This is a genomic window from Paracraurococcus lichenis, from assembly GCF_030657435.1.
GTDB classification, from domain to species: domain Bacteria; phylum Pseudomonadota; class Alphaproteobacteria; order Acetobacterales; family Acetobacteraceae; genus Paracraurococcus; species Paracraurococcus lichenis.
Window position 1 is genome coordinate 1 of record NZ_JAUTWS010000002.1, and the last position, 54590, is coordinate 54590.

General features: G+C 72.5%; 56 protein-coding genes (1 of these 56 running past the window's edge). 23 read left to right on the forward strand and 33 right to left on the reverse strand.

Annotation, left to right across the window (positions count from 1 at the left end):
• Positions 1 to 191 precede the first annotated feature (191 nt).
• From Q7A36_RS01915 to Q7A36_RS01925, 3 genes are all read left to right on the forward strand, one after another.
• Positions 192 to 1730: an MmgE/PrpD family protein gene (locus tag Q7A36_RS01915; protein WP_305101955.1), complete on the forward strand. Its 1539-nt coding sequence runs from the start codon at positions 192 to 194 to the stop codon at positions 1728 to 1730.
• 10 nt (positions 1731 to 1740) lie between these two features.
• On the forward strand, positions 1741 to 3393 hold the full coding sequence (locus tag Q7A36_RS01920) for a bifunctional 2-methylcitrate synthase/citrate synthase (RefSeq protein ID WP_305101956.1): 1653 nt from the start codon (positions 1741 to 1743) through the stop codon (positions 3391 to 3393).
• Between the two features lie 628 nt (positions 3394 to 4021).
• Positions 4022 to 4630, forward strand: coding sequence for a hypothetical protein (locus Q7A36_RS01925; protein ID WP_305101957.1), 609 nt, complete (start codon positions 4022 to 4024; stop codon positions 4628 to 4630).
• A 197-nt stretch (positions 4631 to 4827) separates the two neighbouring features.
• On the opposite strand, the gene Q7A36_RS01930 is transcribed toward Q7A36_RS01925, so the two are convergent.
• Positions 4828 to 5442 (reverse strand): nuclear transport factor 2 family protein, encoded by a 615-nt coding sequence (locus tag Q7A36_RS01930; protein ID WP_305101958.1) that lies wholly within the window; start codon positions 5440 to 5442, stop codon positions 4828 to 4830.
• Between the two features lie 5 nt (positions 5443 to 5447).
• Positions 5448 to 6050 (reverse strand): nitroreductase family protein, encoded by a 603-nt coding sequence (locus Q7A36_RS01935; RefSeq protein ID WP_305101959.1) that lies wholly within the window; start codon positions 6048 to 6050, stop codon positions 5448 to 5450.
• Between the two features lie 107 nt (positions 6051 to 6157).
• On the opposite strand from Q7A36_RS01935, the gene Q7A36_RS01940 reads away from it, so the two are divergent.
• Positions 6158 to 6628, forward strand: coding sequence for a DUF29 domain-containing protein (locus Q7A36_RS01940; RefSeq protein ID WP_305101960.1), 471 nt, complete (start codon positions 6158 to 6160; stop codon positions 6626 to 6628).
• Between the two features lie 3 nt (positions 6629 to 6631).
• Here the strand turns inward: Q7A36_RS01940 and otnC are convergent, their stop codons facing one another.
• From otnC to Q7A36_RS01970, 6 genes are all read right to left on the reverse strand, one after another.
• Positions 6632 to 7264 (reverse strand): 3-oxo-tetronate 4-phosphate decarboxylase, encoded by a 633-nt coding sequence (gene otnC, locus Q7A36_RS01945; RefSeq protein WP_305101961.1) that lies wholly within the window; start codon positions 7262 to 7264, stop codon positions 6632 to 6634.
• Between the two features lie 154 nt (positions 7265 to 7418).
• Positions 7419 to 8672 (reverse strand): 3-oxo-tetronate kinase, encoded by a 1254-nt coding sequence (otnK, locus tag Q7A36_RS01950; protein ID WP_305101962.1) that lies wholly within the window; start codon positions 8670 to 8672, stop codon positions 7419 to 7421.
• A gap of 34 nt (positions 8673 to 8706) precedes the next feature.
• Positions 8707 to 9348, reverse strand: a complete 642-nt coding sequence (locus Q7A36_RS01955; protein ID WP_305101963.1) for a MarC family protein — start codon at positions 9346 to 9348, stop codon at positions 8707 to 8709.
• A gap of 59 nt (positions 9349 to 9407) precedes the next feature.
• A complete protein-coding gene (locus Q7A36_RS01960; RefSeq protein ID WP_305101964.1) occupies positions 9408 to 9884 on the reverse strand; it encodes a cupin domain-containing protein in 477 nt (158 codons plus the stop codon).
• The gene (locus Q7A36_RS01965; RefSeq protein WP_305101965.1) at positions 9881 to 10324 is read right to left on the reverse strand and encodes a GNAT family N-acetyltransferase; all 444 of its coding nucleotides are present in this window, start codon (positions 10322 to 10324) and stop codon (positions 9881 to 9883) included. The genes Q7A36_RS01960 and Q7A36_RS01965 overlap by 4 nt, the downstream gene beginning before the upstream one ends.
• A gap of 19 nt (positions 10325 to 10343) precedes the next feature.
• Positions 10344 to 10526, reverse strand: coding sequence for a hypothetical protein (locus Q7A36_RS01970; protein ID WP_305101966.1), 183 nt, complete (start codon positions 10524 to 10526; stop codon positions 10344 to 10346).
• A gap of 259 nt (positions 10527 to 10785) precedes the next feature.
• Between Q7A36_RS01970 and Q7A36_RS01975 the strand changes: the two genes are divergently transcribed.
• Positions 10786 to 12828, forward strand: coding sequence for a methyl-accepting chemotaxis protein (locus tag Q7A36_RS01975; protein ID WP_305101967.1), 2043 nt, complete (start codon positions 10786 to 10788; stop codon positions 12826 to 12828).
• 13 nt (positions 12829 to 12841) lie between these two features.
• Here the strand turns inward: Q7A36_RS01975 and Q7A36_RS01980 are convergent, their stop codons facing one another.
• The 9 genes from Q7A36_RS01980 to fdhD all read right to left on the reverse strand — a co-directional run bounded on the left by Q7A36_RS01980 (position 12842) and on the right by fdhD (position 20531).
• Positions 12842 to 13741 (reverse strand): class I SAM-dependent methyltransferase, encoded by a 900-nt coding sequence (locus Q7A36_RS01980; RefSeq protein WP_305101968.1) that lies wholly within the window; start codon positions 13739 to 13741, stop codon positions 12842 to 12844.
• Positions 13738 to 14775 carry a glycosyltransferase family 4 protein gene (locus Q7A36_RS01985; RefSeq protein WP_305101969.1) on the reverse strand — a complete coding sequence of 346 codons (1038 nt, stop codon included), beginning with the start codon at positions 14773 to 14775 and terminating at the stop codon, positions 13738 to 13740. The genes Q7A36_RS01980 and Q7A36_RS01985 overlap by 4 nt, the downstream gene beginning before the upstream one ends.
• Entirely contained in the window at positions 14772 to 15173 is a 402-nt protein-coding gene (locus Q7A36_RS01990; protein ID WP_305101970.1) for a 6-pyruvoyl trahydropterin synthase family protein, read from the reverse strand. Before Q7A36_RS01990 ends, Q7A36_RS01985 begins: the two co-directional genes overlap by 4 nt.
• 12 nt (positions 15174 to 15185) lie before the next feature.
• Complete coding sequence (locus tag Q7A36_RS01995) at positions 15186 to 16172, reverse strand: zinc-dependent alcohol dehydrogenase (protein ID WP_305101971.1); 987 nt, start codon at positions 16170 to 16172, stop codon at positions 15186 to 15188.
• Positions 16169 to 16948, reverse strand: a complete 780-nt coding sequence (locus Q7A36_RS02000) for a RibD family protein (RefSeq protein WP_305101972.1) — start codon at positions 16946 to 16948, stop codon at positions 16169 to 16171. Before Q7A36_RS02000 ends, Q7A36_RS01995 begins: the two co-directional genes overlap by 4 nt.
• A 164-nt stretch (positions 16949 to 17112) precedes the next feature.
• Complete coding sequence (locus tag Q7A36_RS02005) at positions 17113 to 18573, reverse strand: amidase (protein ID WP_305101973.1); 1461 nt, start codon at positions 18571 to 18573, stop codon at positions 17113 to 17115.
• 124 nt (positions 18574 to 18697) lie between these two features.
• The gene (locus tag Q7A36_RS02010) at positions 18698 to 18823 is read right to left on the reverse strand and encodes a hypothetical protein (RefSeq protein WP_305101974.1); all 126 of its coding nucleotides are present in this window, start codon (positions 18821 to 18823) and stop codon (positions 18698 to 18700) included.
• A gap of 42 nt (positions 18824 to 18865) precedes the next feature.
• A complete protein-coding gene (gene mobA / locus Q7A36_RS02015) occupies positions 18866 to 19483 on the reverse strand; it encodes a molybdenum cofactor guanylyltransferase MobA (RefSeq protein ID WP_305101975.1) in 618 nt (205 codons plus the stop codon).
• 163 nt (positions 19484 to 19646) lie between these two features.
• Positions 19647 to 20531 carry a formate dehydrogenase accessory sulfurtransferase FdhD gene (gene fdhD, locus Q7A36_RS02020; RefSeq protein ID WP_305101976.1) on the reverse strand — a complete coding sequence of 295 codons (885 nt, stop codon included), beginning with the start codon at positions 20529 to 20531 and terminating at the stop codon, positions 19647 to 19649.
• An 85-nt stretch (positions 20532 to 20616) separates the two neighbouring features.
• On the opposite strand from fdhD, the gene Q7A36_RS02025 reads away from it, so the two are divergent.
• The 5 genes from Q7A36_RS02025 to Q7A36_RS02045 all read left to right on the forward strand — a co-directional run bounded on the left by Q7A36_RS02025 (position 20617) and on the right by Q7A36_RS02045 (position 25354).
• Positions 20617 to 21162, forward strand: a complete 546-nt coding sequence (locus Q7A36_RS02025) for a BON domain-containing protein (RefSeq protein ID WP_305101977.1) — start codon at positions 20617 to 20619, stop codon at positions 21160 to 21162.
• Positions 21163 to 21253: 91 nt separating this feature from the next.
• Complete coding sequence (locus Q7A36_RS02030) at positions 21254 to 21532, forward strand: colicin E3/pyocin S6 family cytotoxin (protein WP_305101978.1); 279 nt, start codon at positions 21254 to 21256, stop codon at positions 21530 to 21532.
• Positions 21529 to 21795: a DUF7683 domain-containing protein gene (locus Q7A36_RS02035; protein WP_305101979.1), complete on the forward strand. Its 267-nt coding sequence runs from the start codon at positions 21529 to 21531 to the stop codon at positions 21793 to 21795. The genes Q7A36_RS02030 and Q7A36_RS02035 overlap by 4 nt, the downstream gene beginning before the upstream one ends.
• 105 nt (positions 21796 to 21900) lie before the next feature.
• Positions 21901 to 23298 carry an amidohydrolase gene (locus tag Q7A36_RS02040; protein WP_305101980.1) on the forward strand — a complete coding sequence of 466 codons (1398 nt, stop codon included), beginning with the start codon at positions 21901 to 21903 and terminating at the stop codon, positions 23296 to 23298.
• 364 nt (positions 23299 to 23662) lie between these two features.
• Positions 23663 to 25354: a sigma-70 family RNA polymerase sigma factor gene (locus tag Q7A36_RS02045; RefSeq protein ID WP_305101981.1), complete on the forward strand. Its 1692-nt coding sequence runs from the start codon at positions 23663 to 23665 to the stop codon at positions 25352 to 25354.
• A 61-nt stretch (positions 25355 to 25415) separates the two neighbouring features.
• Here the strand turns inward: Q7A36_RS02045 and Q7A36_RS02050 are convergent, their stop codons facing one another.
• The 3 genes from Q7A36_RS02050 to Q7A36_RS02060 all read right to left on the reverse strand — a co-directional run bounded on the left by Q7A36_RS02050 (position 25416) and on the right by Q7A36_RS02060 (position 29016).
• Positions 25416 to 26711 (reverse strand): dicarboxylate/amino acid:cation symporter, encoded by a 1296-nt coding sequence (locus Q7A36_RS02050; protein ID WP_305101982.1) that lies wholly within the window; start codon positions 26709 to 26711, stop codon positions 25416 to 25418.
• A gap of 93 nt (positions 26712 to 26804) precedes the next feature.
• Positions 26805 to 28103 carry a GTPase HflX gene (gene hflX / locus Q7A36_RS02055; protein WP_305101983.1) on the reverse strand — a complete coding sequence of 433 codons (1299 nt, stop codon included), beginning with the start codon at positions 28101 to 28103 and terminating at the stop codon, positions 26805 to 26807.
• Positions 28104 to 28161: 58 nt separating this feature from the next.
• A complete protein-coding gene (locus Q7A36_RS02060) occupies positions 28162 to 29016 on the reverse strand; it encodes a YsnF/AvaK domain-containing protein (protein WP_305101984.1) in 855 nt (284 codons plus the stop codon).
• A gap of 165 nt (positions 29017 to 29181) precedes the next feature.
• Here Q7A36_RS02060 and ftsH point away from each other — a divergent pair, with 165 nt between their 5' ends.
• A complete protein-coding gene (gene ftsH / locus Q7A36_RS02065; RefSeq protein ID WP_305102277.1) occupies positions 29182 to 31011 on the forward strand; it encodes an ATP-dependent zinc metalloprotease FtsH in 1830 nt (609 codons plus the stop codon).
• A gap of 66 nt (positions 31012 to 31077) precedes the next feature.
• Here the strand turns inward: ftsH and Q7A36_RS02070 are convergent, their stop codons facing one another.
• Complete coding sequence (locus Q7A36_RS02070) at positions 31078 to 31899, reverse strand: transporter substrate-binding domain-containing protein (RefSeq protein WP_305101985.1); 822 nt, start codon at positions 31897 to 31899, stop codon at positions 31078 to 31080.
• Positions 31900 to 32031: 132 nt separating this feature from the next.
• On the opposite strand from Q7A36_RS02070, the gene Q7A36_RS02075 reads away from it, so the two are divergent.
• The 7 genes from Q7A36_RS02075 to Q7A36_RS02105 all read left to right on the forward strand — a co-directional run bounded on the left by Q7A36_RS02075 (position 32032) and on the right by Q7A36_RS02105 (position 38781).
• The gene (locus tag Q7A36_RS02075; RefSeq protein WP_305102278.1) at positions 32032 to 32922 is read left to right on the forward strand and encodes an LLM class F420-dependent oxidoreductase; all 891 of its coding nucleotides are present in this window, start codon (positions 32032 to 32034) and stop codon (positions 32920 to 32922) included.
• Between the two features lie 154 nt (positions 32923 to 33076).
• Entirely contained in the window at positions 33077 to 33973 is an 897-nt protein-coding gene (locus Q7A36_RS02080; RefSeq protein ID WP_305101986.1) for an N-acyl homoserine lactonase family protein, read from the forward strand.
• 79 nt (positions 33974 to 34052) lie between these two features.
• Positions 34053 to 34979 (forward strand): ABC transporter ATP-binding protein, encoded by a 927-nt coding sequence (locus Q7A36_RS02085; RefSeq protein WP_305101987.1) that lies wholly within the window; start codon positions 34053 to 34055, stop codon positions 34977 to 34979.
• A complete protein-coding gene (locus tag Q7A36_RS02090; protein WP_305101988.1) occupies positions 34976 to 35677 on the forward strand; it encodes an ABC transporter permease in 702 nt (233 codons plus the stop codon). Before Q7A36_RS02085 ends, Q7A36_RS02090 begins: the two co-directional genes overlap by 4 nt.
• A gap of 4 nt (positions 35678 to 35681) precedes the next feature.
• On the forward strand, positions 35682 to 37214 hold the full coding sequence (locus Q7A36_RS02095) for a GldG family protein (protein WP_305101989.1): 1533 nt from the start codon (positions 35682 to 35684) through the stop codon (positions 37212 to 37214).
• Positions 37211 to 37756, forward strand: coding sequence for a hypothetical protein (locus Q7A36_RS02100; RefSeq protein ID WP_305101990.1), 546 nt, complete (start codon positions 37211 to 37213; stop codon positions 37754 to 37756). Before Q7A36_RS02095 ends, Q7A36_RS02100 begins: the two co-directional genes overlap by 4 nt.
• Complete coding sequence (locus Q7A36_RS02105; protein WP_305101991.1) at positions 37753 to 38781, forward strand: HupE/UreJ family protein; 1029 nt, start codon at positions 37753 to 37755, stop codon at positions 38779 to 38781. Before Q7A36_RS02100 ends, Q7A36_RS02105 begins: the two co-directional genes overlap by 4 nt.
• 3 nt (positions 38782 to 38784) lie before the next feature.
• Here the strand turns inward: Q7A36_RS02105 and Q7A36_RS02110 are convergent, their stop codons facing one another.
• From Q7A36_RS02110 to modB, 3 genes are read right to left on the reverse strand one after another with little or no spacing between them, the layout of a single operon-like run.
• Positions 38785 to 39153, reverse strand: coding sequence for a winged helix-turn-helix domain-containing protein (locus tag Q7A36_RS02110; protein WP_305101992.1), 369 nt, complete (start codon positions 39151 to 39153; stop codon positions 38785 to 38787).
• Positions 39150 to 40250 (reverse strand): molybdenum ABC transporter ATP-binding protein, encoded by a 1101-nt coding sequence (gene modC / locus Q7A36_RS02115; RefSeq protein WP_305101993.1) that lies wholly within the window; start codon positions 40248 to 40250, stop codon positions 39150 to 39152. The genes Q7A36_RS02110 and modC overlap by 4 nt, the downstream gene beginning before the upstream one ends.
• A complete protein-coding gene (modB, locus tag Q7A36_RS02120) occupies positions 40250 to 40948 on the reverse strand; it encodes a molybdate ABC transporter permease subunit (RefSeq protein ID WP_305101994.1) in 699 nt (232 codons plus the stop codon). Before modB ends, modC begins: the two co-directional genes overlap by 1 nt.
• 126 nt (positions 40949 to 41074) lie before the next feature.
• On the opposite strand from modB, the gene tsaA reads away from it, so the two are divergent.
• From tsaA to Q7A36_RS02145, 5 genes are all read left to right on the forward strand, one after another.
• Complete coding sequence (tsaA, locus tag Q7A36_RS02125) at positions 41075 to 41539, forward strand: tRNA (N6-threonylcarbamoyladenosine(37)-N6)-methyltransferase TrmO (RefSeq protein WP_305101995.1); 465 nt, start codon at positions 41075 to 41077, stop codon at positions 41537 to 41539.
• 92 nt (positions 41540 to 41631) lie between these two features.
• On the forward strand, positions 41632 to 42804 hold the full coding sequence (locus Q7A36_RS02130) for a serine hydrolase domain-containing protein (protein WP_305101996.1): 1173 nt from the start codon (positions 41632 to 41634) through the stop codon (positions 42802 to 42804).
• Complete coding sequence (locus tag Q7A36_RS02135) at positions 42804 to 43673, forward strand: MBL fold metallo-hydrolase (RefSeq protein WP_305101997.1); 870 nt, start codon at positions 42804 to 42806, stop codon at positions 43671 to 43673. Before Q7A36_RS02130 ends, Q7A36_RS02135 begins: the two co-directional genes overlap by 1 nt.
• A 79-nt stretch (positions 43674 to 43752) precedes the next feature.
• A complete protein-coding gene (locus Q7A36_RS02140) occupies positions 43753 to 44451 on the forward strand; it encodes a CoA transferase subunit A (RefSeq protein WP_305101998.1) in 699 nt (232 codons plus the stop codon).
• Between the two features lie 13 nt (positions 44452 to 44464).
• A complete protein-coding gene (locus Q7A36_RS02145) occupies positions 44465 to 45115 on the forward strand; it encodes a 3-oxoacid CoA-transferase subunit B (protein ID WP_305101999.1) in 651 nt (216 codons plus the stop codon).
• Here the strand turns inward: Q7A36_RS02145 and Q7A36_RS02150 are convergent.
• The 9 genes in view from Q7A36_RS02150 to Q7A36_RS02190 are tightly spaced (at most 28 nt apart) and all read right to left on the reverse strand, a layout consistent with a single transcriptional unit that may run on beyond the window.
• Entirely contained in the window at positions 45103 to 46719 is a 1617-nt protein-coding gene (locus tag Q7A36_RS02150; protein WP_305102000.1) for an FAD-dependent monooxygenase, read from the reverse strand. The two genes, Q7A36_RS02145 and Q7A36_RS02150, sit on opposite strands and share 13 nt — an antisense overlap.
• A gap of 13 nt (positions 46720 to 46732) precedes the next feature.
• The gene (locus tag Q7A36_RS02155; protein WP_305102001.1) at positions 46733 to 47695 is read right to left on the reverse strand and encodes a Bug family tripartite tricarboxylate transporter substrate binding protein; all 963 of its coding nucleotides are present in this window, start codon (positions 47693 to 47695) and stop codon (positions 46733 to 46735) included.
• Between the two features lies 1 nt (position 47696).
• Positions 47697 to 48482, reverse strand: a complete 786-nt coding sequence (locus Q7A36_RS02160) for an alpha/beta fold hydrolase (RefSeq protein ID WP_305102002.1) — start codon at positions 48480 to 48482, stop codon at positions 47697 to 47699.
• Positions 48479 to 50104 carry an FAD-dependent monooxygenase gene (locus Q7A36_RS02165; protein ID WP_305102003.1) on the reverse strand — a complete coding sequence of 542 codons (1626 nt, stop codon included), beginning with the start codon at positions 50102 to 50104 and terminating at the stop codon, positions 48479 to 48481. The genes Q7A36_RS02160 and Q7A36_RS02165 overlap by 4 nt, the downstream gene beginning before the upstream one ends.
• Positions 50094 to 51041: an alpha/beta hydrolase gene (locus Q7A36_RS02170; protein WP_305102004.1), complete on the reverse strand. Its 948-nt coding sequence runs from the start codon at positions 51039 to 51041 to the stop codon at positions 50094 to 50096. Before Q7A36_RS02170 ends, Q7A36_RS02165 begins: the two co-directional genes overlap by 11 nt.
• Position 51042: 1 nt before the next feature.
• Positions 51043 to 52263, reverse strand: coding sequence for an LLM class flavin-dependent oxidoreductase (locus Q7A36_RS02175; protein WP_305102005.1), 1221 nt, complete (start codon positions 52261 to 52263; stop codon positions 51043 to 51045).
• Between the two features lie 24 nt (positions 52264 to 52287).
• Positions 52288 to 53070: an alpha/beta fold hydrolase gene (locus Q7A36_RS02180; protein WP_305102006.1), complete on the reverse strand. Its 783-nt coding sequence runs from the start codon at positions 53068 to 53070 to the stop codon at positions 52288 to 52290.
• Positions 53071 to 53098: 28 nt separating this feature from the next.
• Positions 53099 to 54433 (reverse strand): MFS transporter, encoded by a 1335-nt coding sequence (locus Q7A36_RS02185; protein WP_305102007.1) that lies wholly within the window; start codon positions 54431 to 54433, stop codon positions 53099 to 53101.
• Between the two features lie 28 nt (positions 54434 to 54461).
• On the reverse strand, positions 54462 to 54590 hold the final stretch of the coding sequence (locus Q7A36_RS02190; protein WP_305102008.1) for a Bug family tripartite tricarboxylate transporter substrate binding protein. Its footprint extends 855 nt past the window's final position; 129 of the gene's 984 nt are visible here — the last part of the coding sequence; the start codon falls outside the window, past its right edge; its stop codon occupies positions 54462 to 54464.

Below are 54590 nucleotides of genomic sequence, written 5' to 3' on the forward strand. Positions count from 1 at the left end.
AAATGCGCCATGCGGCGGAGGATCCGGAAATCCAAGGTCTCTCATCCCCTCATCGGGTTGCGCGGCGGTTCGCGATACGGAAAACCTATCGAACCGGCCCGTCAATCGGAATGGACGAGGTCGCGCCGCGGCGGGAGAAAGCCGCGTTCCTGTTCGAGTCATATGGCAACCAAGGGGGAACCAGGCCCGCCATGCAGATGCATCCCGTGAAACTCTACCCGTCCAAGGCCATGCTCCCGCGCGAGGAGCAACTGGCCTGGAAGATCGCCGGCGTGGCCGCGGACAAGGTCGCCGTCCAGAAGGACGTGCAGGAGATGATCATCAACCGGATCATCGACAACGCCTCGGTCGCCATCGCCTCGGTCAACCGCAAGCCGGTCGTCTCGGCCCGGCAGATGGCGCTCGGCCATCCCCGCAAGGGCGGCGCCACCATCTTCGGCGTCTCCAATGCCAAGGGCTTCTCGCCGGAATGGGCGGCCTGGGCGAACGGCACGGCGGTGCGCGAGCTCGACTTCCACGACACCTTCCTGGCCGCCGACTACTCCCACCCCGGCGACAACATCCCGCCGATCCTGGCGGTCGCCCAGACCATGGAGAAGTCGGGCAAGGACCTGATCCGCGGCCTGGCGACGGGCTACGAGATTCAGATCGACTTGGTCCGCGCCATCTGCCTGCACGAGCACAAGGTGGACCACATCGCCCATCTCTGCCCCTCGGCCGCCGCCGGCATCGGCGCGCTGCTCGGCCTGAAGCAGGAGACCATCTACCAGGCGGTGCAGCAGGCGCTGCAGGTCTCCGTCACCTTCCGCCAGTCCCGCAAGGGCGAGATCAGCTCCTGGAAGGCCTTCGCCCCGGCGCATGCGGGCAAGCTGGCGATCGAGGCCGCCGACCGCGCCATGCGCGGCGAGGGCGCGCCGAGCCCCATCTACGAAGGTGAGGACAGCGTGATCGGCTGGGTCCTCTCGGGCCGCACCAAGGCCGACCAGGACGGCCGCGCCGCCGCCTACGAGCCGGTCTACTACCAGGTGCCGCTGCCGAGCCCGGGCGAGCCGAAGCGCGCCATCATGGACAGCTATACGAAGGAGCACTCGGCCGAGTACCAGTCGCAGGCCCTGATCGACCTCGCCTTCCGGATGCGCGAGCAGATCCAGGACTTCGACGACATCGAGCGGATCACCATCCACACCTCCCACCACACGCATTACGTGATCGGGACCGGGGCGAACGACCCGCAGAAGATGGACCCGAAGGCCAGCCGCGAGACGCTGGACCATTCCATCATGTACATCTTCGCCGTCGCCCTGCAGGACGGGCGCTGGCACCACGTGGACAGCTACGCCCCGAAGCGGGCGCAGCGGGCCGACACCGTCCGCCTCTGGCACAAGATCGAGACGAAGGAGGACCCGGACTGGACCCGCAAGTACCACTCGCGGGACCCGAACGAGCTCGCCTTCGGCGGCCGGGTCGAGATCGTCTTCAAGGACGGCCGCCGGCTGGTCGATGAGCTCGGCATCGCCAATGCCCACCCGAACGGCGCCCGGCCCTTCGGGCGGGAGCAGTACGTCCAGAAGTTCCGGACGCTGACGGAGGGCATCATCTCGACGCGGGAGGCCAACCGCTTCCTCGAGGTGGTGCAGGACCTGGCGCGGCTGCCGGCGGGCGAGCTGCACATGCTCAACGTGGCGCTGCCGGCCGGCACGCTGCTCGAGGGCAAGCCGGGCATCTTCTGAGGAGGCGGGGATGGCGCTGGCGCCGGCCGGGCCGGGCGGCGCGGCGGAGGTCACGCTCCGTCCCGGCCGCGCAGCCGATGCGCCGGCGCTCGCCGCCATCCACCGCGCTGCGCGGGCGCAGGCGCTGCCCAGGTTGCGGGAGCCCTGGGACGAAGCCTCCGTCGCCGCCTGGCTGCGCCATGTCCTGCTGGCGCGCCACCGCGTCCGCGTCGCCGAGGCGGCGGGACGGCCCGTCGCCTATCTCGGTCTCGACGAGGCCGAGGCGATGGTCCTGCACCTCTATGTCGCGCCGCCCTGGCAGGGGCGCGGCATCGGGCGCAGGCTGATGGAGGAAGCGAAGGCGGCCTGCCCGGGCGGCCTCGCCCTGCATGTCTTCCAGCGGAACCTGTCCGCGCGCCGCTTCTACGAGCGGCAGGGCTTCCGCGCCGCCGAGCGCCGTCCGGCCTCGGCCAACGAGGAGGGGGAGCCGGACATCCACTATGTCCTCACCCCCGACGACCGACCCGATGAGAGGAGAGAACGCATGAGCGAAGCCACGCAGAAGCCCGAGATCTACAAGGGCCTGGTCGGCGTCTATGCCGACGTGTCCAGCATCTCGAAGGTGATGCCCGAGACCAACAGCCTGACCTATCGCGGCTACGCGGTGCAGGACCTGGCCGAGAACTGCTCCTTCGAGGAGGTGGCCTACCTGCTCTGGGAAGGTGAGCTCCCGACTGCCGCGCAGCTCGCCGCCTTCAGGGAGGAGACCGCCTCCCAGCGGGAGATCACCCCGGCGCTGCACCGGGTGATCCGGGAATTCCCGAAGGACGCCCACCCGATGGACAGCATCCGCACGGCGGTGTCCTTCATGGGGCTTGAGGATCCCGAGACCGGCGACGTCTCCGAGGCCGCGCAGTACCGCAAGGCGAAGCGGCTCTTCGCCAAGATCCCGACCGCGATCGGCGCCACCTACCGCGCCGCCAAGGGGCTGGACCCGGTGGCGCCGAACCCGGCGCACAGCTTCGCCGAGAACGTCTTCAACCTCGTCCAGGGCCGGGTGCCGGAGCCGGAGGTGCTGAAGGCCTTCGACGTCTCCATGATCCTCTACGCCGAGCACACCTTCAACGCCTCGACCTATACGGCGCGGCTGGTGACCTCGACGGGCGCGGACATGCACGGGGCGATCACCGCCGGCATCGCCGCCCTCAAGGGCCCGCTTCACGGCGGCGCGAACGAGGCTGTCATGCACATGCTGAAGGAGATCGGCGACCCGGCGGTGGCGAAGGAGTGGCTGCAGAGCCGCTTCGACCACCGGGCGCTGGTCATGGGCTTCGGCCACCGGGTCTACAAGTCCGGCGACAGCCGCGTGCCCACGATGAAGAAGTACGCCGAGAAGATGGCCGAGGTGGTGGGCGACCGCACCTGGATGGAGATCAGCCGGATCCTCGCGGCCGAGATGCTCGAGAAGAAGAACATCCACCCCAACCTCGATTTCCCGGCCGGCCCCGCCTACCACCTCATGGGTTTCGAGATCCCGCTCTTCACCCCGCTCTTCGTCGCCAGCCGCGTTACCGGCTGGTCCGCGCATGTGCTGGAGCAGCAGGCGGACAACCGGCTCATCCGCCCGCTCTCCTGGTACACGGGCAAGGAGCAGCGCCCCGTGCCGGCCATGGCGGCACGCTGAGTCGGCGAGCGCTGCCGATGCCGGCGCGTTAAGCCAGCGTTGGAAGTCGCCGTCGCGCCGCCGCGCGACGGCATGCGGTAGGGACGGCCGCCGGCATTGCCGGCGGCCGTTCGCGTCTCCGCCGCACATCGCGCGCCGCGCGCGATGTGCGCGACGTCGCACGCGGTGCGGTGAGCGCGCAAAAAAACGCAGCGCATGTTGCGGTTTCTGTTGACACGATGGATGCGTGTGCAGATAGCGTGCGCCTGCGCATGACGTCGCGCGCGATTCGCGCAATCCGATGGGACGCGGACGCAAGGACGGAATGCCGCAGCAGGGAAGGACGGTCCATGGACCGCAGACAGGACGGGATGGCGGCGCGGCGCGCCGGACATCCCGCCGCATCGCAGGGCAGCCTGGCTTCGCCTTGCATGGGAGACGTGGTGGAGGGAACGGCGATGCGGCGTGACGCCGCCGGACGTCCGCTGCCGCTTCCTGTCGGCGCCACATGGACGGCGACCACGACGGCGCCACGCGCTACGGGATCCGCGCGCCGCCGCCATCGCACGACCGAACCTGCTCCCATCCGGGCCGTCCGTCGCCACGCGGCGCGGCGGTCCTCCACGGAACGCGCAAGGAGATCCTGACCGTGACCGACACCCCCGAGACCCCGAAGGCGCAGGCGATGGCGATGTCGACCACGCGCCGCACGGCGAAGAAGCCCGCCACCGCGCGCGGCCGCGTCGCTGCGAAGAAGCCGGCCGCCCGCAAGGCCGCCGCGCCGAAGAAGGCCGCCGCGAAGAAGCCGGCCGCCCGCAAGCCGGCGGCGAAGAAGACGACCGCCGCGCGCAAGCCGGCGGCGAAGAAGGCGACCACGGCCCGCAAGCCGGCGGCACGCAAGGCGGCCACCGCGAAGCGGACGACGACCGCCCGCAAGCCGGCCGCGCGCAAGGCGACCACCGCGAAGAAGGCGACCACGGCCCGCAAGCCGGCGGCGCGCAAGGCGACCACCGCGAAGAAGGCGACCACCGCGCGCAAGCCGGCCGCCCGCAAGCCCGCCGCGCGCAAGGCCGCGACCACGCGCAAGGCCGCTGCGCCGGCCGCGCCGAAGCGCGCTGCCGCCGCCAAGGCCGCGACCTCCTCGCGCTCGGAAGCCGCGAAGAAGGCCGCCGCGACGCGCGCCGCGCGGAAGAAGGCCGCGATGGAGGCGACCGCCGCCCCGATGCCCGAGGCGACCGAAGAGTCCCCGGCCACCTGACACCGCCGCTGATCCCGGCGTGAGGGCGCCGTCCCGCAAGGGGCGGCGCCCTTGTCGCGACCGCTGCCCCGGAAAATGACTCCCGCGTCAGCCTTGCGGGCCAACCGGCGGCGATGCCGGCGGGCATCGCGTTCCGTCGGCCGTGCCGCCGGATCCGCAGCGCTCTGCGCTGGCCTCCAGACTCACGCCGGGCAATGTCACCCGTGCGGGCCGCCGGCGAGCCAGCGCGCGCCGCGCGCGGTGAGCGCCTCCACCTCCGGCCCCTGCAGCCCCGGCATGTCGGTCTTCACGGCGTAGCCGATCTGCGTCTGCAGGTAGGCGAGGTGGCGGTAGCCTTCCGGGAAGCGCGCGAGCAGCGCGGGGTCGAGCGCGAGCCGCGCCGCGGGATCGACCGGGTCCATCCGGTCCTTCTCGTAGATGGGCTGGCGCAGCACCACGCCCCATCGCGCGCCATCGGGTCCGTCGCGCTTCTCGAGGAAGTCGTAGAAGCGGCCGGTGCAGACCACGTCGACCCGCACGCCATGCACCTCGGCGCGCTGGCTGATGGTCATCTTGGTCTGGGCGATTGCCCGGTTGCCCGCGACATCCGCGCTGTGGCCGCCGAGGAAGTGCAGGATGGAGACGCCCTTCGCCCAGCCGGCCCGGCTGGCGGCGATGAAGTCGCGCCAGGGCGCCTGGCACCAGGTGGCCATCATGAAGCCGTCCTCGTGCCAGCAGGTGGCGAAGCGCTCCCAGTCGCCGGCATCGCGCCACACCGCCCAGTTCTCCACCAGCGCGCGGATGGCGAGGCGGTCGAGCAATTCCTCGTTCATGGTCGTCAGGCCTTCCATCCGCCGAAGAAGGCGAACTCCTCGATCGCGCGGCGCTGCCGCGGCGCCGTCTCGCGCTGGGCCAGCACCTCCGGCAGCGCCTCGGGCGGGCCGACCTCGCCGATGGCGATGGCGGCCACCGGCTCGAACCCCTCCGGGATGCCGAAGGCGGCGCGCGCCGCGGCGGCGTCGAAGCCTGCCATCTGGTGCGCCTGCAGGCCGAGCGCGGCCGCCTGCAGCGCCATCTGCGCGCTGGCCGCGCCAGTGTCGTGCAGCGCGTGGCGCATCGGGTTGCCGTTGTTCGGGTTGGTGAGGCGCGCGACCGAGAGCATCAGCACGCCGGCATTCCGCGCCCAGGTCTGGTTGTTGGGCGAGAGGACGCCGACCAGGCGCTCGAAGGCCGCCGCGTCCTGGTCGCGGCGGGCGACGATGTAGTGCCAGGGCTGCAGGTTGTTGCTGCTGGCGGCCCAGCGGGCGGCTTCCAGCAGGCTCTCCAGCGCGCCGGGCGGCAGGGCTGCGCCGGTGAAGCTGCGCGGGCTCCAGCGCTGCGCGACCAGCGGGGCAATGGGATGGGCGGCGGGGGCCGCGCGGTCGGGGGTGGTGTCGGGCATGGAGGGTCCTCGGTGGGTGGGGCGCCATGCTCCGCGGCGGGCGGCGCGGGTCAAGGGTGGCGATGCGCGGCGCCGGCGCCCTATGCTGCGGCGAGGAGGATGGGCGCATGGACCTTCCCGTCGAGCCCGAGGCGCCGGCGCGGGCCGGCTACAAGCAGGACCTGCATGCCTGGGCGCGCGAGCAGGCGGCGCTGCTGCGGGCGGGGCGGCTCTCGGAGGTGGATGCGGCGAACATCGCCGAGGAGCTGGATGACGTGGGGAACGAGCAATACGACAAGCTCGAGAGCGCGCTGCGGGTCCTGCTCACGCATATGCTCAAATGGGACCACCAGCCGGAGCGGCGGGGGCGGAGCTGGGCAAACACGATCGATACGCAGCGCGACCACATCCGCAAGGTGCTGCGGAAGAACCCGAGCCTGAAGTCGAGCCTTGAAGAGGCCATCTTCGAGGCCTGGAAGGACGCGCGGCGCGACGCGTCCTCGGAAGCGAACCTGCCCCGGCGGACCTTCCCGGAAGTCATTCCCTATGACTGGGCCGCGATCCTGGAGCGCCCCTTCGCATTCGACCCGGAGGACTGACCCTCACCCGAAGGTCGTGAGCAGGTCCTCGACCTCGGCCGGCGTCAGCCGCCGCGCCTCGCGGCCCTGCAGCAGCAGCGCCAGCTTCGCCGCCTCCTCCAGCTCCTCCGCCGCATAGACCGCGTCGTCCAGCGTCTTGCCGCTGACCACGGGGCCGTGATTGGCCAGCAGCATCGCGCGGGCCTGCCGTGCCGCCTCGGCGATCGCCGGCTCCATCGCCGCATCGCCCGGGCGGTAGTAGCGCACCACCGGCAGCACGCGGCCGACGCGCATGACGAAGTAGGGCGTGAGCGGGGGGATCGGCGCGGCCTCGCCGGGCGATGCCAGGCAGGCGATGGCGGTGGCGTGGGTGGAGTGCAGGTGCACCACCGCGCCCGCCTCCGGCCGCGTCTCCAGCACCGCGCGGTGCATGAAAACCTCTTTGGAGGGCTTGTCGCCCGAGACGTGCCGCCATTGCGGGTCGAGCTTGCTGATGCGGTCCGGGTCGAGGCGGCCGAGGCAGGAATTGGTCGGCGTCATCAGGTAGCCGTCCGGCAGGCGGACGCTGATATTGCCGGCGCTGCCAACGCTGTAGCCGCGGCCGAAGAGCAGGCGGCCATGCTCGGCCAGGCGCTCGCGGAGTTGGGTCTCGTTCATCGCTGCCTCCAGAAGATCGGGGGAGAGAGGGCACCTCTCTCCCCCGTACCCCCTCTCACCGCCTTCTCTGAGTCTGCGCTCGCCGCGCGGTGGCACCCGACTCACAGAAAACGGTGTGGGGGGCGCGGGGGGAGAGGTGTCCTCTCCCCCCGTTTCACACCCCGAACGCCTTCAGAAAGAAATCCCGCGCGCCGAAATTCCCGCTCTTCAGCGCCAGGTGCAGCCCGGCCGGCTCGGCATAGGTCCAGGGCACGCCCGGATCGATCTCCGGCCCGATGCGCAGCGAGGACACGCCGAGCCGCGACACCACCGCGCCCGAGGTCTCGCCGCCCGCCACCACCAGCCGCTGCACGCCGCGCGCGACCAGCCCTTCAGCCACCGCGGACAGCGCCTGCTCCACCAGCGCGCCGGCCGCGTCGCGCCCGAGCTTCGCCTGCAGCGCCGCCACCTTCTCGGGCGGTGCGGAGGCGGCAATCACCACGGGATGGTCGCCGAGCTTGCCCTCCGCCCAGTCCAGCGCCTGGCGCGCCAGCGCCGCGGCATCGGGCATCGCCAGCACGTCGAGCTCGAGCGTATGCGCATGATCGCGCGCATAGCCGATCTGCCCGAGCGTCGCGCGCGAGCAGGACCCCGCCACGACAGCCGCATGGCCCCGCATCGGCGGCAGCGCGGAGGCGGCCTCGCCGCGCTCCGGCAGCAGGCCCCTGGCGCGGAAATTCGCCGGCAGCCCCATGGCGACGCCGCTGCCGCCGGTGATCAACGCATGCTCCGCCGCGGCCTCGCCGATCGCGAGCAGGTGTGCATCCGTCACCGCATCCACGATGGCGTAGCGCCGGCCGCTTTCCTTCAGGCCCGTCATCGCTTTGCGGATGGCGGCGGCGCCCTGCTCGACCGTAGCGAAGGGCACCAGCCCGACCGTCCCGTCGGTCTGCCGCCCCAGCACGCGGACCAGGTTGGCGTCCCGCATCGGCGTCAGCGGGTGGTTCTCCATCCCGCTCTCGTTCAGCAGCGCGCCGCCGACGAAGAGATGCCCCTGGTAGACGGTGCGGCCATTGGTCGGGAAGGCGGGGTTGGCCAGCGCGAAGCCGCAGTCGAGCCGCCTGACCAGCGCATCGGCCACGGGGCCGATATTGCCCGCATCCGTGCTGTCGAAGGTGGAGCAGTACTTGAAGAAGATCTGCTTCGCGCCCGCCGCCAGCAGCGCCTCGCAGGCCGCCAGGCTCTCGGCCACGGCCTGCTGCACCGGGGCGGTGCGGGACTTCAGCGCGACGATGATCGCATCCGCCTCCGGCAAGGGCCCCTTGGGGACGCCGATCACCTGCACGGCCGTCATGCCGCCCTTGACCAGGGTATTCGCCAGGTCGGTCGCGCCGGTGAAGTCGTCGGCGATGCAGCCGAGCAGGGGCATGGTCGTCTCTCTCCCGAAAGCGTCAGTCGCCAATCTAGCCCGCCCCGGGCGCTGCCGCGATGACCCCGAGGCTGCGCAGCGCATTCAGCATGATGTTCAGCCCGAGCGCCGCCTGCACCACGCCCAGCACCGTGCCGAAGACCAGCAGCGGCATGCCCAGCCACCGCAGCAGGGGCCGGGCGAAGAGCATGGCGAGCAGGTCGAGCACCATGATCGCCAGCAGCAGCCCGACGATCACGCCCTTGCCCATCAGGCCCTGCGCCAGGGTCATGTAGATGATCACCGCCGCGACCCCGGAGGGCGTGACGATGATCGGATAGGCCAGCGGCATGGCCGCCAGTTGCAGCCCCGGCTCCTGCTCCGGCAGCGAGCGGGGGCGCGGGTTGAAGGATTCCAGTAGCGCCTGCAGCGCGACCAGGAACAGCACCAGCCCGCCGGTCAGCGCCAGCACCAGCGGCGGCACCTGGTAGTTGCGCAGCGCCTCCACGCCCAGCGTGCCGGCCAGCAGCACGATGCAGGTGGCGAAGAGGAAGGCGCGCAGGGCAAGGCGCCGACGCAGCGCCGGCTCGGCATCTTCGGTCATGCGGGCGAAGGGACCGATGATCTTGATCGGCCCCAGCAGGAGGAAGAAGAAGCCCCAGACCTGCATCAGGCTCGGCGTCGCACCCGACCCCATCGCGCTCCCTCCCGCCTGCGTGAGGCGCCAGTATGAAGCGTGGGCGGGAGCGCCGAACTTCAGATCGGCGTGCCGTCCTTCCGGGTGTAGCGCCAGTCGCCCTCCGGCATCGCCGCGCCGGCCAGGTCGTCGTCCGGATAGGTCACGCTGTCACCGGGGCTGCGGTCGCCGACCTCGAGGAACAGCACCTCCGCGTCGGAGCGGTTGACGAGGTGGTGCGCCTCGCCGGTCCCGGCGGGGAAGCCGGCGCAATCGCCGGGCGCGAGCACCTGCTGCCGGTCGCCCAGCACCAGCGTCGGTGTTCCCGCCAGGACGTAGATCCACTCGTCCTGCCGCGCATGCGCATGGCGGAGGGAGGAGGCCGCGCCGGGCGGCAGCCGCACCAGGTTGACGCCGAAATTGCGCAGGCCGAAGGGATCGCCCAGCACGCGCTTCTCGCGGCCGCCCAGCGCCGCCACGAGGTCCTCGGGGAAACCCGTCGGCACCGGCCTCGCCGGAACCTCCATCGCGCGCAGCGCCGGTGGCCGCTCGCTCATGGCGCATCCTCCGTCAGCCGCTTGCGCAGCCAGATCCGCTCGCCCTTCGGAGGGTAGGGCAGGCGGGCGAATTCCTGGTAGCCCTGCCTCGCGTAGAAGTCCGGCGCCTGGAAGCTGAAGGTGTCGACATAGGCGGAGTGGCAGCCGCGCTCGCGCGCCCGCAACTCCGCCGCCGCGATCAGCCCGGCGCCGAGGCCATGCCCGCGCAGATGCTCCGCGAGCCAGAGATAGCGGATGAAGAGCCAGCCGGCATAGGTCTCGCCGAAGAGGCCGCCGCTGAGGCGGCCAGCCTCGCGCAGGAAGACGCCAAGCTCGCCCCAGGGCTGGTGCCCGGGCCAGAGCCGTTCGTTGAAGACCTCCAGCCCCTCGCCGAGGCGCTCGGCCTCCGCGCGGTCGGGCGCGTCCTCGATGCTCAGCGTCAGTCCGGGCGGCAGCTCCATGCCGGGAGCATAGCCCGGATCAGCCGCCGGCGACTCCCTGGATGACGATGCCGGTCCCGTCGCAGGTGCGGCAGCGCTGGCCGCTCACCTGGCCCTTGCCCTGGCAATCCGGGCAGACCGCCTCGCCCGTCCCGGGCGTGCCCGGGGCGGCCGCATCGCCCGGGTTCAGCTTCGTCCCCATCGCCTTGTCCGCATCCGCCATTCGTATCCTCCCCTTGCTGGCGCCGGTCGTCGCGGGGCCGGGAGGCCCGGCGGCGTGGCGCTGCGCTGACGACAACAGGCCGGAGCGGATCGCGGGCCCCTTGGCGCGGCGGTCCGCTCCTGCCGCCAACGTGCGGGGGCGGGGCGGTGTTCCGCGCGGCGGCGCCTTGAGGCACGCCGGTCGAGACACGGGCCGTCACCCTTGATTAGGAACGTTGCATTGCAGGTCGGCGATGCGGCCGGCCCGGAGGTCACCCCGCATGCTTGCCCGCCTGCCGATGCGCACGCTCCTCCTGCTGGTCGCCACCGTGCCGCTGCTCGGCGCGCTGGCCTTCGGCGGGATCCTGGCCGGCGAGAGCTTCGCGGCCTACCGGGCGGCGAACCGGGTGCTCGAGCTGGAACAGGTGGCCAATACCGGCGCGCGGGTGGTGTTCGAGCTCTCGATCGAGGCGCGGGCGCTGCGCGACTTCGCCGCCAGCGGCTCCGAGGCCGATCGGGCGAAGATGGTGGAGCGGCGGCGGATCACCGAACGCAACCTCGCCGCCTTCCGCGCCGCCGTCGCCGCCGCCGGCCCGACCGACCAGGGCACCCGCGAGGCCATTGCCTTCATCGACGAGCGGATCGCGGGCTACGGGCCGATCCGGGCGAAGGCGGAGGACCGCAGCCTCACCGCCACCGACACCGCCCTCTACAACCAGCCGGTCCTCGCCCGTGGCTACGAGCTCGTCGCGCGCCTCGCCGCGGCGACCGAGGATGCCACCGTGAAGCAGTATGCCCTGGGCCACCACGCCCTCCTCATGGTCTCGAAGGGCGCGGTCGGGGAGAGCACCATCGGCATCGCGGCGATGCGCGAGGGCACCCTCTCGATGGCCGATCTCGACCGCTTCTACGAGCGTTCGGGCGAGATCCGCGACTTCGGCGAGCAGCTCGGCACGCTGGCGCCCCCCGCCATCGCCCAGCGCTGGCGGGCCTATCTCGCCGGCGAGCAGGCGCAATCCATCGCTCGCCTGCGCAAGGAGGTTATCGCCCTCGCGGCGGGGCGGAAGCCGGAGCCGGGCCTGGCGCAGCGCTGGTCCACCGACAGCCTCGGGCGCTTCGCCTTCGTCGGCGAGTTGATCGAGCAATCCGCCGGGCTGCTGACGGCGGAGGCCGAGGCAAGGCGCGACGCGGCCTGGACCCGCCTCCTCGTCGTCCTCGGCGCGGGGCTCGGCATCCTGGCCGCGGTCGCCCTGCTGAACCGCGCCGCGCTGCGCGCGGTCGGCGGCTTGCTGCGGGCCCTGGCGGGCGCCCTGACGGATCTCGCGGCGCGCCGCTACGACGCGGCGATCCCGGGGCGGGAACGCCGGGACGAGATCGGCGCCATGGCCCGCGCGATGGAGGCCTGCCGCCAGGGGCTGCAGGAGGCGGATGCCCTGGCCGCCGAGCAGGCCCGGGCGCAGGAGGCCCGCGCCACGCGGGCGGCGCGGCTGGAGGGGCTGACGCGCGACTTCGAGGCCTCGGTCGGGCGGCTCGCCGGCGTGCTCTCGGGCTCCGCCGGCACCTTGCAGACGACCGCGCATGCCATGGCGCAGGGGGCAACGACGGCCAGCGAGCAGGCCGGGGCGGTCGCCGGGGCGGCGGAGCAGGCGAGCCAGAACGTGCAGACCGTCGCCGCCGCCACGGAGGAGCTCTCGGCCTCGGTGGGCGAGATCGCCCGCCAGGTGGCGCAATCCACCGCCATCGTCGGCCGCGCGGCGGAGAACGCCAGGCGGACCGACCAGACCGTGCGCGCGCTGGCCGAGGGCGCGCAGCGGATCGGGGAGGTGGTGCGCCTCATCACCGGCATCGCCGGCCAGACCAACCTGCTGGCGCTGAACGCGACGATCGAGGCCTCCCGGGCGGGCGAGGCGGGCAAGGGCTTCGCCGTCGTCGCCTCGGAGGTGAAGACGCTGGCCGCCCAGACCGCGCGGGCGACCGAGGAGATCGGCGCGCAGATCGGCCAGATCCAGGACGCCACCCGCGATGCCGTCGCGGCGATCCAGGGCATCGTCGGCACCATCGACGAGGTGGATCGCATCGCCGGCGCGATCGCGGCGGCGGTGCAGGAGCAGGGGGCGGCGACGCAGGAGATCGCCCGCAACGTCCAGCAGGCCTCGGCCGGCACCCAGGCGGTCACCCGCAACATCGCCGGGGTCGGCCAGGCCACGGCGAAGACCGGCGAAGCCGCCGCCGAGGTCCTGCGCGCCGCGGCCGAGGTCTCGCGCCAGTCCGAGACCCTCGGCGCCGAGGTCGGCACCTTCCTCACCGGCGTGAAGGCGGCATAGGGCGAAGGGAGCGTCAGCCCCCGGGCGGCAGGGCCAGAAGGTCGCGATGGCCGATCCGCGCGGCGAGGCGCCCCTCCGCCGCCTGGGCGAGGCGCGCGGCGGCCCAGGCCTCGATCCGCGTTCCGCCGCGCCGGTCCTGGGCGCGTGCGGCCTCGGCATGCCCCTGCATCAGGTCGCCGAGCAACGCGTCGGCCCGCTCGCGCAGCACCGGATGCGGCAGGGCGCCGCGGCTGCGGATCAGCCAGTCGCTCGGCGCCGTCGCCACCGCGAAGCCGCGGGCGGCGAAGGCCTCGGCGATCACGGCCGGCGCGCGCGGGCCGAGGGCTGGGCCGCCGAAGCCCTTGTCCCGCGCCTGGTCGCGGCGGAAGCCGGCGGCCACCCGGGCATCTGCGGGATGCGGCGGCACGAAGCTCGCCCGCCCGTCGACGCAGAGCGCGGCGTAGAAGGGCAGCCGCAGCGCCGCCGCCATCCGCTCCACCCAGCCGCGGGAGACCAGGTCGCAGAGCGCCGAGCTCACCACCGCATCGGCAGCCTGCAGCGGCAGGTTGCGCGGCGCCTCGGCGAGGTCGGCGATCAGCGTGTCGATCCGCCAGGCGCCGCCGGGCGCATGCACCAGCAGGGTGCGGCGGTTCGGCGCGGTGACGTGGAAGCCGACCTCCTCGGCGCGGTCGACGATGGTGTCGAAGGCGGCCTCCAGCATCTCCCGGTCGCTGTCCACCAGCGTCCAGCTCTGGGCGCGGCCGAGGCGCGGCGCCAGCCAGCGCAGCAGGCTGCCGGTCCCGGCGCCGAGGTCGAGGAAGCGCGGCCGCGCCGGCAGCCGCGCCAGCAGCTTCGCCGCCAGCGCCTCGGACCGCGCCACGGCGTCCCAGGGCTCCCGCAGGTCGAGCCAGTCGAGGTCGAAGGCTTCCGTCATGCCTGCTCGATCTCGGCGGCGAAGGCGGCCGCCCGGTCGGCCCAGCGCGGCAGGCGCTGCCCCGCCTGCCAGGAGGCCTCGGCCATCTCCTGCCGCATCCCGGCATCGACGATGATCCGCCGCAGCGCCTTGGTCAGCGAGACGACGTCGCCGGGCGGCGAGACCGCGCCGGCCTCCATCGGCACGATATCGGCGATGGCGCCGCCGGCGGTGATGGCGAGCGGCAGGCCGCGCGCCATGGCCTCGGCCGCGGCCATGCCATAGCCCTCCCACCAGGTCGCCAGCGCGAAGAGGTCGGCGCGGCGGTAGAGCGCCTCCAGCGCCTCGCCGTCGAGCTCGCCGGCGAAGGTCACGCGCTGCTCGATGCCCAGTTCCTCGGCGAGCGCGCGCAGGCCATGCGCATGCACCGCATCGCGCGCGCCGCCCACGATCGTCAGTGTCCAGTCGAGGTCGGGCAGCCCGGCCAGCGCGCGCATCAGCACGTCGTGCCCCTTGCGCGGCGTCAGCGTCCCGACCGAGAGCAGGGCGGTGCCGGGGCCGCCCGAGCCCTGCGCGCGCTCCGCCGGGTCGGTGCCGGGCTCCACCACGCCGATGCGCGCCGGGTCGACGCCGAACTTTGCCGTCAGCGTCTCCGCCGTGCCGCGCGAGGGCGCGATGATCCGCGCGAGCCGGGGGAAGAGGTCGCGCTCGATGCCGCGCAGCGCCTCGCGGTCCTCGAGGGGCGCGCCGTGTTCCAGCGCCGTCGGGTGGTGGATGAGCGCGAGGGCGCCGCGGGCGACGAGATCCTCGGCCAGCGCCGCGCAGGCCGGCAGGCCGAGACCGTCGACGACGATCCGCGCCTCCGCCGGCAGGGCGGCGAGGGCCGCGCGTGCCGACTCCTCCGCCTCGGCATCCGGCAGCGGGTGGCGGCCGGCGAGCTCCACCACCTCGACCTCGTGGCCCAGCCCGCGCAGGCCGGCGACGATCCGCCGGTCGTAGATGTAGCCGCCCGAGACCGTGTCGAAGGGGGCGGGGACGAGCAGCGCGATCCTCAAGCGACAGCCCCCTCGTAGGCGGCCCAGGCATTCGGGCTCTCGCGCAGCAGCACCTTCAGCGAGGTCACGGTGCCGCTCTGCGCGCCGAGCCTGCCCTCCCGCAGCGCGGCGGCGAGCAGGCCGTGGATGTGGAGGCAGAGATATTCGGTCGTCGTGTTGAGGCCGGCGAATTGCGGCTCGCCGTCCAGGTTCCGGTAGTCCAGGGTGTCGAGCGCCTTGCGCAATTCCTGCTTGGCGAGGCCGATATCGACCAGCAGATGGAGGTGGTCCAGCTTCGGCGCGCGGAACTCCGCCTCCACCGCGAAGGTTGCGCCGTGCAGGCGCTGGGCGGGCCCGAACTCGGCGCCACGGAAGCTGTGGGCGACCATGATGTGGTCGCAGACGGTGAGCGAGAACATCGCGGCACTCTCTTATATATAGGTGACGACGGGGCAGGGCGGCGCGCCGGACCCGGCGGCGAGCAGCGCGGGCAGGGCGGCGGGCAGCGCCTCGAAACGGGCGACCGGGGCGCAGAGCGCATCCAGCCGCGGATCCTCCAGCAGCTCGAGCGCGAGGGCGAGCCGCTCTGCATGGGTGCGGCGGCCGCGCATGGCGGGCGCGACGCTGCCGACCTGCGAACCGATGATGGAGAGCCGGCGGCTGTGGAAGGCCTCGCCGAGCGGCAGCGGCACCGCGCGGTCGCCATGCCAGCTCGCCTCGACGATGCGCGCCTCGAAGCCCGCGCGGTCGAGGGCGAGCCGAAGCCCCGCCGCGCTCGCGCTCGCATGCACGACCAGCTCCTGCTCCGCCGGCGCGTCCCCGGGCCGGGCGAAGCGGGCGCCGAGGGATTCGGCGAGCGCGGCGCGCGAGGGGTCGAGGTCCACCACCGTCGGTGCGATGCCCGGCATGCGCGCGAGCAGCGCGGCGACGAGCAGCCCGACCACGCCGGCGCCGATGACGAGGCAGCGCTCGCCCGGCAGCGGCCGCGCGTCCCAGACGATGTTGAGCGCCGTCTCCATGTTGGCGGCGAGCACGGCGCGGTGGTCCGGCACGGCCTCCGGCACGGGCACGCACATGGCGGCCGGGGCGAGGAAGCGGTCCTGGTGCGGATGCAGGACGAAGACGCGGCGGCCGGTCAGCGCCTCCGGCCCCTCCTCCACCACGCCCATGGCGCAGTAGCCGTACTTCACGGGAAAGGGAAACTCGCCGCCCATCAGCGGCGCGCGCATGGTGTCGTGCTGGCTGGCGGGCACGCGGCCCTCCAGCACCAGGCGCTCCGTGCCGCGCGAGAGCGCCGTCGCGCGGGTGCGCACCAGCGCCTGGTCCGGCGCGCGCGGCGGCAGCCATTCCTCCCGCAACTCGGCGCGGCCGGGTGCGACATACCAGAGCGCGCGGGCGCGGATGCCGGGGGCGTTCACGCGCAGACCCCCGGCCGCACGCGGTCGAGCGCGATGTCGAAGAGCACGTCCGGCTCGAGCGGATGCACGGTCCAGGCGAAGCGCAAGCCATCCGCGATGCAGGCGGCTTCCGGCAGGGTGAAGGCGGGAATGCCGGAGCCGAGCAGCACCGGCGCCACCGTCACGTGCAGCCGGTCGAGCCCGCCGGCGGCGAGGAAGCGGCTGACCGTGACGCCGCCGCCCTCGACGAAGATGCGCGTCAGCCCGCGGGCGGCGAGGGCGGCGAGGATGGCCGGGATCCGCAGTCCGCGGCCCGCGGCGTCGCGCGGCAGCCGCAGCACCTCGGCAATGCCGAGCCGGTCGGGGCCCGCCGCGTCCTCGGCGCAGAGCAGCAGCGTCGGCGGGCCCGCGCGGAAGACGCCGTAGTCCGGGCCGAGGCGGCGGTCGGTATCCAGCACCACCCGCACCGGGTCCGGCCCGGCGCAGTGGCGCGTGGTCAGCTTCGGGTCGTCGTGCCGCACCGTGCCGGCGCCGACCACCACGGCATGGCAGAGCGCGCGCAGGCGGTGGGTGTGCAGGATGTCGCCGCGGCCGCCGATCCAGCGCGAGGAGCCGGAGGCGGTGGCGATCCGGCCGTCGAGCGTCTGTGCCAGGCGGCCCACCACGGTGCAGCCATCCGCCGCGCGCGGCGGCGCGAGCAGCGGGCCGAAGAGGCACCCATCCGGTACGGGCGCGCCGGGGGTGTCGCGGGCGGCGAGCAGCGCGTCCCAGTCGGCGTTGGCGATCAATCCGTCCATCGGGCCATCCATGCGGCGCGGACCATGCCGCAACGGGCCCACGGATGCCACGGGATCACGGCGTGACAAGGGCATGAGCGGGGGGCATGAGCGGAGCAGGGCGCCGCGACGGGCGGGCAGGGCGGCCACCCTGCGCGCGGCGGGCGGCCGGGTCCGGCCGCAGCTCAGGCCGCGACATGCACGGCGGGCCGCCGTCCCTCGTTCCAGGCGCCGCCCAGCGCGCGCTCGACCTGCGCCGCAAGCTGCAGCAGCAGCCCGTCATCGGCCTGCTTCGCCACCGCCTGGATGCCGAGCGGGATGCCGTTCTCCTGCATCGCCATCGGCATGGAGATGGCCGGGATGCCGCAGAGATTGGCCAGCGGCGTATAGGGAAATTGCCGCCAGAGATTGCCGAACCAGTCCAGCACGTCCGGGTTGTCGCTGATCGTCAGGAACTCGGTCGTGCCGGCCGGCGGCGTCGGCAGGGCGGTGACCGGCGTCAGGATGATGTCCCAGTCCTCGAAGAAGGCGCCGAAGGCGCGCGAGGTCGCATTGAAGGCCGCCTGCATCCGGTAGCGCTCGGAATAGGTCGTGCCGATCCCGGCCTCCCAGATGCGGATATTGATGGGCTCGATCAGCCCCTCGGGCGGGCGGTCGAGGCCCTTCATGGCCAGGGTGGCGCTGATGGTCTGCGCGAAATTGCTGATGTAGCAGAGGGTCTGCGCGGCGAAGGCGGCGCGGAAATCGACCGCGGGCAGCACCCATTCGACATGGTGGCCAAGCGATTCCAGCAGCCGCCCGGCCTTCTCCAGCGCCGCCACGAAGTGCGGGGTGGCGCGGTAGTCGCCCCATTCGTGCGAGAGGGCGATGCGCAGCTTCGGCGGATCGCGCTCGATGAGGCGGGAGCAGGGCTCCGCCGGCGTCCAGAAGGGCATGAACTCGCCCGGCGCGCCGCCGCGGCAGGCATCGACGAAGGCGGCGGTGTCGCGCACGGTCCGGCTGTGGCAGCCCTGGATGGAGACGAGGCCCGTCAGGTCCGAGGTCGCGGGCGCGGTGGAGAAGACGCCGCGCGAGACCTTCAGCCCGATCAGCCCGCAGGCGCCGGCCGGGATGCGGATGGAGCCGCCGCCATCGGTCGCATGCGCCATCGGCACGGCGCCGGCGGCGACCATGGCGCCGCTGCCGGCGGAGGAGCCGTTGGTGACATGCGCCGTGTTCCAGGGATTGCGCGTGGAATAGACCGCCGGGTTGTCGGCGGCGCTGCAGCAGCCGAATTCGGGGGTGGTGGTGCGGCCGAGGATGGCGAGGCCCGCCTGGCGGATGCGGCCCGCGAGGTAGCTGTCCGCCGCCGACCGGTTCCCGCGCATGAGCAGCGAGCCCATCTCCTGCAGCCGGCCCTTCAGGGGCACGCTGAGGTCCTTCATTAGGTAGGGCACACCGGCGAAGGGGCCGGCTGGGTCGGCGCCGTCCCGCAGCGGGTCGGCGACCACGTCCTCGAAGACCTCGACGACGGCGGAGAGGTCGGGATTGGTGCGGGCGATGGCGGCGGCGGCCTGGGCGGCCAGCTCGGCCGGCGTCACCTCGCCGGCCCGGACCCGCGCCGCCAGGGCCAGGGCGTCATGCCGGGCCCAGTCTTCCCAGCTCATGGCCAAGCTCATGTCGCGCGCTTTCCCGTCGTGATGCGGGAAGCCTAGAGGCGGGCGACGGGCGGTCAACCGGGCCGCCGGACGTCCTCCGCGCGGCGGCCAGGGCCGGGACAGCCCGCCTGCGTCAGAGCCGCACGGACTCGGTCTGGAAGTGCTTGGTCGCGCTCACCTGGAATTCGGTATCGAGCACCAGGGCGGCGCAGAGCGCGATCGCCACGGCGGCAAGGATGCCGGTGATGATGGACTTCACGGCAGTCGTCTCCCGGTCGGTGACATGGCGTATGGGTTGCCGTCAGGCCCCGTGCAAGAGGGCCTCGGCCGCGGCCAGGTCCTCCGGTGTATTGGCATTGAAGAAGGGGTCCACCGGATCGGTGGGCCATTCGGCGAGGGCGCAGCCGAACCGCGCGGTCCAGCGGTCGATCTTGCGCTCGCCGGCCAGCAGGGCGGCGCGGAGTTCCGCGCGCAGGGCGACCGGCCAGAGGCCGATGGGCGGGTGGGTCCAGCCACCGGAGGCGGCGCAGGCCAGGGGCGTGCCGGCCGCGGCCCGGGCTTCCTCGAGCCGCGCGACGAGGTCGGGCGGCAGGAAGGGGCCGTCGCCGGGCGCCGAGAGGACGGTCGGCAGGTCCGGCCGATGCGCCGCCGCCCAGTCCAGCGCGGCGAGCACGCCGGCGAGCGGGCCGGGGTAGTCGGGGAGGGGGTCCGGCACCACGGGGAGGCCCCAATGGGACGTGATGTCGGCAAAGCGGGCCGGGTCGCCATTGGCGTTCAGGATCACCGCCGCGACCTGCGGCCGCAGGCGGTCCAGCACATGCTCCAGCAGCGGCCGTCCGGCGAGGAGGCGCAGCGGCTTGTCGCCGCCACCCATGCGCCGCGCCAGCCCGCCCGCGAGAATGACCGCGAGGACGGTCACGCGCCTGCTCCGCGGTTCGGCCGCAAGGCCCCTTCCTCGGTCCCGGCCACGACGCCGGGACGCGGGGGGAGGGTGCCGGGGCCAAGGGCCGTCGCAGGCGGCCGGTGCGCGGCGTCCGCGGCACCGAGGCCCGCATCCCGCGGGGCCGGGTGCGACGGGCGCCTCATGCCCCCTCCGCCTCCCGGCTGTTCTTCCGCCAGTGTTTGGCGCTCTCCTCCTCGACATAGGCGAGGTCGGCGTCGAAGAGGATGCGTTCCTCGCCCGCCAGCGCGGTGAAGCGCCTGCCCTTGCAGCGGCCGATCAGCGTCAGCCCGGCCTCCCGCGCCAGCTCCACCCCCCAGGCGGTGAAGCCGCTGCGGGAGACGAGGATGGGGATGCCCATGCGCACCGTCTTGATCACCATCTCCGAGGTGAGGCGTCCCGTGGTGTAGAAGATCTTGTCCGCCGGGTCGCAGTCCGTGCGGAACATCCAGCCGGCGATCTTGTCCACCGCATTGTGCCGGCCGACGTCTTCCATATAGACCAGCGGCCGGTCCTGCCGGCACAGCGCGCAGCCATGGATCGCCCCGGCCTCCAGGTAGAGGGTCGGCAGGGTGTTGATCCGGTGCAGCAGGCGGTAGAGCCAGCTCGTGCGGATCGCGGCTGACACCGGAAGCCGCGCCTTGGAAAAGTCCTCGAGCAGGTCGCCGAAGGCGGTGCCCTGGGCGCAGCCGCTGGTCAGCGTCTTCTTCTTCAGCTTCGCCTCGAAATCCGTACGGCGCTCGGTCCGCACCACCACCACCTGCAGGTCGTCGTCGTAGTCGATGGCGGTGACCCGGTCGTCCCGCCGCAGCATGCCCTGGTTCAGCAGGTAGCCGAGCGCCAGGTCCTCCGGCCGGTCGAGGATCGTCATCATCGTCACGATCTCCTGGCCGTTCAGGTAGAGCGTGAGTGGTCGCTCGACGGTGACGCTCGCTTCCACGCGCGCGCCGGTATGATCGACGCCGCTGACGCGGCGGGTCAGGCGCGGATCGGCGGGGTCGGGCTGGACCAGCAGCGGCTCTTCCATGATGCGAAGGGTGGTGAGGCGGTGCCGCGCGCGCAACCCAGAGGCCGGCGCTGGCGTTCCCGGCGCATCATTCGGGAGGTTCTCCATGCCCACCTATCGCTTCCCCGCCGAGGCCGGCCTGGCCCTGGAGGGCGGAGCGCCCAGCGCCGCCGCCATCAGTGGCCGTCTGGCGGAACTGGGCCTGCCGCGGCAGGCAGTGATGGTCTCCCGGCACGACGATGCCGCGACGCTGGAAGGCACCGTGCCGGACGAGGCGACGCGGGAACGCGTGCTGCTCGCGGTCGGCAACCTGCAGGGCATCGCGCGGGTCGAGGACCGGATGACGGTGACGCGCAGCAGCGGGCTGCTGGAGTCGCTCGGCAGCTTCGCCCGCCTGCCGGCCGGCAGCGCCAACATGGAGGCGGCGGAGCGGCAGGTGCACCGCGCGGCGCCGGACACGGCCGATACCGGCTTCGGCCCGGGCGGCAGCATCCTGCATGTGGTCCAGCCCGGCGAGACGCTGGAGGCAATCGCCGCCCGGCACTATGGCGACACCGCCGCGGCCGGCTGGGTGCTGGAGAGCAACGCGCCGGTGCTGCAGGATGCGGCGGCGCTGAAGGCCGGCATGGTGCTGCGGCTGCCGCCGCGGTAGCGCCATCGTCCCGGGATGATGGACTCGGAGCGGGGCCAGGTTGGGCCAGTGCTTGCAGACTCGACCGTGATCGCGGCAGAGCGGTCCGGCCGTGACCTCCGTGCCTCGCGACCGTGGCAGCCAGGACTACGTCCCGCCGCCCGACCTGCTGCCCGCCTTCCCGCTGGCCCGCCGGGCGCGGCCGAAGACCCGCCTGCCCTGGGGTGGCTTGCGCGCCCGCTGGAAGGACAGCGACCGTATCTACGAATGGGATTACCGGCACGGGGCGGTCGAAGTGTATGATCGCCGCGGCCGGCACCTGGGGCAGTTCGATCCGGCGACGGGCCTGCGACAGAAGCCGGCCGATCCCCTGAGGGAGGTGGAGCCATGACCCTGCAGCATCGGCTGACCGGTTATGACCGGCAGACCGAGATGCTCGCGCTGTCCTTCGACGTCCCTGCGACGCAGGACGCCGAGGCCCGGGCGATTGCCGGCGTCCCGGCCAGCGACCCGGACGCGGTCGGCGGATATCCCCTGGACGAGGCGGCTGCGCAGCGCCTTCTGCGCCTTCTCGGCCTGCCCGATGGGACCGCGGCGCATGACTGGTTCCTGGAGCCCGTGGCGCGGCCACTCGCACGGCAGTCTGCGGCGTAAGGATCGCGTCGATAGGGGGAGCTCCGGCAGCCCCCAGTGCGACGACGCCTTGCCGCCCGCGATGCCGGTGCAGCAGACTTCGCGGCCATCTCCGGGAGGCCGCCCATGCTGTTCCAGCGCATCCCCGCCCATCCCCGCCGCCTCCTCGCCGAGCCGGTTTCGCCGACCCGCCGCGGCCTGCTCGCCGGGCTCTGCGCCTGCGCCGCCGCGCCGCTGCTGCCCGCCGGCCCGGCGCTCGCCGTCACCGCCGGCGCCGCCCGCCCGATCCATGCCGCCTTCGACGCCGCGGCCGCGGCGATCGAGCCCCGGCTGGTCGCCTGGCGCCGCGACATCCACCAGCACCCCGAACTCGGCAACCAGGAGGTCCGCACCGCCGGCCTCGTCGCCGCGCATCTGAAGGCGCTCGGCCTCGAGGTGCGGGAGAAGGTCGCCGTCACCGGCGTGGTCGCCACCCTGCGCGGCGGCGCCGGTCCCGGTCCCTGCATCGCGCTCCGCGCTGACATGGATGCCCTGCCGGTCGCCGAGGAGGTGGACCTGCCCTATGCCTCCCGCGCCCGCGCCACCTGGGACGGCGTCGAGGTCCCGGTCATGCATGCCTGCGGCCATGACTGCCACACCGCCATCCTCATGGCGGTGGCCGAGGTCCTCGCCGCTCAGCGCCAGGCGCTGCGCGGCAGCGTCCGCTTCCTCTTCCAGCCCGCCGAGGAGAACCAGCCGCAAGGCGAGATCGGCGGCGCCAAGCGCATGCTGGCCGAGGGCGCCTTCGCCGACCCGAAGCCGGACATGGTCTTCGGCCTGCACATGGTGAGCGGCCTGCCCGCCGGCGTGCTCGGCTACCGGTCCGGCCCCATGCAGGCCAGCGCCGACGAGTTCCGCATCACCGTCCATGGCCGCCAGACCCATGGGGCGCGGCCCTGGGCGGGCGTCGATCCCATCGTCATCGGCGCGCAGATCGTCTCCGCGCTGCAGACCATCCAGAGCCGGCAGGTGGACGTCTCCGACCCCAGCGTGCTGACCGTAGGCACCTTCCAGGGCGGGACGCGCAACAACATCATCCCGGACCGGGCCGTCATGACCGGCACCTTGCGGACCTATGACGAGCAGCGCCGCAGTTACATTCAGAAACGGGTAACAGAGATTGCCGAGAGCGTGGCCAAAGGGATGGATGGCAGCGCCGAGGTGACATGGCAGCCCAACGGCTATCCGGTGACCGTGAACGACCCGAACCTGACCGAGCGGATGCTGCCGAGCCTTGCCCGGGTGGCGGGGGAGGGGCGGCTGCGGGGGATGCAGCGCAGCATGGCGGGCGAGGACTTCTCCTACTTCTCCCAGGCGGCGCCCGGCCTCTTCTTCAACCTCGGCGCCACCGGGCCGGGGATCGACCCGCGGACGGCGCCGACCAACCATTCGCCCCGCTTCCGGGTGGACGACAGCGGTCTTGTGCAGGGCGTGCGGGCGCTGACCCATCTGGTCGTGGACGCGACCGGCAGCGGCGCTGCCTGAATCGGCCTGCCCGGCAGGGAAGGCCGCGCCCGGTTTTTGGCATACAAAATCACGAAAAATCGAGCGGCGGCGCCTTGACCCGCCGCATCGGCGGTGCCTATGGACCCGGTTGGGTAACCCCCATGCCCGGCATGCAACCCAGCCCCGCGCAATCCGCAGCGGGTCTGGTGTTCGGCTGCGTTTATCACCACATCCTTTCGCGCGCCCCCCAAAAAGGCTGCGCGTTCCTCCCCCCGGCCGGCTTTTCGCCATGCCGCCTTCGCGGCGTGGCGGGCGTTGTGCCGTTCTGCGCGGGGGAGAGGACCGCGCCGGCGCTGGATGACATGCAGGCGGGCCGCAGGGCCTGCCAGGAGTGGATCGAGTGATGGACGGGTTTGTCACCGAGACGATGCTGGATGAGGGCGAGGGTGAGGTGCGGGTTTCCCGCCCGCTCGGCGCGCCTGCCTTCGAGGCGCTGGTCGCCCGCGTCCCGGCCGAGGACCTGCCGAGCTGGGAAGAGACCGAGAACACGGACGAGGGCGAGGACGCGCCCGAGGACCTGGCCGGGGCCGAGGATGCCGAGGAGGATGCCGAGGCTGCGCCGGCGACCGCCGAGGCCGCGACGCCGGCCGCCGGCAATGTGGACGAGGCCTCGCTCGGCCGGACCGACGACCCTGTCCGCATGTTCCTGCGCGAGGCCTCGCGCACGGAACTGCTGACGCGCGAGCAGGAAGTGGCGCTCGCCCAGCGGATCGAGGCCGGGCGCGAGGCCATGCTGGGCGCGCTCGCCGCCTGCCCGGCGACGCGCGCGACCCTGACGGAGTGGCGGGATGCCGTCGCCGGCGGCAAGCTGCCGCTGCGCGACCTGGTCGAGCTCGAGGCCATGGCCGCCGCCGCCGAGGCGCCGGCCGAGACCGAGGAGGGCGAGGCTGCCGAGGGCACGCTCGACCAGCGGCTGCGGCCGGAGATCCTGACGGCCTTCGAGGCGGTGCTGGCCAGCACCGGCGGGCCGGTCGAGCAGGCCGGGCTGATCGCCGCGCTGCGGCTGCGCGCCGACCGGATCGAGGGGCTGATGGAAGCGGTGCGCGGCGCGCACCGGCGCATGACCGGGCTCGACGGCCGCGCGCTGCGGCTGGCGATGGCGGCCAAGGTGAGCCGCGAGGACTTCCTGAAGCAGTGGGATGCCGGCGAGGCGGGCGTGGCGAAGCTGGCCACGAAGCTCAAGGCCGCCGGCGCCGAGCTGAAGGAGATCCGCGCGGCGGTGGCCGCGATTGAGGCCGAGGCGAGCCTGCCCGCGCCGGAGCTGCGCCGCCTGCATGCGGAGATGAGCCGCGGCGAGCGCGACATGCGCCGCGCCAAGGAGGAGCTGACGCGGGCCAACCTGCGGCTGGTGGTGCACATCGCCCGCAAGTACCGCAACCGCGGCCTGCTGCTGGGCGACCTGATCCAGGAGGGCAATATCGGCCTGATGCGCGCGGTCGAGAAGTTCGACTGGCGCAAGGGCTTCAAGTTCTCCACCTATGCCACCTGGTGGGTGCGGCAGGCCATGACGCGGGCCATCGCCGACCAGGCGCGGACCATCCGCGTGCCGGTGCACATGGCCGAGACGGCGTCGAAGATCGCCCGGCTCGGCCGCATCCTGGCGCACCGGACGGGCCGCGAGCCGACGGCGGAGGAACTGGCCCAGCGGCTCGGCGTGCCGACGGAGAAGGTGAAGTCGGTGCAGGGGATCGTGCGCGAGCCCGTCAGCCTCGACACGCCGATCGGCGAGGAGGATGACGGCCGCCTCGGCGACCTGATCGAGGACCGCAACGCCGTCCATCCCTTCGAGGCGGTGGCGCGCTCGGGCCTGCGGGAGGCGGCGGCGCGCGTGCTCTCCGACCTGACGCCGCGCGAGGAGCGGATCCTGCGCATGCGCTTCGGCATCGGCATGGAGCGCGACCACACGCTCGAGGAGGTCGGCAAAACCTTCAACGTGACGCGGGAGCGCATCCGGCAGATCGAGGCCAAGGCGCTGAAGAAGCTGCAGAACGGCCAGCGCGGCCGGGCGCTGCGGAGCTACCTCGACCGGGCCTGAGCCGGGAGGGGCTGGGATGGGGAAGGGGCGGTCCGCAGGGGCCGCCCCTTTTTCCTGCCCGCTACTCCGCCGCCCGCGCCGGGGCGAAGCCTTCCTGGTCGCTCGCCGCGTCGGCGACGTCCTCGGGCTCCGGCCGCATCTCACCCTCCCACTTCCCGACCACCGCCGTCGCCAGCGAGTTGCCGATGACGTTAGTCGCCGACCGGCCCATATCGAGGAACTGGTCGATGCCGATGATCAGCAGCAGCCCGGCCTCGGGGATGTTGAAGGTGGTGAGCGTCGCGGCGATGACGACGAGCGAGGCCCGCGGCACCCCGGCCATGCCCTTGCTGGTCAGCATCAGCAGCAGCAGCATGGTCGCCTGCTGGCCCCAGGAGAGCTCGATGTTGTAAGCCTGCGCGATGAAGATGGTCGCGAAGGTGCAGTACATCATCGAGCCGTCGAGGTTGAAGGAATAGCCGAGCGGCAGGACGAAGCTGATGACCTTGCGGCTGACCGGGAAGCGGACGAGCTGTTCCATGAGCTGCGGATAGGCCGCCTCGCTGCTCGCGGTGCTGAAGGCCAGCAGGAAGGGCTGGCGGATCAGGCTGATCAGCTCGAAGACCCTGGTGCCGAAGATCAGGAAGCCGACGGCCGCGAGCAGGCACCAGAGGATGGCGAGGCCGAGATAGAACTCGCCGACGAAGACGCCGTAGGTGAGGAGGATGCCGAGGCCCTGGGTGGTGATGATGGCGGCCATGGAGGCGAAGACCGCGACCGGCGCCAGCAGCATGATGTAGCCCGTCAGCTTCAGGATGACGTGGCTCACCTCCTCGGTCCAGGCGACGACCGTTTTCGCCTTCTCCCCGAGCGCGGCGCAGGCGACGCCGAAGAAGATGGAGAAGACGACGATCTGCAGGATCTCGTTCTGCGCCATCGCCTCGAAGACCGAGCGCGGCACGAGATGCGTGACGAAATCCTTCAGGGAGAGGGAGGCAGTGCCGATGCCGCTGCTGGCCTGCGTGTCCGGCAGCGGCAGGTCGAGGCTGGCGCCGGGCTGCAGGATGTTCACCAGCACCAGCCCCAGCAGCAGCGAGACGACCGAGGCGCTGACGAACCAGAGCATGGCCTTGCCGCCGATGCGCCCGACCGCCCCGACATCGCCCATATGCGCGACGCCGACCACGAGGGTCGAGAAGACCAGCGGCGCGATGATCATCTTGATCAGCCGCAGGAAGATGTCGGTGATGAGCGAGATGTAGCCGGCGATCGCCTTGGCCACGCCCGGATCGGGCCACATGGCATGGCAGGCCGCGCCGACGGCGATGCCGGCGATCATGCCGAGCATGATGAGGATCGTGAGCCGCTGCGTCCGCATGCGCCGCCCTCCTTGCCTCCCGGCGGCGCCGGGAACAACCCTGGATCGGAGGGTTAGCGCCGGCGGCCGCGCCGGGTTTCGCGGCCGCGTGACCTATCGTTCTGGGCCGCCCCGCTCGAAGCGCGCCCGATCCTCGGGCGCGAGGCGGACGGTGACGTGGATGGCATCGTCATGGTCCTGCCGGCCCGTGACCTCGCCATGTGCGTAGAGCCAGGCGAGCCGCGCGCCCTCGGCGGCCGGGATGTCGTAGCCGACCGTCACCATGCCCTCCGAGAGCCGCGTGTCGATCGCCTCGAGCAGCGTCCCGAGCCCCTCGCCGGTGAGGGCGGAGGCGGCGATGGCGCCGGGCCGGCCCTGCAGTTGCGCGACGCCGCCCAGCAGGTCGGCCTTGTTCAGCACCTCGACCAGGCGGTTCTGCCAGCCTTCCTCCAGCATGCCGTCCTTCGCCATGCCCTCCAGCACCGCGAGGACATCGGCGCGCTGCGCCTCCGAATCCGGCGAGGCGGCGTCGCGGACATGCAGGATGACGTCGGCCTCCGAGACCTCCTCGAGCGTCGCGCGGAAGGCGGCGACCAGCTCGGTCGGCAGCTCGCTGATGAAGCCGACCGTATCGGAGAGGATGACGCGGCGGCCGGAGGGCAGGTCGAGCGCCCGCAGGGTCGGGTCGAGCGTGGCGAAGAGCTGGTCCTCCGCCGTCACCGTCGCGCCGGTCAGCCGGTTGAACAGGGTGGACTTGCCGGCATTGGTGTAACCGACGAGGGCGACGACCGGGAAGGGCACCCGCTCGCGCGCCCGGCGGTGCAGGCCGCGGGTGCGGCGCACCTCCTCGAGTTCGGAGCGGATGCGGGCGAGGCGGTCGCCGATCAGCCGCCGGTCGGCCTCGATCTGGGTCTCGCCGGGGCCGCCGAGGAAGCCGAAGCCGCCGCGCTGCCGGCCCAGATGGGTCCAGGACCGCACCAGCCGGCTGCGCTGGTACTGCAGATGCGCGAGCTCGACCTGCAGCGCGCCCTCCCGCGTCCGCGCCCGCTCGCCGAAGATGTCGAGGATGAGGCCGGTGCGGTCGATGACCTTGCAGCCCCACTCGCGCTCGAGGTTGCGTTGCTGGACCGGCGTCAGCGCCGCATCCACCACGGCGAGCTCGACGCGCGCCGCCGCGACGGCCTCCTTCAGCGCCGCGACCTGGCCGCTGCCGAGCAGCGTCGCCGGCCGCGGGTCGCGCAGCGGCACCACGGCGCGGTGGACGATGTCGAGGCCGATGGCATGGGCGAGTTCGACCGCTTCCGCCAGCCGCGCCTCGGCGCTGCGGGAAGCATGGCTGCCTTCCCAGGGGAGGATGACGGCGGTGCGGGTCGGGGCCGCCGCGGTGTCGTGCAGGCCGTCGCTGTCGCTCATGCTCTGTCCGGGGGCTGGATCGCGGAAGGGGCGGGCGCGCGGCCCGCCCCGGCTGGCATCAGATGTCGCGGCCCTTCTCCCGCGCGGCCTTCGCCGTGCCGCTGCCAGCGGCGCCGGCCTTGCGCTCGTCCTCCACCTCGACCTCGGTGCGACGGACCGTGTCGCGGATGGTCTCGGTGCGCTCCTCCGCGCTCTTGCGCAGGCTCACCTCCTCGGTCACCCGCGCCTCCTTGGAGACGACGGCCTCCTCGGCGCGCTCGGTCGCCTCCACCGTGCGGTCCTGGAAGACGGCCTCCTTGCCCGTCAGCGGCCGATCCACCGGGCGGCGCTCGACCTGCACATGCTCCTCGCGCAGCGTCACCTGCTCCTGCACCGGGGTCTCGACGACATAGCTCCGGATGCGCACGCGGCCATGGCCGGTCTCCCGCTTGCCGACGCGCAGGCGCTCCTCGACGATCGGGATGCTCGCTTCGTCGGTTGCTGCGCCGAGGCGCTGGACATTCGCCGCCGTGCCGCTGGTCGCACGGCCGCTTGCGGTGGCGTCGACGGTGGAGGTGCCGGTGGCGAGCGGCGCGGTCTCCGCCGGGCGCGCCCCGCCGCCGGTCCAGCCTTCCTGCCGCCAGCTTGCCTCGCGCTGGTCCAGATCGGCGGCGCCGGAGGATTCGAGCACCGAGGCCACCTCCTCGAAGCGGCCATCCGGCACTTCGGCATGCACGATGCCGCCGCCGCGGCGGAAGCCCTCGTTCACCGTCTCGAGGTCGTCCTGCGGCAGCGAGAGTTGCTGCAGGCGGTGCTGATCCGACTGCGCGTTGAACACCTCGCCGCGAACCCCGGGTACGCGTTGCGCCAGATCATAGGCGGCGCGTTCGGCCTCCTGGACGGTGTCGAAATAGGCGGTGATGGTCCGGGTCATGCAACTCTCCGCGGTAAGAGGCGGGAATGCCGGCGGGTGCCGGCATGCCGCGCCCTAACGGGCGGGGCCGCGCCGCGTTCGTTGCAGGCTGCGGCGCAGGGCGCGCCGGAACGGCGCCGCCGCCGGCGCATTCCTGGCAGGAGGCGAATCGTGGCGCGGGGCGAGATGAACGACCGGAAATTCCATATCGGCTACTGGGTGGCGGTGCTGCTCGGGCTCTTCGTCGTGCAGTACATGGTCGCGGTGAACCACCAGGTCGCCAGCATCCCCTACAGCCAGTTCCAGCAATTGCTGAACGACGGGAAGGTGGCGGAGGTCGGCGTGTCCGACCGCTTCCTGCAGGGCACATTGAAGGAGGCGCTGCCGGGCGGCCAGACGCGCTTCGCCACCACGCGGGTCGATCCGGAGGTGGCGAAGGAGCTGGAAGGCCACGGCGTCAAATTCAACGGCGAGATCGAGAGCACGCTGTTCCGCGACATCCTGTCCTGGATCCTGCCGATGCTGCTCTTCGTCGGGGTCTATGTCTGGCTGGGGCGCCGCATGGCGGGCGGCGGCGGGCTGATGCAGATCGGCAAGAGCCGCGCCCGCGTCTATGTGGAGAGCGACACGAAGACCAGCTTCGCCGATGTCGCCGGGGTGGACGAGGCGAAGGACGAGTTGCGGGAGGTGGTGGACTTCCTGCGCGATCCCGGCCGCTACGGTCGCCTCGGTGGCCGCATGCCCAAGGGCGTGCTGCTGGTCGGCCCGCCTGGCACCGGCAAGACGCTGCTGGCCCGCGCCGTGGCCGGGGAGGCGAAGGTCGCCTTCCTCTCCATCTCCGGTGCCGAGTTCGTCGAAATGTTCGTCGGCGTCGGCGCCGCCCGGGTGCGCGACCTCTTCGAGCAGGCGCGCGGCAAGGCGCCGGCCATCATCTTCATCGACGAGCTCGACGCACTCGGCCGCGCCCGCGGCCTGGGCGGCGCCTATGGCGGCGTGAACAGCGAGGCCGAGCAGACGCTGAACCAGCTTCTGGTTGAAATGGACGGCTTCGATTCCCGCGCGGGCCTGGTGATCCTGGCCGCCACCAACCGGCCGGAGATCCTGGACCCCGCCCTGCTGCGCGCCGGCCGCTTCGACCGGCAGGTGCTGGTGGACCGGCCCGACCGCGCCGGCCGCGTGCAGATCCTGAACGTGCACCTGAAGCGGGTGCGGCTGGCGCCGGAGGTCTCGCCGGAGCAGATCGCCGCGCTGACGCCCGGCTTCACCGGCGCCGACCTCGCCAACCTTGTGAACGAGGCGACGCTGCTGGCGACGCGCCGCGGCGCCGAGGCGGTCTCCATGGCCGACTTCAACAATGCGGTGGAGCGGATCGTCGCCGGGCTCGAGAAGCGCAACCGGCTGCTGAACAGCCATGAGCGCGAGATCGTCGCCTATCACGAGATGGGTCATGCGCTGGTCGCCATGGCGCTGCCGGGGACCGACCCGGTGCACAAGGTCTCCATCATCCCGCGCGGCATCGGCGCGCTCGGCTACACCATCCAGCGCCCGACCGAGGACCGCTTCCTCATGACGCGGGAGGAGCTGGAGCGGAAGATGATGGTGCTGCTGGGCGGCCGCGCGGCGGAGCTGGTGGTGTTCAACCATCTCTCGACCGGCGCGGCGGACGACCTGCAGCGCGTCACCGACATCGCCCGCGGCATGGTCACGCGCTACGGCATGTCGGAGACGCTCGGCAGCGTGACCTATGAGCGCGACCCGCGCTCCATGCTCGCCGGCCCGAATGCGCTGCCCGGCGGGCCGCGCGAGCACGATTACGGCCCGGCCGCGGGCGATGCGATCGATGCCGAGGTGCGCCGGATCGTGGACGGCGCGCTGGAGCGGACGGTGGCGCTGCTGCGGGAGCGGCGCGAGGCGCTGGAACGCACGGCGCGAAGGCTGCTGGAAGTGGAGACGCTGGACGAGGCGGAGCTGTCGCGGCTGGCGGGGGCGGCGCCGGTGCAGAAGGCGGCGGAGTAGCGAGGGAGGCTCTGCCTCCCTCGCGCTCACCCCGCCAAGGGCTTAAGGCCCTTGGAACCCGGGAGTTTACGCCAGCGGCGCTACGGAGAGGCCGCGGACCTTGTGCTTCGCGATGAACTCCGCGACCAGGCCGCTGCGCTTGGCGTCCTCCACGAAGTCGCGCAGCCAGGCGAAGCCGGCCTCGTTCGGCTTCGGCGTGCCGATCGCCTGCTGCACCGCCATGAACTGGCCATCCAGGATCCGCGCGCCCGGCTGCGCCTCGACATCCGTCAGCAGGCCGGGGCGGAGACCGGCATAGACCTCGCCCTTGTCTTCCATGAATTTCTTGAAGGCCGCGCTGCCGCCGCCCGGCACCAGCACGAGCTGCGCCTGCTTGATGTTCCGCTCCAGCCACAGCGTATAGGCGGCACCCGCGCCGGAGTAGATGCGCAGGTCCGGCCGATCCACCTCCGCGATGCTGGTGATGGCGGAGCCGCCGGGGACCAGGTAGGTCGCCTCGATCTCGCAATAGGCCGCGGTGAAGCTGATCTTCGCGGCGCGCTGCGGCTCCGCGCCGATATTGGCGATGTCCCAGGCGCCGCTCTCGGCGGCATCGGCGATCTCGTTCGGCCGCGCATAGGGCACCAGCTTGAGCGGCACGCCGAGCCGCTGCGCGATGGTGCGCGCCATGTCGGGCGAGACGCCCTCCGGCTCCCCCTCCGGCGTCTTGCCGGTGACGAGCAGGAAATTGCCCATGTTGATGGCGGCGCGGAGCACGCCGGTGGGCGCGAGCTGGGAGACGACCTCAGGGGACATGCGCGGGGTTCCGTCGGGGCGAGGGGCTTGGGCAGCGGCGGGGGTGGCCAGGGCGGCGCCCATGGCCGCCAGCAGCGCGCGGCGTCGCAGCATGCGCCCTCCCTCCGTTCCCTTCGGCGCCGATTGGATCGCGCCGGGCGAGGCCGGTCAAGCGCGGGCGTCCGCGCTTGTGGTGCCCGGCGAAGCGGGACAAGCTCGCCCGGCGCAGGATCGGGGGAGGTGACCATGCGGCTCGGCGTCATGCTGCCACTGGGCGACATCGGCGGCGATCCCGCCGCCGTCAGGGACTTCGCGCTGGCGGCCGAGGCGATCGGCTTCACCAATCTCGGCCTGCCGGACCATGTCCTGTCGGGCCGGCCGGGGCAGGGCGAGCAGGCCGCGCTCTCGACCGGCCTCTACCACGACCCTTTCGTCTGCTTCGGCTACCTTGCGGCGCTCTGCCGCCCGACCACCGAATTCTCGACCCAGGTGCTGATCCTGCCGCAGCGCCAGGCGGCGCTGGTGGCGAAGCAGGCAGCCTGCCTCGACGTGCTGTGCAACGGCCGCTTCCGCCTTGGCATCGGTGTCGGCTGGAACCCGGTGGAGTTCACCGGCCTGAACGAGGAGTTCCACACCCGCGGCCGCCGCTCCGCCGAGCAGGTCGAGGTGATGCAGAAGCTCTGGGCCGAGCCCTTCGTCGATTTCAAGGGCCGGTATCACCGCATCGAGGATGCCGGCATCAACCCGCTGCCGGTGCAGCGCCGCATCCCGGTCTGGTTCGGCGGACATGTGGACCAGACGCTGGAGCGCATCGCCAGCCTCGGCGACGGCTGGATCATGAACGCCTATCCGCCGGGCGAGGCGATCGAGGCGGAACTCGCCAAGCTGCGGCGCCTGACGGAGCAGGCCGGGCGCGACCCCGCCGCGATCGGGCTGGAGGTCTGGATCTCCGGCGGCGCCGGCGAGGAGGCGTCCTGGCGGAGCGAGGCGGTCTATTGGAAGCGACTGGGTGCGACGCATCTGACGCTGACCAATACCTTCAACCGCCGCCACCACCGCCGGATCGCCGGGCGCAGCGCGGCGGAGCATCTGGATGTGCTCAGGCGCTTCCACGGCGCGGTCGCGGAGGTGCCGTAGCGGCGCCGGCCCATCGGCGGCTGCGCCATCCTGCAGCGCGGCCTCGGTACGGAGAGCCTTGACATGCCGTTCCGCGGGTGTTCGACTTGGGCCAAGCGCGCCATCTGCGACTCTGTCCGGCGCAACAAGACTGTCACCAAAGGGGGAAGTCCGCATGCGTTCAAGGAAGACGCTCGCAGCGTTCGGCCTGCTTGCCGGCCTGCTCTTCGGCACAGCGGCCGAGGCGCAGGGGCAGGCACAGTCCCAGGACATCAAGCTCTATGCCTTCAGCTCCGGCGCCCTGACGCTCGGCAAGGGCGCGCTGGTCAACCTCGCGCCCATGGAGCCGCAGATCCAGGTGCCGGTCGGCTTCTACGTCGTGCGGCATCCGAAGGGCACGGTGCTGTTCGACACCGGCAACAACGACCGCATCATCACCGATCCCAGCTACTGGGGCGCCAGCTTCACCGCCATGAAGCCGGTCAATACGCCGGACGTCGCCATTGACGCGCAGCTCCGCAAGATCGGCCTCTCGCCCAACGACATCACCTATGTCGTCGTCAGCCACCTGCATCTCGACCACGGCGGCAATGTCGGGAAGTTCCCGAACTCCACCCTCATCGTGCAGAAGACCGAGGTGCAGAACGCCTTCTGGCCCGAGCCCGGCACCGGCGGCCCCTACATGATCGGCGACGTGCTGCCGCTGCGGTCCGCCAACACGGACAACCCGAACGCCGTGAAGATGATCCAGCTCAACGGCGACCACGACATCTTCGGCGACGGCACCCTGGTGGTGAAGCGCTGGGTGGCGCATACGCCCGGCAGCCAGATGATGACGGTGAAGCTGAAGAACACCGGCCTCATCATCCTCACCGGCGACAACGTCTATTTCCGCGAGAACGTGGAGAAGAACACCCCGCCGAACATCGCGCTCGCCTACTCCACCACCGGCTTCTTCACGGCCTTCGAGTGGATCCGGCGCATGATGGCGACGGAGAACGCCAACTTCTTCACCGCGCACGATCCGGACGCCTTCAAGGCGATGAAGAAGGCGCCGGAATTCTACGACTGATCCACGGCCTGCGGCTGGCAGGTTGAAGGGCGCCGGGGCAATGCCTCGGCGCTTTCCGTCTGGGGGAAGTTCCGCGTCCATGGCTGTCGTCTCGGTCGAAGGCCTGTCCAGGCGCTACGGGCGCCACCGCGGCGTCGAGGACGTCTCCTTCGAGGTGCAGGACCACGAGATCGTCGGGCTGCTCGGCCCCAACGGCTCGGGCAAGACCACCATCCTCCGCATCCTCACCGGGTACCTGCAGCCCGGCGTCGGCCGCGTGCGGGTGGACGGGCTCGACGTGGTGCGGGATGGCCGCGCCGCCCGCGCCCGCATCGGCTACGTGCCGGAGAATGCGCCGCTCTACGGCCAGATGCGCGTCAACGAGTTCCTCGACTTCATGGGGCGGCTCCGCGGCCTGCAGGGCCCGGCGCTGCGCGGGGCCATCGCCGCCGCCTGCGACCGCCTGGCGCTCGGTCCCGTTGCGGAGGCGATGATCGGCCGGCTCTCGCGCGGCTACCGCCAGCGTGTCGCCATCGCTCAGGCGCTGCTGCATGCGCCGCGGCTGCTGGTGCTGGACGAGCCGACCAATGGCCTCGACCCGCGGCAGATCATCGAGTTGCGCCACCTGCTGCGCGACCTCGCGCGCGACTGCTCCGTCCTCGTCACCTCGCATATCCTGGCGGAGATGGAGCGCGTGGCCGACCGCGTCGCCATCCTGCTCGATGGCCGGCTGCTGACGGTGCATCGCATCGCGCGCGAGGGCCGCGCCGCCGCGCTGCGCATCCGCAGCGGCGCCGAGGGCGCGCCGGCGGTCGCGGCGGCGCTGGCCGCGCTGCCGCCGGGCGTGACGGCCATGGAGGAGCCGGCAACCGGGGATGTGGCAAGCTGGCGGCTCGAGGTGCCGGAGCCCGAGGCGGCGCTTGCCGCGCTCGCCGCCGCCGGCCTCGCCAGCGTCGAGGCGCTGCCGCCCGCCTCGGGGCTCGAGGAACTCTTCCTGCGGCTGACCGCGGGCAAGGCGGTCCATTGACCAGCTTCCGCGCCCTGGCCGCGAAGGAGCTTCGCGCGCTGTTCGTCTCGCCGATCGCCTATGCGGTGATCGCCGTCTTCCTGCTGCTGACCGGCTATACCTTCGCCGTCACGCTGTTCCTGACGAAGCAGGCGACGCTGTCGCACATCTTCTTCCAGGCGGCGATGCAGATGGTGCTGCTGGTGCCGCTGGTCACCATGCGGCAATTCGCCGAGGAACGGCGCAGCGGCACGCTGGAACTGCTGCTGACCGCGCCGGTCCGGGAGGGTGAGGTGGTGCTGGCGAAGTTCGTGGCGTCCATGGCCATGCTGCTGGCGATGATCGCGCTGACCGGCGTCTATGCCCTCGTGCTCGGCGTTCTCGGCCGGCCGGACTGGGGGCCGGTCTATGGCGGCTATCTCGGCCTCGTGCTGCTCGCCGCCGCGCTGGTCTCCATCGGTCTCGCGGTCTCGGCGCTGACCACCAACCAGATCGTCGCCGCCGTCGCCTCGCTCGGCCTCTTCGGCCTGCTCTGGGCGATCGATTCCTGGGCGGCGATCCTGCCCGCGCCGGTGGACAACTGGGTGCTCGGCCTCTCGCTGCTGGCGCGCTTCACGCCCTTCGCGGTCGGCGCCATGTATGCCTCGGACGCGGGCTTCTTCCTCGTCCTCATCCTGCTCGGCCTGTTCCTGACGGTGCGGGCCCTGGTGCGGCGCTGACGGCATGGAGCACGGGGATCTCGACTGGGGCGCGATGCTGCGGGTGGCCGGCTGGCTGCTCGCCATCCTGCTGCTCTTCGCCGCCGGGCTGCGCCTGCCGCTGCAGACCGGCCTCGGCCCTTGGCGCGGGCGGCTCTACTCGGCCGCCGTCATCCTGGCCGGCATCGCCGTCGCGGTGCTGGCCAATGTCGCGCTGACCCTGAACGACGTCCACATCGACCTGACCCGGGAGAAGGCCTACACGCCCTCCTCCGCCGCGCTGCGCGCCATCGAGGAACTGCGCACCGAGGTCAGCCTGACCTATTTCTACCGCACGCAGGATGCCGAGGGGCGGCGCGCCCGCGACCTGCTGCAGGTGATGGCGCGGCGCAACCCACTGCTGAAGGTCACCACGGTCGACCCGGACCGCGAGCCGGCGCTGGCGCGGCTGCAGGGCATCCGCCTCTACAACGCCGCGGTGATCGAGGCCGAGGGGCGGCGCGTGCTGGTGCAGGGCACCGACGAGACGGAGATCGCGCTCGGCATCCAGCGCGCGCTGCGCGGCCGCGCCGTCACGGCCTGCTTCCTCGAAGGCCACGGCGAGTTGCCGATGGACAATTTCGAGTTCCACACGCATCTCGAGGGCACCGCCGGCCACAGCCATGACGACGCCTCCTCCCAGGTCATCGAGATGCCGGGGCACGGCATCGGCCGGCTCCGCCGCGCGCTGGAGTCGCAGGGCTACGAGGCGCGCCGGCTGATCCTGGCAACGCAGCGGGAGGTGCCGCGCGACTGCACGCTGCTGATCGACGCCAATCCACGCACCACCTTCCTGCCCGCCGAGAGTCTGGCGCTGCGCCGCTACCTCGAGGGGGGCGGCGCCGCGCTGCTGCTCTTCGATCTTGGCTTCGCGCCGGAGCCGGAACTGGCGCGGCTGCTCGCCGATCTCGGCCTGCGGGCGGAGCAGGAGGTCGTCATCGACCCGCTCAGCCACTACTCGACCGATGCGGAGATGGTGGCGGTGGCGGGCTACGACCCGCACCCGGTGACGCGCGGCGTCTCGCTCACCTTCTATCCCGGCATCCGCCCCTTCACGCCGCTGCCCCTGCCGGCACGGCTGCGCGCCTTCCCGTTGCTGCAGAGCAGCCGGGACAGCTACACGCATGCGGTCGGCGCGGTGGCCTCCCGCCTGGTGGAAGGCGAGCCGGCCGGCGATGCGCCGCAGGCGACGCCGCAGCCCGGGCCGCGGCTGCTGGGCGCGGCGGTGGAGGGATCGCTGGCCGAGGCCTCGCCGCCCATGCGCGCCGTCGTCATCGGCGACGGCGACTTCGCCAGCAATTCCTTCTTCCCCTACATGGCGAACAGCGACCTGCTGCTCGGCGCCGTCCGCTGGCTGGCACGGGAGGAGCGGACGACCGCCGTCGCCACGCGCATCCCGGTGCCGCCGCTGATCGCCTTGACCGGGCGGCAGCTCACCGCGGTCTTCGTCATCGCCGTCCTGCTGATGCCGCTTTCGGTCGTCCTGCTCGGGGTGCTGGTCTGGTGGCGGCGGCGATGAGCCTGGCGCGCCGGCTGGCTTGGCCGCTCGCCGCCCTCGCCTCGCTGCTCTATCTCGGCGCCCTGGTGGTGCAGGGCGCCATGCCGCAGCAGCGCCAGCTCGTCCGCTTCGAGGCGAAGGGGCTGCTGGCCGAGCCGCCCGAGGCGGTGCGGCGCATCGAGCTCTCGCGCGGCGCGGAGCGGCTGGTGCTGCTCCGTCGCGGCGAGGGCTGGGCGACGGGGGAGGGGCGGAACATCGGCCTCGCCGCCGCGCGCATCGACACCGCGCTGAAGATGCTGCGCAATTCCCCGCCGGTGCGCGAGATCGCGGCGGCGGACCTCGCCGGCCTCGATGCGGCGCCCTTCGGCCTCGACCCGCCGGCCATCGCGGTGGCGCTCTCCGGTGCGGACGACCGCCGTCTGCTCGCGCTGCGCTTCGGCGCGCGCAATCCGGAGGACTTCCTACAATACATGCGCGTCGAGGGCGACCCGCGGCTCTTCCTGATGTCCCGCTTCATCGGGGCGGAGTGGGACGAGGCGATGGGTGCCGCGCTCGGGCCATGAGGGAAATCCTCTGGTTGTGCCTGCTGCTGGCATCGCTGGCCGGCGCGGCGGCGCATGTCGCAGGCTTGACCGGCCATGCCGTCGTCACGCTGCAGGACCGCACCCTCCGCTACCGCCTGACCCTGCCGCTGGAGGCCGTGGCCGCGCAGGAGGGGCTCGCGGCGCGCGTCGCGGACCGCCTTGCCGTCACCGCCAATGGCCAGGCCTGCACCGCCGTGCCCGGGGCGGTGGTGCCGCCGGCGCCGGACCGCGCGAGCCTGACCGTGACCGTGGATTTCGCCTGCCCGGCGGCGCCGCGCCTGCTCGGGCTGCGCGACGACCTCGCCGATATCTTCGGCGGCGATTACCACACCCTGACCACGCTGGACCTGCCCGGCGGCAGGCAGACGCAGGTGCTGGAGCCCGACAGGCGCGAATTGCAGGTCGCGCTGGCGGCCGAGGCCGGCGAGGACCAGGCGCCGCTCGCCGGCGGTGGCCTGCTCGCCTTTTTCCGCTACGGGCTCGAGCACATCCTGACCGGCTTCGACCACCTGCTCTTCCTGCTGGCGCTGCTGCTGCGCGGCGGCGGGATCGGCGCGCTGCTCGGCATCGTCACCGCCTTCACCCTCGCGCACAGCATCACCCTCGGGCTCGCGGTGCTGCGCATCGCCGCGCTGCCGGCCGGGATCGTGGAGCCGCTGATCGCCCTCTCCATCGCCTGGGTCGCGGCGGAGAACATCCTGGCGCGGCGACCAGCGCGGCGACGCTGGGTGGAAGGCTTCGCCTTCGGCCTGGTGCATGGCTTCGGTTTCGCCGGCGCGCTGCTCGAGCTTGACCTGCCGGCCGGGGCGCTGGCGGGCGCGCTGCTGTTCTTCAACCTGGGCGTGGAGGCGGGGCAGGCGGCGGTCGTCGCGCTGCTCTTCCCGCTGCTGCTCTGGCTCAGGCGCGACGAGGCGCGCGGCGCCTGGGCGACGGCGCTCTCGGCCTGCGTGCTGGTCGCCGGCCTCGCCCTGCTGATCGAACGGGTGCTGCTCGCCGCGGCCTGAGGCTCAGGCCCTGGTGCGGCGCGCCAGGGCGGCGAGGCGCGGCTCCGCGGCGCGCTGCGCCGCGCGCTCGATCGCACGGTAGTCGGCGACGAGGGCACGGCCCTCATCGGTCAGCACCGCGCCGCCGCCGCGATAGCCGCCGAGACTCGCCTGGACGACAGGCGTGCCGAGCATGGTGTTCAGCGCGTCCACCAGGTCCCAGGCGCGCTTGTAGCTCATGCCCAGCGCGCGGCCGGCGGCGGAGATCGAGCCCTCGCGGTCGATCGCCTCCAGCAGCGCGATCTTGCCCGGGCCGATGCGGCCCTGCGGCAGGTCGATGCGCAGGCTGAGCACGACCTGCTCCGGCGGCGGGCGCTCCGGCCTGCGCGTCACGCTTCGGGCTCCTGCACCGCGCGGTCGAAGGTGACGGCCTTCACGACAGCCCAGGCCTCCAGGCCGGGGGTGAGGCCGAGCCGCGCGACGCTGTCCCGCGTGACCAGCGACAGCAGCTCGGTCGGGCCGAGGCGGAGCCGGACATAGAGTTCGTGCGGGGAGGGCGCCTCGCCGATGGCGATGACGACGGCCGGCAGGATGTTCTGGGTGGAGAGGCCGCGCGGCGGCTCCGTCGCCACCGCCACGTCGCGGGCGCGGAGCCGGATGCGGGCGCGGGTGCCGGGCGGCTCCTCCCGCAGCGGCACGGTCAGCTCGCCGCCGGCGAAGCCCAGCCGCGTCAGGCCGCGCGCCGCGTCATGCGCCAGCACGCGGCAGGGCAGCAGCGCGCCGGCATCGCGCCGGCCGGCCAGCGGCAGGTCGGTGCGGAGGGCGAGGTCCTCCACCGTCCCCTCCGCCAGCACGCGGCCGCCTTCCAGCAGCACCAGGCGATCGGCCAGCGCATCCACCTCCTCCAGCGCATGGGTGACATAGAGGATGGGCAGGCCGGCGAGGCTGCGGAGACGGGCGAGGAAGGGCAGCACCTCCGCCCGCCGGTCGGCATCGAGCGCGGCCAGCGGCTCGTCCATCAGCAGCAGGCGCGGGCGCGCCAGCAGCGCGCGACCGAGCGCGACGCGCTGCTTCTCCCCGCCCGAGAGCCGTGCCGGGCGGCGGTCCAGCAGATGGCCGATGCCGAGCAGCGCCACCACCTCCTCCAGCCCCGGCCCGGTCGCGTCCGGCGGGGCGCGGCGCAGGCCGTAGCGGAGGTTGGTCCCGACGCTGAGGTGCGGGAAGAGCCGCGCATCCTGGAACACCACGGTGCAGCGCCGCCGCTCCGGCGGGACATAGACGCCGCGGGCGGTATCCAGCAGCGCCGCACCCTGCAGCACCACGCGGCCCTGCTGCGGCCGCAGCAGCCCGGCGACGGCGGCCAGCACCGTGCTCTTGCCGCAGCCGGACGGGCCGAAGAGCGTGGTGACGCCGACCTCCGGCGTGGCGAAGGCGATGTCGAGGCCGAAGCCGCCTTGCCCGAAGCTGTGCTGCAGCGCGACCTCCAGCATCAGCCGCGCCCCAGCAGGATGGTCATGCGGCGCGCGACGAACTCCGCCAGCAGCAGGCCGCCGACGGCCAGCGCGAAGGAGATGCCGGCGAGGCGCGCCGCCATCGCCTCGCCGCCCGGGGTCTGGGTCGCGCTGTAGATGGCCAGCGGCAGGGTCTGCGTCTCGCCCGGGATATTGGAGGCGAAGGTGATGACCGCGCCGAACTCGCCGAGCCCCGCGGCGAAGGCGGTCACCGCGCCGGCCAGGATGCCGGGCGACATCAGCGGCAGGGTAACGCTGACGAAGCGGTCGAGCGACCCGGCGCCGAGGGTGCGCGCCGCCGCCTCAAGGCCGGGATCCACCCCCTCCAGCCCCAGCCGCACCGAACGCACAATGAGGGGGAAGGACATGACGGCGGTCGCCAGGGCCGCACCCTCCGTGGTGAAGACCAGGCGGATGCCGAACCAGTCGTGCAGCGGGCCGCCGATCGGGCCGCGCAGGCCGAAGAGCATCAACAGGCCCCAGCCGACCACGACCGGCGGCACCACGAGCGGCAGGTGCACCAGCGCATCGAGCAGGGAGCGGCCGGGGAAGCGGCCGCGCGCCAGCAGCAGCGCGATGCCGATCGCCGGCAGCAGCGAGACGACGACCGAGCGGGATGCCACGCTCAGGCTGAGGCGGACCGCCTGCCATTCCTCCGCGGTCAGCGCGAGATCCATGCGGGCGCTCCGGCATCGTCGTGTCCCGATGGACATAACGCGGTGCGCGCGGTGCGTCCATGGCCGCTGCCGCTTGCCACCGCGGCCACCGCGCGGGAGGCTGCGGCGCGACGGAGGGACCGTGCCATGGACTGGGATGCGACGCGGCCGGGCGAGGTGGAAGGCCCGGCGCCGATGCGCGCCGATGCGGCGCTGACCTTCATCGGCCGCATCCGCACGCCCTTCGCCACGCGCGACGATTGCCCGCGCCGCGGCGCAGCGGACGGGCCGCTCTGCCGCATCGAGGTGGAGGCCCCCTGGCGGCCGGCGCTGCAGGGCCTGGAGGGGCAGCGCTGGATCGAGGTGCTGTACTGGATGCACCTCGCGCGGCGGGACCTGCTGGTGCAGGTGCCACGCGGCCGCGCGCCGCTCGGTACCTTCGCGCTGCGCTCGCCGGTGCGGCCGAACCCGATCGCCACCTCGGTGGTCGAGGTGGTGGCGGTGGAGGCGGACGCCGTACTGGTCCGCGGCCTCGACTGCGTGGACGGCACGCCGCTGCTGGACCTGAAGCCGGCGCGCGAGCGTGACCGGCCGGCGCCGCCGGTCGCTTGACGCCGGGCCGCGGGGACGGGACCCTGCGGCGGAAAGTCCCGAGGCGGAGGAAGGCGCATGGCAACCCGTAATCTCGACGCGGCGCTGGCGGCATGAGCGCGCTGCCGACGGCCAGCCCCGAGGAGGTCGGGCTCTCCACCGCGCGGCTGCAGGCGCTGGGCGCAAGGCTGGACGAGCGCATCGCCGCCGGCCACCTGCCGGGCGCGGTGGTCAGCATCGCCCGCAACGGCCGCGTCGCCTGGACCTCGGCGCATGGCCGGCGCGATCCGGCGCGCGGCGCGCCGATGACGGCGGATGCGATCTTCCGCATCTACTCCATGACCAAGCCGCTGGTCTCGGTCGGCGTCATGATGCTGGTGGAGGAGGGCCGGCTGATGCTCGGCGACCCCGTCGGCAAGTACCTGCCGGAGCTTGCCGCGCCTGTCGTGGCGATGGCGGGCGGCAATGTCCCGGCGGTGACGCCGATCACCGTGCAGGACCTGCTGCGCCATACATCGGGCCTGACCTACGAATTCCTCGGCACCGGGCCGGTGCACCGCGCCTATGCCGAGGCGGGGATCGCCCGGCGCGAGCAGACCAATGCCGAACAGGTGGCGATGCTCGGCCGCCTGCCGCTGCTGCACCAGCCCGGCACGCAATGGGGCTACAGCCGCTCCACCGACGTGCTGGGACGGCTGATCGAGGTCGTCAGCGGCGGAACGCTGGGTGCCTTCCTGCAGGCGCGCATCTGCCGGCCGCTCGGCATGGTGGATACGGGCTTCCATGTGCCGCCGGCGCAGCAGCACCGGCTGGCGGAGGGCCTCGCCACCGATCCCGATACCGGCGAGGCCGCGATGCAGTTGCTGGAGGTGCGGGAGCCGCCGCGCTTCGAATCGGGCGGCGGCGGCCTGGTCGGCACCGCGGCCGACTACATGCGCTTCACGCAGTTGCTGGCCGGCGGCGGCGAACTGCTCGGCACGCGGCTGCTGTCGCGCAAGACGGTGGAGCTGATGAGCAGCGACCACCTCGGCGGCATCCCGGGCGACGGCGCCCTCCTGCCGCCGGGCCACGGCTTCGGCCTGGGCTTCGCCGTGCGTCGGGACCGCGGCATCGCCACCGCGCCCGGCTCGGTCGGCACCTTCTTCTGGAGCGGCATGGCCGGTACCTTCTTCTGGATCGACCCGGCGGAGCGGCTGATCGCGGTCTTCATGATGCAGGGCGTCGGGCAGCGGGAATACTACCGCAACCTGATCCGCAACCTGGTCTATGCCGCGGTGGCCGACTGATGCCGATGCGCTGGCAGGTCGGCGGCGTCACCGTCACCCGGCTGGTCGAGCTGGAGATGACCGGCGGCAGCCGCTTCCTGCTGCCGCAGGCGACGCCGGAGGCAGTGCGGGAGATCCCCTGGCTGGTGCCGCATTTCGCGGACGAGTCGGGCAAGCTGCGCATGAGCATCCATGCCCTCGTCATCGAGACGCCGGGCGGGCGGCGCATCCTGGTGGATACCTGCCTCGGCAACGACAAGCAGGGCCGTAGGATCCCGCACTGGAACGACCGGCAGGGCAGCTTCCTGCAGGACATGGCGGCGGCCGGCTTCCCGCCGGAGAGCATCGACACGGTGCTCTGCACCCATCTGCATGTGGACCATGTCGGCTGGAACACGCGGCTGGTGGAAGGGCGCTGGGTGCCGACCTTCCCGCGGGCGCGCTACCTCTTCGGCCGGCGGGAATTCGAGCACTGGGCGCAGGGGGAGGCGGGCGGCGAGCCGCAGCGCGCGGTCTTTGCCGATTCCGTGCAGCCGGTCATGCAGGCCGGGCTGGCGGAGCTGGTCGAGGCCGACCACCGCCTCTGCGAGGAGGTGCGGCTGGTGCCGAGCTTCGGCCACACGCCCGGCCATTGCAGCGTGCTGATCGAATCCGGCGGCGAGGAGGCGCTGATCACCGGCGACATCGCGCACCATCCCTGCCAGCTCGCCCGGCTGGACTGGAACTCCACCGCCGACAGCGACCCGCAACAGGCCGAGGCGACGCGGCGTGCCGTCTTCGGCGGCGTCGCCGGCCGGCCGGTGCTGGTCATCGGCACGCATTTCGCCGGGCCGACCGCCGGGCGCGTGGTGCCGGACGGCGAGGGCTTCCGCCTGCTGGTCTGCTGGTAGCGGCGCTGGCCTTCCCGCCGCGGCGCCGCTGCGCCACACTCGGCGGCAAGGACGAACGACGCGGAGGGACGTCCACCGCATGATCGACAAATTCGTGCGTTCCATGGCGGAGGCCATGGACGGCATCCGCGATGGTTCGACCATCCTGATGCCGGGCTTCGGCGAGGTCGGGGCACCGAATGCCCTGCTCGAGGGCCTGATCGAGCAGGGCGCGACCGGGCTGACGCTGGTCATCAACTCAGCCGGGCGGCTGCGCGTGCCGGGCAGGCCGCCGAACGCGGTGGCGCGGCTGATCGATCTGGGCCGCGTGCGCAAGGTGATCACCAGCTTCGTCCGCGCCAACAGCGTCGCCGGCGACTGGGTGCGCGACGGAAAGCTGGAGGCGGAGGTGATCCCGCAGGGGACGCTCGCCGAGCGGATCCGCGCCGCGGGCGCCGGCATCCCTGCCTTCTTCACCCCGACCGGCGCCGGCACGCTGGTGGCGGAAGGCAAGGAACTGCGCGAGTACAATGGCCGCCCCTGCGTGCTGGAGGAGGCGCTGCCCGGCGACGTCGCGCTGATCGAGGCCTGGATGGCCGATCGCTGGGGCAACCTGACCTACAGGGAGAGCGGGCAGAACTTCAACCCGATCATGGCCATGGCGGCGAAGCTGACCATCGCGCAGGCGCACCATGTCGCCGATCTGGGCCAGCTTCCGGCCAACCACATCCACACCCCGGGCATCTTCGTCGACCGCGTGCTGCACCTGCCGGTCGGCGACCCCGAACTGCCGCGCTGAGGACGGAGGGGCGATGAGCGACGACATCCTTCCGCTGGACCGCAACGGCATGGCGGCGCGCGTGGCGCGCGACGTGCCGGAGGGCTGGTATGTCAATCTCGGCATCGGCATCCCGACGCTGGTCGCCGACCACATCCCACCGGAGCGCGAGGTGGTGGTGCATTCGGAGAACGGCGTGCTCGGCATCGGCCCCGCGCCGGCGGCGCACCGGCAGAATCCCTGGCTGATCAATGCCAGCACCCAGCGCGTCTCACTCCGCCCCGGCGGCGCCTTCGTCCACCATGCCGACAGCTTCGCCATGGTGCGGGGCGGGCATCTCGACCTCTGCGTGCTCGGCGGCTTCCAGGTGGCGGAGAACGGCGACCTGGCGAATTGGGCGCATGCGGCCGCCGAGGTCGGGCGGCAGATCGGCGGTGCGATGGACCTGGCGGTCGGCGCGAAGCGCGTCTGGGTGGTGATGGAGCACACCACCAAGGACGGCAAGCCGCGCATCCTGCGGCGCTGCAGCTACCCGCTGACGGCGGCGCGCTGCGTCAGCCGGGTCTATACCAACCTCGCGGTGCTGGAGGTGACGGCGAGGGGCTTCGCCGTGCTGGACATGCTGCCCGGCCTCACGCTCGAGGCCCTGCAGGCGCGGACGGAGGCGCCGCTCTACGCGGCCTGACGGCCGAGCAGCCGATCCAGCGCGTCGCGCAGCACGCCCTCCGGATCGGCAGCGCCGTCGCGGCTGCGCCAGGCGACATAGCCATCCGGCCGCACCAGCACGGCGCCCCGGGGCGAGACCTCGTAGGCCGCATGCCAGGCATTCTCCGGGTCGGCCAGCCTGCCGCCGATCACATGCGCTGACATGGGCGGATTGCCGCTGCCGGCGAGGGCACGTGCCGCCGCGGCCCAGCCCGCGCCCTCCCGACCCGCGAGCAGCACGAAGCGTTTGCCCAGCAGGTCGATGGTCGAGAGCCGCGTGTCGCCCTGCTGCAGCCAGACATGCGGCGCGCGGCTGCCGGGGCGGGCGCTCGGCAGGTATTCGGTGATCGGATCCTCCGGCATCAGCGGTGGCGTGCCGTCCGCCAGCACCGCGGCGCTCTCATAGGGCACGCCGAAGATGAGGCCCTGCTCGTTCAGGAATTCCCGGCGCGGCAGCACCGCGCTGCTCTGCTTCGCGGTGCGGCCCATGGAGAGGGCATTGGCGAGGCTGGTGCGCGTCGTGAGTTCCGCCAGCGGCCGCCGCTCGGCATCGTAGCTGTCGAGCAGCGCCTCGCCCGCCTCGCCGCGCTCCACCGCCGCCAGCTTCCAGCAGAGGTTCAGCACGTCCTGCACGCCGGTGTTCATGCCGAAGCCGCCGGTCGGCGGGATCTCATGCGCCGCATCGCCGGCAAGGAACATCCGCCCGTCGCGGTAGCGCTCCGCGACGATGGCCGAGGCTTCCCAATAGGAGACGCCCAGCACCTCCACCGGCAGGTCCGGCAGGCCCGCCGCCTGGCGGACCAGCGCGGTGCAGAATTCGGGGGTGAAGTCGGCGGGACGGTAGCCGTAATGGGCGAGGCTGTGGATCAGGAAGCCCCAGCGGTCGCGCGCGTTGATGGTCAGGAAGGTGCCGCGCAGCGAGGGCTGCTCCACGAAATAGAGCGCGGCGGGGCGGTCCTTCACCCATTCCGTCAGGTCGGCGCGGACGAGGATATTGACGCTGTCATAGACTTTCTCCTCGCCCGGCATGCGCACACCCATGGCGCGGCGGACGCGGCTCTGCGCACCATCGGCGGCGATCAGCCAGCGGGCGCGGATCCCGGTCTCGGCGCCGGTGGCGAGGTCGCGGATGGTGGCGGAGATGCCGTTCGCATCGCGGCGGAAGGCCGTCATCTCCGTGGCGAAGCGCACGTCGCCGAGGCCCGCCGCCTCGGCATGGCGGCGCAGCACCGGCTCCAGGTCGTCCTGCGCGCAGAGGCAGTTGGTGGTGGGCGTCACCGCCAGGTTCTTCGGCAGCGCGCGGCCGGGCACGCGCCGCTCGATCTCGCGGCCGGCCAGGCTCTCGGTCCAGACGATCAGGCCGGTGCTCCCGGCGGAGAGGCCGGCGGCGTGGATGTCCTCCTCGAGCCCGAGCTGGCGGTACATCTCCATGGTGCGGGCATTGATGCCGCGCGCCTTGGGCACGCGGGAGGTGCCGTCGTGCCGCTCCACCAGCAGCGATCGCACGCCCGCGCGCGAGAGCAGGAGCGAGGCGGTGAGGCCGACCGGGCCGCCGCCGATGATGAGGACGGGGATCTCGAGCATCGCCTGCGTGTCCCTATTGCCGACCCATGCCGATGCGCTTCGCCAGGGCGCGCTGCATGGCGAGTTCTTTCGTGAGATGCGCCGCGAATTCCTCGGGCGTCGAGCCGGGGCCTTCCGAATCGCTCTCGCGCATCAGCCGCGCCAACAGCGGCGTGCGCATGGCGGCGTGGATGGCCTGCTGCACCGTGAGGATGCGCTCGCGCGGCGTGCCGCCGGTGGTCCAGACGCCGCCCATGCCGATCAGCTCCCAGTCGCGGTAGCCGAGCTCCTGCATGGTCGGCACATCGGGGAAGATCAGGGAGCGGCGCGTGCCGGTATAGCCGAAGGCGCGCAGGCGGCCGGCGCGGATATGCGGCTCCGAGGGCGGCAGGGTGGAGAAGGCGAGGTCCACCTGGTCCGCCAGCATGGCGGTGATGGAAGGGCCGGTGCCCTGCAGCACCAGCGTCAGCAGCTCGGCGCCGGTGAACTCGCGGAACTGCTCTGCGCCGAGATGGGTGATGTTGCCGACGCCGGTCATGGCGCAGGTGAGGCCGCCGGGCTTCGACTTCGCCAGCGCCACCAGCTCCGCCATGTCGCGCGCCGGCAGGGTCGCGCGGCCGACCAGCATCATGCCGTTGCCGGTGGAGACGAGGGAGACGGGGGCGAGGTCGCGCTCCGGGTCGTAGGGCAGGGGCACGGTGCCGAAGACCATGTTCCCGACGAAGCTGCCGGTGGTGTAGAGCAGGGTCGTGCCGTCGGGCTTCGCCGTCGCGACCGCCTGCGCGGCGATGATGCCGTTGGCGCCCGGCTTGTTCTCGAAGACCACGGTCTGGCCCAGCAGGCGCGACATCTCCTCGGCCAGCGGACGGCCGGTGATGTCGAGCGGCCCGCCGGGCGCGAAGGGCACGAGCATGCGCAGCGGCCGGTCCGGGAAGCGCTCGGTCTGCGCCAGCGCCGGCGAGGCGCAGGTGGCGGCGAGCAGCGTGCGGCGGCGCATCTCAATGGCCCAGCAGGAAGGGCGTGATGGCGGCGGCGATGCGCTCCGGCGCCTGGATGGTGCCGACATGCCCGAGTCCCTCCAGCACGATGCTGCGCGCGCCCGGGATCTCCGCCGCGATCGAGAGGCTATGGGCGGGCGGCACCAGCCGGTCCTCCGCCTGGGCCAGCACCAGCGTGGGCGCGGCGATGCCGGAGAGGTCGAGCAGCGGCGCCTGCGGGATCAGCGCATTGCGGCGGGCGCGCTGCGCCGGATTGCGCGTGCCGCCGGCGAAGCGCCGGGCGAGCTCGGGATGCGCGGCAAGATGCGCCTCGGGGTAGAACCAGCGGGCGATCCGCGCGGCATTCGCTTCCGGGTCGGCGCGCAGCCGGCCAAGCTCCGCCGCGGCCTCCGGGTTGATGTCGGCGATGCTGCGACCGATGCGGATGGCGGCCGAGAGGACCAGGCGGTCGATGCGCGCGGGGTGCCGCACCGCCAGCGCCTGGGCGATGACGCTGCCGAGGGAGCTGCCGAAGACATGCGCCCGCGCATGGCCGAGCGCCGCGATCAGCGCCGCCGCGTCGTCGGCCAGCGCCTCGATCCCGTAGGGCGTGTCGGGGTTGCGCGTCTGCCCGGAATCGCGCTGGTCACAGGCGATGCAGGCGAAGTGCGGCGCGAGATGCGGGACGAAGCCGTCATATTGCGTGTGGTCGGCCTCGCCGCCATGCAGCAGGAGCAGCGGCGGGCCCTCGCCCGTGACGGCATAGGCGATCTCGAGGCCGGGGCCGGCTGCGGCATGGCGGATCATGCCAGCGTCCCGCCCTGCAGCACGCGCGTCAGCGCCTCCGCGACCGCGCGCGCCGGGTCCTCCGGGATCCAGGGCATGCGCCAGGCAACGTGGCCGTCCGGCCGCACCAGGCAGGCGCCGCGCTGGCCCATGCGGAAACCGTCGGCATAGTCGACGCGCGGCATGGTGCGGAGCTGGATCGGCAGGCCGACCGCCTCGCTGGCGCGCTTTCCGGCCTCCAGCCAGTCCTGGCCGAGCGGGCCGGTGACGAGGACGAATTCCTTGTCGAACCAGTCGATGGTGGAGTGCTTGCGCGCGTGGTCGAGCCAGAGATGCGGGAAGCGCGCGCCATGCCGGTCGTTCGGGCGGTAGATGCGGCTGTCATGGCCGCGCGCCACCGTGCCGTCCGGGATCACCGCGCCTTCCTCGTAATGGAAGCCGAGCGCCTGGCCGACGCTGTGCAGGTGGTTGTCCATGTCGTCCAGCCAGAAGGTGATGCGGTCCGGCTGGCCGCTGCGCGCCGCGGCCTCCATGTGCTGGTAGCGGTGGCGGTTGCCGAGGCTGAAATCGGCATTGCTGTGGGCGACCGGCCGGCGCTCCACGTCGTAGGTGTCGAGCAGCCGCTCCGGCGCCCGGCCGCGCAGCACATAGGCCAGCTTCCAGGCCAGGTTGTGCGCATCCTGCACGCCGGAGTTCAGCCCGAAGCCGCCGGTCGGCGGGAAGCGGTGCGCGGCGTCGCCCACCAGCAGCACGCGGCCGCGCCGGAAGCGCTCCGCCACCTGCCGCGAGACGCGCCAGACGGAGCGGTTGAGCAGCGTGACGTCGAGGTCCGGCACGCCGGTCTGCCGGCGGATGAGCTCGACCACCTCCGCATCCGTCCAGGGATGCGGCCGGTCGTCCTGCTGCTGGCCGATCTGCGTCACCGTCAGCCAGCGGTCGCGGCCATTGGTGTTGAGGATGGTCGAGACCGGCACGCCCGGGATGGGCGAGATGATGCGGTAGCCCGCGGCCTCCCTGGTGATGGGGAAGCGGGAGAGGTCGCCGCGCCAGTACTCGTTCGACATGACGGCGAGGGTGGATGGCCCCTGCATCTCGATCCCCGCGGCGCGGCGCGTGCCGCTGCCGGCGCCGTCGGCGGCGATCAGCCATTGCGCGCGGAACCAGCGCTCCTCCCCGCCGCCGGTCGGGCGGGTGCGGACGGAAACGCTGTCCGGGCCTTCCTCAAAGCCCAGCACCTCGGTCGAGAACAGCACGCGCGCATGCGGGGAGCGCTGGAGCTCGGCATGGATTTCCTCCTCCACCGCATCCTGCGCGACCAGCGACTTCCAGGCCGGCGTATGGCCCTCGTTCGGCTCCGGCCGGGTGCGGCCGATCTCGCGGCCGGCGATGCTCTCGACGAAAACGAACATGTCGGAGCCGTCCTGCAACCCGCGGTCGCGGATCCGCTGCTCGATCCCCCATTGGCGGAAGATCTCCATGGTGCGGATCCAGCAGCCCCGCGACTTCGGGTGGTCGGTCGTGGTCGCGCTCTTCTCCGCCACCACGCAGTCCACGCCGAAGCGGTGCAGCAGCAGCGCCATGGCAAGGCCGACCGGGCCGCCGCCCACGATGAAGACCGGTATGCGCTGCGGATCAGGCGGCATGGGCGGGCTCCTTCGTCAGGGCGGCGCCGAGTGCGGCGGCGCTTTCGGCCAAGCAGCGGCGCACGGCAGAGACGAGGCGGCCGTAGCGGATGAAGCCGTGGTTCAGCCCCTCGCAGCGCAGCAGCCGGCACGGGATGCCGGCCTCGGCGAGCCTGGCCGCGAGCGCCTCGTTCTGGTCGAGCAGCGGGTCGAGCGTCCCGATGGTCAGCAGCGCCGGCGGCAGGCCGCGGAGATCGGCCAGCAGCGGCGCGGCGCGCCAGTCCCGCCGCTGCGCCGGGTCGGTCAGGTAATTTGCCCAGAGCCATTCGGCCGAGGCGATGGAGAGCCCCGCCGCGCCCTGGCCGAAGCGCTGCCAGGAGGCGCTGTCTGTCTCCGTGTCATAGGCGCCGTAGTGCAGCAGCAGGAAGCGCGGCCGCGGCCCGCCGGCATCCCGCAGCGCCAGCGCCGCGCCGAGCGCGAGATTGGCCCCGGCGGAGTCGCCGCCCAGCGCCAGGCGCCCGGGATCGATGCCGAACTCGCAGGCATTCGCCGCGGCCCAGCGGAAACCCGCGACCATGTCCTCATGCGCCGCGGGGAAGCGGTGCTCCGGCAGCAGCCGGTAGTCGAGGTGCAGCGCGGCGCAGCCTGAGCCACGGACGATGTCGCGCAACACATGGTCCCAGCCATCCAGGCTGCCGACCGCGAAGCTACCGCCATGCGCATAGACCAGCAGCGGCACCGGCGCATGCGCCGCATCTGGCCGATAGAGCCGGGCGCGCAGCCCGCCCGGCAGGGTCAGCGTGTGCTCCTCCCGCAGGGGCTCGCTGCCCTTCGCGAGGAAGGCGGAGATGCGGTCGAGCGCGGCGCGCGCCTCGGCGATCGGCGCCGTCACCGGGCTGGCCGCGACCAGCCCGCGCTCCCGCAGCAGCGCGGCCGCCGCGGCCAGCTCCGGGTCCATCTCAGCCGACCTCGACCGGCGCGACCTCGCGCAGCCGCGGCAGGACCTCCTGCGAGAAGAGCCGGATGCCCTTCTTCGATTCCGCATGCGTCATGGGGCCGGAACGGCCGACCAGCACGAGATGCCCGAAGCCGCCGACCTTGTCGTAGAACTCCATGATCTGGCGGTGGACGCTGTCCGGGTTGCCGGCGAAGAGGATGCCCTGGTCCATCGCCTCCTTCGCCGTCAGGCCCATCAGCTTCGCGGCGTTCTGGCTGGCGGGCGTCACGCCCTTCTCGGCATCCCGCAGGGCAAGGCCGGCATCCGCCTTCGGCCTGGTGCGGTAGAGGCCGGGCGCGGCCTGCGGCGGCGCCGCGCCGGGGAGGAACTTGTTGTATTGCGGCGCCGATTTCAGGGAGGTGTTGAGGAACCAGAGCAGCTTGCTGCCGACCTCGATCCCTTCCTCCTCGGTGTCGCCGACATAGACCAGGGCGGCATAGGCGAAATTGTCGGTGGTCACGCGCGGCAGCCCGGCCTCCCGCCGCGCCTTCCGGTGCGCCTCATAGGCGGCCCTGGTGCCTTCCGGCCCGCGCAGCACCAGCACATGCCGGTAGCCGCGGCGGCCGACCTCGGCGGCGCTCCGCGGGTCGCCGGTCGCCGCCCACATCGGCGGCGTCGGGCGCTGGTAGGGGCCGGGCCAGATATTGATGTGGCGATGGCTGAAATGCTTGCCCTCCCAGGAGACCGGGCCGTCATGGCTGGTCAGCGCCTTGGTGACGAGGTCGATCGCCTCCCAGAAGCGCTCCTCGTTGTTCACCGGCTGCATGTTGGCCGAGGCCATCTCGGTCCCGCCCGACTTGACGAAGCCGATGTCGAAGCGGCCGCGCAGCATGGTATCGGCGGTGGCGTATTCCTCCGCCACGCGCACCGGATCGGGGCGGAGCGAGATGAGCGTGCCGAGGCTCAGTACCCGCACGTTCTTCGTCTGCCGCGCCAGCGCGCCGGTCACCATCGGGTTGGAGCCGATCATCGAGTTGATGCCGGCATGGTGCTCGATGCAGACGACATTCATGCCCATCTCGTCGCAGAGGGCGAACTCGTCCAGCACCTCCTCGAAATGCCGCGCCGCGACCTGCGGGTCGCAATAGCGGTTGGGCAGGCTGGCGCGCACCGAATCGGCGGCGTCGGTGATCTCCTTGGGGACGTCGGGATAGGGAATCTCGCACTGCCACCAGGCATCCATGGTCGTCTCTCCGGAAGAAGGGGATCAGCGGGACAGGAAGCCGATGACGTGGTCGGCGACGGCATCCGGCTGCTCGATCTCGGGGTGGTGGCCGGCGGCGGCGATCTCGGCATAGCGGGCGCCGGGGATCAGGCGGGCCATGGCCTGGCCGTAGGAGGGCTTCACGATGCCGTCCGCGGCGCCCCAGAGCACCAGGGTCTTCGCCTTGATCGCCGGCAGCCACCAGGCGAGGCGCGGGTGGTGCATGTAGGGGTGCCAGCCATAGAGCGAGAGCGCCTCCCGGCTGCGGTGCAGCGCGACCAGCTCCTCGTCGGTCATGGCGTCGTAGTCCGGCGCATTCGCCGGGTCGTGCCACATGGCGGCGCGGACCTTGTCCGGATGGGTGTTGAAGACGTCGAGGATGTCCGGCGTCTCCCGGTCGCCGACCTTGATGCCGAGGCTGTCCAGCAGGACCAGTCGGTCGATGCGGGACGGCATGCGCAGTGCCAGCTCGGCCGCCAGCCAGCCGCCGAAGGAGGAGCCGATCACGGAGATCCGCTCATGCCCCAGCGTCTCGATCACCTGTCCATAGAGGTGCAGCAGGTCGTAGATGCTTTCAAAATCCTTTGGCCGCGGGCTGCCGCCGAAGCCGGGATGCGAGGGGGCGATCACCGCCATCCGCCGTCCCAGCAGCTCGAGGAAGCGGGCGTCGCGCCGGGCCGGCGTGAAGCCGTGCAGGAAGAGCACCGGCGCGCCGGCGCCGCGCCGCAGCACCTCCAGCTCGATGCCCTGGACCGCGATGCGGTCGATGGTCGTCTCGGTCGGCATGACGCCTCGCTTCGCTTGGTGTGACGGGTCAGCGCGGCAGCGCGTCGTCGCGGGTCTCGCGGCCGAGCGCCATCGCCAGGATGCTCAGCAGGGCGAAGCAGGTCATCACCGCCGCCGCCATGTTGAAGCTGCCGTGGAAGGGCACCACCAGCAGGCCGGCGACCAGCGGGCCGAAGCTGGTGATGATGCGCCCCGTGCCGTTGCAGAAGGAGACGGCGGTGGCGCGCACATGCGTCGGGAACAGCTCCGGCAGGTAGACCGCATGGCCGGAGAAGACGCCGAAGACGAAGAAGCCGAAGATCGGCAGCACCAGCGGGTAGTGGGCATAGGCGTCGAGGCCGAGATAGAGCCAGAGCCCGCTGACGATGGCGCCGATGTTGTAGAACACCACGGTGAGGCGGCGGCCCAGCCAGTCCGCCAGGAAGCCGAAGGCGGCATAGCCGGCGATGCCGCCGATGCCCCAGAGCATCATGCCGTTGCCGATATGGCGGATCGCCTCCGGCCCGGTGATCCCTTCCTTCTGCAGCATCAGGCCCTGGATGGTCGGCAGCCAGATCTGGCTGGTCCAGATCGAGAGCAGCGTGCCGAGGCAGAAGAGCAGCCCGATGATGGTGCTTTGGCGCAGCGCGGGGGAGAAGAGCTGGCGCAGCGGCAGCGCCATAAAGTCGCGGTCGGCCTCGGACCCGGCGCCGGCCGCGCGGATCGCCGCCCGGCGCTCCCGCACCGCGGCGAAATGCTCCGGCTCATGCGTGCCGCGGCGGAGCAGCAGCAGAAGGATCGCCGGAATGACGCCGGTGAAGAAGACGTAGCGCCAGCCATAGGGGCCGACCAGGTTGTAGACCTGCCCGCCGATCAGCGCGCCGAAGGCGCCGCCGGTCATCATGATGCCCAGCACCTTGGCGCGGTGCGTGCTGTGGAAGGCCTCGGCCACCAGGGCGATGCCGACCACCGCCTCCGCCCCCGTGCCGAGGCCTGCGAGGAAGCGGAACACGCCGAGCTGCAGGGGCGTCTGCGCGATACCCTGCAGCCCGGTGCAGAGGCTGAAGAGGATGATGCTGAAGGCCAGCGTCCGGACCCGGCCGAAATAGTCGGCGACGAGGCCGAAGACCATGCCGCCGATCGCCCAGCCGAGCAGCCCGACCATGGCGAGGTAGCCGCCGACCCGGCCGAGCTCGGCCGGCGTCGGCGCGCCGCCCAGCAGCTCGGTCAGCGCCGGCCGCAGCACGATGGCGAAGAGGCCGAAATCGGCGGAATCCAGCGCCCAGCCCAGCCAGGTCACGAGGAAGATGCGCCACTGGTAGCGCGTCAGGCCGGCAAGGCCGATCCTTCCGCCGATGCCGGCAAGCCCCGTGCTCGTGCTCATGGCCTCTCCTCCCTTCTGGCCGGCGCGTTCACCGCGCCCTGGTCCCGGATGCCAGGCCGACCCGGCGCGCGATGCCGAGCTGCATGGCAAGCTCGCGCTGCAGGACATCGGCGAATTCCTCGGGCGGGCCGCCCTGCGGTTCGAACTCGCCCTCCCG

Bases quoted from the DNA above. Each gene is read 5' to 3' on its own strand.
- Q7A36_RS01915 (WP_305101955.1), top strand. From the start codon at position 192: ATGCAGATGCATCCCGTGAAACTCTACCCGTCCAAGGCCATGCTCCCG.
- Q7A36_RS01920 (WP_305101956.1), top strand. From the start codon at position 1,741: ATGGCGCTGGCGCCGGCCGGGCCGGGCGGCGCGGCGGAGGTCACGCTC.
- Q7A36_RS01930 (WP_305101958.1), bottom strand. From the start codon at position 5,442: ATGAACGAGGAATTGCTCGACCGCCTCGCCATCCGCGCGCTGGTGGAG.
- Q7A36_RS01935 (WP_305101959.1), bottom strand. From the start codon at position 6,050: ATGCCCGACACCACCCCCGACCGCGCGGCCCCCGCCGCCCATCCCATT.
- Q7A36_RS01940 (WP_305101960.1), top strand. From the start codon at position 6,158: ATGGACCTTCCCGTCGAGCCCGAGGCGCCGGCGCGGGCCGGCTACAAG.
- otnC (WP_305101961.1), bottom strand. From the start codon at position 7,264: ATGAACGAGACCCAACTCCGCGAGCGCCTGGCCGAGCATGGCCGCCTG.
- otnK (WP_305101962.1), bottom strand. From the start codon at position 8,672: ATGCCCCTGCTCGGCTGCATCGCCGACGACTTCACCGGCGCGACCGAC.
- Q7A36_RS01955 (WP_305101963.1), bottom strand. From the start codon at position 9,348: ATGGGGTCGGGTGCGACGCCGAGCCTGATGCAGGTCTGGGGCTTCTTC.
- Q7A36_RS01960 (WP_305101964.1), bottom strand. From the start codon at position 9,884: ATGAGCGAGCGGCCACCGGCGCTGCGCGCGATGGAGGTTCCGGCGAGG.
- Q7A36_RS01965 (WP_305101965.1), bottom strand. From the start codon at position 10,324: ATGGAGCTGCCGCCCGGACTGACGCTGAGCATCGAGGACGCGCCCGAC.
- Q7A36_RS01970 (WP_305101966.1), bottom strand. From the start codon at position 10,526: ATGGCGGATGCGGACAAGGCGATGGGGACGAAGCTGAACCCGGGCGAT.
- Q7A36_RS01975 (WP_305101967.1), top strand. From the start codon at position 10,786: ATGCTTGCCCGCCTGCCGATGCGCACGCTCCTCCTGCTGGTCGCCACC.
- Q7A36_RS01980 (WP_305101968.1), bottom strand. From the start codon at position 13,741: ATGACGGAAGCCTTCGACCTCGACTGGCTCGACCTGCGGGAGCCCTGG.
- Q7A36_RS01990 (WP_305101970.1), bottom strand. From the start codon at position 15,173: ATGTTCTCGCTCACCGTCTGCGACCACATCATGGTCGCCCACAGCTTC.
- Q7A36_RS02000 (WP_305101972.1), bottom strand. From the start codon at position 16,948: ATGGACGGATTGATCGCCAACGCCGACTGGGACGCGCTGCTCGCCGCC.
- Q7A36_RS02005 (WP_305101973.1), bottom strand. From the start codon at position 18,573: ATGAGCTGGGAAGACTGGGCCCGGCATGACGCCCTGGCCCTGGCGGCG.
- fdhD (WP_305101976.1), bottom strand. From the start codon at position 20,531: ATGGAAGAGCCGCTGCTGGTCCAGCCCGACCCCGCCGATCCGCGCCTG.
- Q7A36_RS02025 (WP_305101977.1), top strand. From the start codon at position 20,617: ATGCCCACCTATCGCTTCCCCGCCGAGGCCGGCCTGGCCCTGGAGGGC.
- Q7A36_RS02035 (WP_305101979.1), top strand. From the start codon at position 21,529: ATGACCCTGCAGCATCGGCTGACCGGTTATGACCGGCAGACCGAGATG.
- Q7A36_RS02040 (WP_305101980.1), top strand. From the start codon at position 21,901: ATGCTGTTCCAGCGCATCCCCGCCCATCCCCGCCGCCTCCTCGCCGAG.
- Q7A36_RS02045 (WP_305101981.1), top strand. From the start codon at position 23,663: ATGGACGGGTTTGTCACCGAGACGATGCTGGATGAGGGCGAGGGTGAG.
- Q7A36_RS02050 (WP_305101982.1), bottom strand. From the start codon at position 26,711: ATGCGGACGCAGCGGCTCACGATCCTCATCATGCTCGGCATGATCGCC.
- hflX (WP_305101983.1), bottom strand. From the start codon at position 28,103: ATGAGCGACAGCGACGGCCTGCACGACACCGCGGCGGCCCCGACCCGC.
- Q7A36_RS02060 (WP_305101984.1), bottom strand. From the start codon at position 29,016: ATGACCCGGACCATCACCGCCTATTTCGACACCGTCCAGGAGGCCGAA.
- ftsH (WP_305102277.1), top strand. From the start codon at position 29,182: ATGAACGACCGGAAATTCCATATCGGCTACTGGGTGGCGGTGCTGCTC.
- Q7A36_RS02070 (WP_305101985.1), bottom strand. From the start codon at position 31,899: ATGCTGCGACGCCGCGCGCTGCTGGCGGCCATGGGCGCCGCCCTGGCC.
- Q7A36_RS02075 (WP_305102278.1), top strand. From the start codon at position 32,032: ATGCGGCTCGGCGTCATGCTGCCACTGGGCGACATCGGCGGCGATCCC.
- Q7A36_RS02080 (WP_305101986.1), top strand. From the start codon at position 33,077: ATGCGTTCAAGGAAGACGCTCGCAGCGTTCGGCCTGCTTGCCGGCCTG.
- Q7A36_RS02085 (WP_305101987.1), top strand. From the start codon at position 34,053: ATGGCTGTCGTCTCGGTCGAAGGCCTGTCCAGGCGCTACGGGCGCCAC.
- Q7A36_RS02095 (WP_305101989.1), top strand. From the start codon at position 35,682: ATGGAGCACGGGGATCTCGACTGGGGCGCGATGCTGCGGGTGGCCGGC.
- Q7A36_RS02100 (WP_305101990.1), top strand. From the start codon at position 37,211: ATGAGCCTGGCGCGCCGGCTGGCTTGGCCGCTCGCCGCCCTCGCCTCG.
- Q7A36_RS02105 (WP_305101991.1), top strand. From the start codon at position 37,753: ATGAGGGAAATCCTCTGGTTGTGCCTGCTGCTGGCATCGCTGGCCGGC.
- modC (WP_305101993.1), bottom strand. From the start codon at position 40,250: ATGCTGGAGGTCGCGCTGCAGCACAGCTTCGGGCAAGGCGGCTTCGGC.
- modB (WP_305101994.1), bottom strand. From the start codon at position 40,948: ATGGATCTCGCGCTGACCGCGGAGGAATGGCAGGCGGTCCGCCTCAGC.
- tsaA (WP_305101995.1), top strand. From the start codon at position 41,075: ATGGACTGGGATGCGACGCGGCCGGGCGAGGTGGAAGGCCCGGCGCCG.
- Q7A36_RS02130 (WP_305101996.1), top strand. From the start codon at position 41,632: ATGAGCGCGCTGCCGACGGCCAGCCCCGAGGAGGTCGGGCTCTCCACC.
- Q7A36_RS02135 (WP_305101997.1), top strand. From the start codon at position 42,804: ATGCCGATGCGCTGGCAGGTCGGCGGCGTCACCGTCACCCGGCTGGTC.
- Q7A36_RS02140 (WP_305101998.1), top strand. From the start codon at position 43,753: ATGATCGACAAATTCGTGCGTTCCATGGCGGAGGCCATGGACGGCATC.
- Q7A36_RS02145 (WP_305101999.1), top strand. From the start codon at position 44,465: ATGAGCGACGACATCCTTCCGCTGGACCGCAACGGCATGGCGGCGCGC.
- Q7A36_RS02150 (WP_305102000.1), bottom strand. From the start codon at position 46,719: ATGCTCGAGATCCCCGTCCTCATCATCGGCGGCGGCCCGGTCGGCCTC.
- Q7A36_RS02155 (WP_305102001.1), bottom strand. From the start codon at position 47,695: ATGCGCCGCCGCACGCTGCTCGCCGCCACCTGCGCCTCGCCGGCGCTG.
- Q7A36_RS02160 (WP_305102002.1), bottom strand. From the start codon at position 48,482: ATGATCCGCCATGCCGCAGCCGGCCCCGGCCTCGAGATCGCCTATGCC.
- Q7A36_RS02165 (WP_305102003.1), bottom strand. From the start codon at position 50,104: ATGCCGCCTGATCCGCAGCGCATACCGGTCTTCATCGTGGGCGGCGGC.
- Q7A36_RS02170 (WP_305102004.1), bottom strand. From the start codon at position 51,041: ATGGACCCGGAGCTGGCCGCGGCGGCCGCGCTGCTGCGGGAGCGCGGG.
- Q7A36_RS02175 (WP_305102005.1), bottom strand. From the start codon at position 52,263: ATGGATGCCTGGTGGCAGTGCGAGATTCCCTATCCCGACGTCCCCAAG.
- Q7A36_RS02180 (WP_305102006.1), bottom strand. From the start codon at position 53,070: ATGCCGACCGAGACGACCATCGACCGCATCGCGGTCCAGGGCATCGAG.
- Q7A36_RS02185 (WP_305102007.1), bottom strand. From the start codon at position 54,433: ATGAGCACGAGCACGGGGCTTGCCGGCATCGGCGGAAGGATCGGCCTT.